This is a genomic window from Nocardia sp. NPDC050630 (assembly GCF_044457245.1).
GTDB lineage: Bacteria > Actinomycetota > Actinomycetes > Mycobacteriales > Mycobacteriaceae > Nocardia.
Window position 1 is genome coordinate 128,574 of sequence record NZ_JBITGN010000014.1, and the last position, 57,491, is coordinate 186,064.

The 57,491-nt window shown below is 65.2% G+C and carries 54 protein-coding genes (1 of these 54 only partly in view); 32 read left to right on the top strand and 22 right to left on the bottom strand.

Annotated features, from left to right (window positions below; all coding sequences use genetic code 11):
• Positions 1-39 precede the first annotated feature (39 nt).
• Positions 40-342, top strand: coding sequence for a hypothetical protein (locus ACIBG0_RS29690; RefSeq protein ID WP_397036827.1), 303 nt, complete (start codon positions 40-42; stop codon positions 340-342).
• A gap of 24 nt (positions 343-366) precedes the next feature.
• On the opposite strand, the gene ACIBG0_RS29695 is transcribed toward ACIBG0_RS29690, so the two are convergent.
• The 5 genes from ACIBG0_RS29695 to ACIBG0_RS29715 form a co-directional block, all read right to left on the bottom strand.
• On the bottom strand, positions 367-1,395 hold the full coding sequence (locus tag ACIBG0_RS29695; protein ID WP_397036829.1) for a hypothetical protein: 1,029 nt from the start codon (positions 1,393-1,395) through the stop codon (positions 367-369).
• Between the two features lie 43 nt (positions 1,396-1,438).
• On the bottom strand, positions 1,439-1,957 hold the full coding sequence (locus ACIBG0_RS29700; protein WP_397036831.1) for a hypothetical protein: 519 nt from the start codon (positions 1,955-1,957) through the stop codon (positions 1,439-1,441).
• Positions 1,958-1,982: 25 nt separating this feature from the next.
• The gene (locus ACIBG0_RS29705; RefSeq protein WP_397036833.1) at positions 1,983-2,750 is read right to left on the bottom strand and encodes an alpha/beta hydrolase; all 768 of its coding nucleotides are present in this window, start codon (positions 2,748-2,750) and stop codon (positions 1,983-1,985) included.
• Positions 2,751-2,804: 54 nt separating this feature from the next.
• A complete protein-coding gene (locus tag ACIBG0_RS29710) occupies positions 2,805-3,095 on the bottom strand; it encodes a DUF427 domain-containing protein (protein WP_397036834.1) in 291 nt (96 codons plus the stop codon).
• A 393-nt stretch (positions 3,096-3,488) separates the two neighbouring features.
• Positions 3,489-4,499: an alpha/beta hydrolase gene (locus ACIBG0_RS29715; RefSeq protein WP_397036835.1), complete on the bottom strand. Its 1,011-nt coding sequence runs from the start codon at positions 4,497-4,499 to the stop codon at positions 3,489-3,491.
• A gap of 964 nt (positions 4,500-5,463) precedes the next feature.
• Here ACIBG0_RS29715 and ACIBG0_RS29720 point away from each other — a divergent pair.
• From ACIBG0_RS29720 to ppc, 6 genes are all read left to right on the top strand, one after another.
• Positions 5,464-8,847 (top strand): nitrate- and nitrite sensing domain-containing protein, encoded by a 3,384-nt coding sequence (locus tag ACIBG0_RS29720; protein WP_397036836.1) that lies wholly within the window; start codon positions 5,464-5,466, stop codon positions 8,845-8,847.
• 41 nt (positions 8,848-8,888) lie between these two features.
• Entirely contained in the window at positions 8,889-9,272 is a 384-nt protein-coding gene (locus ACIBG0_RS29725; protein ID WP_397036946.1) for a roadblock/LC7 domain-containing protein, read from the top strand.
• Positions 9,273-9,373: 101 nt separating this feature from the next.
• Positions 9,374-9,706, top strand: a complete 333-nt coding sequence (locus ACIBG0_RS29730) for a DUF742 domain-containing protein (protein WP_397036837.1) — start codon at positions 9,374-9,376, stop codon at positions 9,704-9,706.
• Positions 9,707-9,755: 49 nt separating this feature from the next.
• Entirely contained in the window at positions 9,756-10,310 is a 555-nt protein-coding gene (locus ACIBG0_RS29735; RefSeq protein WP_397036947.1) for a GTP-binding protein, read from the top strand.
• Between the two features lie 225 nt (positions 10,311-10,535).
• A complete protein-coding gene (locus tag ACIBG0_RS29740; protein ID WP_397036839.1) occupies positions 10,536-10,955 on the top strand; it encodes a VOC family protein in 420 nt (139 codons plus the stop codon).
• 178 nt (positions 10,956-11,133) lie between these two features.
• Positions 11,134-13,899, top strand: coding sequence for a phosphoenolpyruvate carboxylase (gene ppc / locus ACIBG0_RS29745; protein ID WP_397036949.1), 2,766 nt, complete (start codon positions 11,134-11,136; stop codon positions 13,897-13,899).
• Positions 13,900-14,014: 115 nt separating this feature from the next.
• Here the strand turns inward: ppc and ACIBG0_RS29750 are convergent, their stop codons facing one another.
• From ACIBG0_RS29750 to ACIBG0_RS29760, 3 genes are all read right to left on the bottom strand, one after another.
• Positions 14,015-14,416 (bottom strand): RidA family protein, encoded by a 402-nt coding sequence (locus ACIBG0_RS29750; RefSeq protein ID WP_397036841.1) that lies wholly within the window; start codon positions 14,414-14,416, stop codon positions 14,015-14,017.
• Positions 14,413-15,183, bottom strand: coding sequence for an IclR family transcriptional regulator (locus ACIBG0_RS29755; RefSeq protein WP_397036842.1), 771 nt, complete (start codon positions 15,181-15,183; stop codon positions 14,413-14,415). Before ACIBG0_RS29755 ends, ACIBG0_RS29750 begins: the two co-directional genes overlap by 4 nt.
• A 79-nt stretch (positions 15,184-15,262) precedes the next feature.
• The gene (locus tag ACIBG0_RS29760; RefSeq protein WP_397036844.1) at positions 15,263-16,306 is read right to left on the bottom strand and encodes a sugar kinase; all 1,044 of its coding nucleotides are present in this window, start codon (positions 16,304-16,306) and stop codon (positions 15,263-15,265) included.
• 142 nt (positions 16,307-16,448) lie between these two features.
• Here ACIBG0_RS29760 and ACIBG0_RS29765 point away from each other — a divergent pair, with 142 nt between their 5' ends.
• From ACIBG0_RS29765 to ACIBG0_RS29780, 4 genes are read left to right on the top strand one after another with little or no spacing between them, the layout of a single operon-like run.
• Positions 16,449-17,732: an amino acid deaminase gene (locus tag ACIBG0_RS29765; protein ID WP_397036846.1), complete on the top strand. Its 1,284-nt coding sequence runs from the start codon at positions 16,449-16,451 to the stop codon at positions 17,730-17,732.
• A 9-nt stretch (positions 17,733-17,741) separates the two neighbouring features.
• Positions 17,742-19,352 carry an amidohydrolase family protein gene (locus ACIBG0_RS29770; RefSeq protein ID WP_397036848.1) on the top strand — a complete coding sequence of 537 codons (1,611 nt, stop codon included), beginning with the start codon at positions 17,742-17,744 and terminating at the stop codon, positions 19,350-19,352.
• A 23-nt stretch (positions 19,353-19,375) separates the two neighbouring features.
• The gene (locus tag ACIBG0_RS29775; protein ID WP_397036951.1) at positions 19,376-19,975 is read left to right on the top strand and encodes a bifunctional 4-hydroxy-2-oxoglutarate aldolase/2-dehydro-3-deoxy-phosphogluconate aldolase; all 600 of its coding nucleotides are present in this window, start codon (positions 19,376-19,378) and stop codon (positions 19,973-19,975) included.
• A gap of 11 nt (positions 19,976-19,986) precedes the next feature.
• Positions 19,987-21,438: a GntP family permease gene (locus ACIBG0_RS29780; protein ID WP_397036849.1), complete on the top strand. Its 1,452-nt coding sequence runs from the start codon at positions 19,987-19,989 to the stop codon at positions 21,436-21,438.
• Here ACIBG0_RS29780 and ACIBG0_RS29785 read toward each other — a convergent pair.
• A complete protein-coding gene (locus tag ACIBG0_RS29785) occupies positions 21,431-22,447 on the bottom strand; it encodes a helix-turn-helix transcriptional regulator (RefSeq protein ID WP_397036953.1) in 1,017 nt (338 codons plus the stop codon). The genes ACIBG0_RS29780 and ACIBG0_RS29785 overlap by 8 nt on opposite strands.
• Before the next feature lie 63 nt (positions 22,448-22,510).
• Here ACIBG0_RS29785 and ACIBG0_RS29790 point away from each other — a divergent pair, with 63 nt between their 5' ends.
• Entirely contained in the window at positions 22,511-23,668 is a 1,158-nt protein-coding gene (locus ACIBG0_RS29790) for an epoxide hydrolase family protein (protein WP_397036851.1), read from the top strand.
• 58 nt (positions 23,669-23,726) lie between these two features.
• Here ACIBG0_RS29790 and ACIBG0_RS29795 read toward each other — a convergent pair whose 3' ends face one another.
• Positions 23,727-24,707, bottom strand: coding sequence for a helix-turn-helix transcriptional regulator (locus ACIBG0_RS29795; protein ID WP_397036853.1), 981 nt, complete (start codon positions 24,705-24,707; stop codon positions 23,727-23,729).
• A 62-nt stretch (positions 24,708-24,769) separates the two neighbouring features.
• On the opposite strand from ACIBG0_RS29795, the gene ACIBG0_RS29800 reads away from it, so the two are divergent.
• Positions 24,770-25,261, top strand: a complete 492-nt coding sequence (locus tag ACIBG0_RS29800) for a pyridoxamine 5'-phosphate oxidase family protein (protein WP_397036854.1) — start codon at positions 24,770-24,772, stop codon at positions 25,259-25,261.
• A gap of 58 nt (positions 25,262-25,319) precedes the next feature.
• Here ACIBG0_RS29800 and ACIBG0_RS29805 read toward each other — a convergent pair whose 3' ends face one another.
• Genes ACIBG0_RS29805 through ACIBG0_RS29820 form a run of 4 tightly spaced genes read right to left on the bottom strand, consistent with a single transcriptional unit; the run spans position 25,320 to position 28,507 of the window.
• Positions 25,320-26,324, bottom strand: a complete 1,005-nt coding sequence (locus tag ACIBG0_RS29805; protein ID WP_397036856.1) for an NAD-dependent epimerase/dehydratase family protein — start codon at positions 26,322-26,324, stop codon at positions 25,320-25,322.
• A 40-nt stretch (positions 26,325-26,364) separates the two neighbouring features.
• The gene (locus ACIBG0_RS29810) at positions 26,365-27,585 is read right to left on the bottom strand and encodes an RNA polymerase sigma factor (protein WP_397036857.1); all 1,221 of its coding nucleotides are present in this window, start codon (positions 27,583-27,585) and stop codon (positions 26,365-26,367) included.
• Between the two features lies 1 nt (position 27,586).
• The gene (locus tag ACIBG0_RS29815; RefSeq protein WP_397036859.1) at positions 27,587-27,928 is read right to left on the bottom strand and encodes a YciI family protein; all 342 of its coding nucleotides are present in this window, start codon (positions 27,926-27,928) and stop codon (positions 27,587-27,589) included.
• A 9-nt stretch (positions 27,929-27,937) separates the two neighbouring features.
• A complete protein-coding gene (locus tag ACIBG0_RS29820) occupies positions 27,938-28,507 on the bottom strand; it encodes a dihydrofolate reductase family protein (RefSeq protein WP_397036861.1) in 570 nt (189 codons plus the stop codon).
• A gap of 141 nt (positions 28,508-28,648) precedes the next feature.
• On the opposite strand from ACIBG0_RS29820, the gene ACIBG0_RS29825 reads away from it, so the two are divergent.
• From ACIBG0_RS29825 to ACIBG0_RS29855, 7 genes are all read left to right on the top strand, one after another.
• Positions 28,649-29,356 carry an ArsR/SmtB family transcription factor gene (locus ACIBG0_RS29825; protein WP_397036864.1) on the top strand — a complete coding sequence of 236 codons (708 nt, stop codon included), beginning with the start codon at positions 28,649-28,651 and terminating at the stop codon, positions 29,354-29,356.
• A gap of 271 nt (positions 29,357-29,627) precedes the next feature.
• Complete coding sequence (argC, locus tag ACIBG0_RS29830) at positions 29,628-30,686, top strand: N-acetyl-gamma-glutamyl-phosphate reductase (RefSeq protein WP_397036865.1); 1,059 nt, start codon at positions 29,628-29,630, stop codon at positions 30,684-30,686.
• Positions 30,683-31,900 carry a bifunctional glutamate N-acetyltransferase/amino-acid acetyltransferase ArgJ gene (argJ, locus tag ACIBG0_RS29835; RefSeq protein WP_397036867.1) on the top strand — a complete coding sequence of 406 codons (1,218 nt, stop codon included), beginning with the start codon at positions 30,683-30,685 and terminating at the stop codon, positions 31,898-31,900. The genes argC and argJ overlap by 4 nt, the downstream gene beginning before the upstream one ends.
• Positions 31,897-32,832: an acetylglutamate kinase gene (gene argB, locus ACIBG0_RS29840; protein WP_397036869.1), complete on the top strand. Its 936-nt coding sequence runs from the start codon at positions 31,897-31,899 to the stop codon at positions 32,830-32,832. Before argJ ends, argB begins: the two co-directional genes overlap by 4 nt.
• A complete protein-coding gene (locus ACIBG0_RS29845; RefSeq protein ID WP_397036871.1) occupies positions 32,829-34,043 on the top strand; it encodes an acetylornithine transaminase in 1,215 nt (404 codons plus the stop codon). The genes argB and ACIBG0_RS29845 overlap by 4 nt, the downstream gene beginning before the upstream one ends.
• A complete protein-coding gene (argF, locus tag ACIBG0_RS29850) occupies positions 34,040-35,032 on the top strand; it encodes an ornithine carbamoyltransferase (protein WP_397036873.1) in 993 nt (330 codons plus the stop codon). Before ACIBG0_RS29845 ends, argF begins: the two co-directional genes overlap by 4 nt.
• A gap of 127 nt (positions 35,033-35,159) precedes the next feature.
• The gene (locus ACIBG0_RS29855; RefSeq protein ID WP_397036875.1) at positions 35,160-35,672 is read left to right on the top strand and encodes an arginine repressor; all 513 of its coding nucleotides are present in this window, start codon (positions 35,160-35,162) and stop codon (positions 35,670-35,672) included.
• A 434-nt stretch (positions 35,673-36,106) separates the two neighbouring features.
• Here ACIBG0_RS29855 and ACIBG0_RS29860 read toward each other — a convergent pair whose 3' ends face one another.
• Positions 36,107-36,256, bottom strand: a complete 150-nt coding sequence (locus tag ACIBG0_RS29860) for a hypothetical protein (protein WP_397036877.1) — start codon at positions 36,254-36,256, stop codon at positions 36,107-36,109.
• Between the two features lie 254 nt (positions 36,257-36,510).
• On the opposite strand from ACIBG0_RS29860, the gene ACIBG0_RS29865 reads away from it, so the two are divergent.
• The 8 genes from ACIBG0_RS29865 (at position 36,511) to ACIBG0_RS29900 (ending at position 44,475) form a co-directional block, all read left to right on the top strand.
• The gene (locus ACIBG0_RS29865) at positions 36,511-37,713 is read left to right on the top strand and encodes an argininosuccinate synthase (protein ID WP_397036879.1); all 1,203 of its coding nucleotides are present in this window, start codon (positions 36,511-36,513) and stop codon (positions 37,711-37,713) included.
• Between the two features lie 110 nt (positions 37,714-37,823).
• Positions 37,824-38,729: an SAM-dependent methyltransferase gene (locus ACIBG0_RS29870; protein WP_397036881.1), complete on the top strand. Its 906-nt coding sequence runs from the start codon at positions 37,824-37,826 to the stop codon at positions 38,727-38,729.
• Positions 38,726-40,147, top strand: a complete 1,422-nt coding sequence (gene argH, locus ACIBG0_RS29875) for an argininosuccinate lyase (RefSeq protein ID WP_397036882.1) — start codon at positions 38,726-38,728, stop codon at positions 40,145-40,147. The genes ACIBG0_RS29870 and argH overlap by 4 nt, the downstream gene beginning before the upstream one ends.
• Positions 40,148-40,305: 158 nt before the next feature.
• Positions 40,306-40,629: a DMT family transporter gene (locus ACIBG0_RS29880; RefSeq protein WP_397036884.1), complete on the top strand. Its 324-nt coding sequence runs from the start codon at positions 40,306-40,308 to the stop codon at positions 40,627-40,629.
• Between the two features lie 47 nt (positions 40,630-40,676).
• On the top strand, positions 40,677-41,522 hold the full coding sequence (locus ACIBG0_RS29885) for a DUF4253 domain-containing protein (protein ID WP_397036886.1): 846 nt from the start codon (positions 40,677-40,679) through the stop codon (positions 41,520-41,522).
• 116 nt (positions 41,523-41,638) lie between these two features.
• Positions 41,639-42,415, top strand: a complete 777-nt coding sequence (locus ACIBG0_RS29890; RefSeq protein ID WP_397036887.1) for an ATP-binding cassette domain-containing protein — start codon at positions 41,639-41,641, stop codon at positions 42,413-42,415.
• A complete protein-coding gene (locus tag ACIBG0_RS29895; RefSeq protein ID WP_397036889.1) occupies positions 42,412-43,446 on the top strand; it encodes an ABC transporter permease in 1,035 nt (344 codons plus the stop codon). The genes ACIBG0_RS29890 and ACIBG0_RS29895 overlap by 4 nt, the downstream gene beginning before the upstream one ends.
• Before the next feature lie 54 nt (positions 43,447-43,500).
• Positions 43,501-44,475 carry an ABC transporter substrate-binding protein gene (locus ACIBG0_RS29900; RefSeq protein WP_397036891.1) on the top strand — a complete coding sequence of 325 codons (975 nt, stop codon included), beginning with the start codon at positions 43,501-43,503 and terminating at the stop codon, positions 44,473-44,475.
• A 37-nt stretch (positions 44,476-44,512) separates the two neighbouring features.
• On the opposite strand, the gene ilvA is transcribed toward ACIBG0_RS29900, so the two are convergent.
• Positions 44,513-45,733 (bottom strand): threonine ammonia-lyase, encoded by a 1,221-nt coding sequence (ilvA, locus tag ACIBG0_RS29905; protein ID WP_397036892.1) that lies wholly within the window; start codon positions 45,731-45,733, stop codon positions 44,513-44,515.
• 71 nt (positions 45,734-45,804) lie between these two features.
• A complete protein-coding gene (locus ACIBG0_RS29910) occupies positions 45,805-46,974 on the bottom strand; it encodes a serine hydrolase domain-containing protein (RefSeq protein ID WP_397036894.1) in 1,170 nt (389 codons plus the stop codon).
• Positions 46,975-47,135: 161 nt separating this feature from the next.
• Between ACIBG0_RS29910 and ACIBG0_RS29915 the strand changes: the two genes are divergently transcribed.
• From ACIBG0_RS29915 to ACIBG0_RS29925, 3 genes are all read left to right on the top strand, one after another.
• Positions 47,136-47,858, top strand: coding sequence for a GntR family transcriptional regulator (locus ACIBG0_RS29915; RefSeq protein WP_397036895.1), 723 nt, complete (start codon positions 47,136-47,138; stop codon positions 47,856-47,858).
• Between the two features lie 85 nt (positions 47,859-47,943).
• Positions 47,944-49,416, top strand: a complete 1,473-nt coding sequence (locus ACIBG0_RS29920) for an NCS1 family nucleobase:cation symporter-1 (protein WP_397036897.1) — start codon at positions 47,944-47,946, stop codon at positions 49,414-49,416.
• On the top strand, positions 49,416-50,147 hold the full coding sequence (locus tag ACIBG0_RS29925; RefSeq protein WP_397036899.1) for an aspartate/glutamate racemase family protein: 732 nt from the start codon (positions 49,416-49,418) through the stop codon (positions 50,145-50,147). The genes ACIBG0_RS29920 and ACIBG0_RS29925 overlap by 1 nt, the downstream gene beginning before the upstream one ends.
• Positions 50,148-50,151: 4 nt before the next feature.
• Here ACIBG0_RS29925 and ACIBG0_RS29930 read toward each other — a convergent pair whose 3' ends face one another.
• The 5 genes from ACIBG0_RS29930 to ACIBG0_RS29950 form a co-directional block, all read right to left on the bottom strand.
• Positions 50,152-50,502 (bottom strand): hypothetical protein, encoded by a 351-nt coding sequence (locus ACIBG0_RS29930; RefSeq protein ID WP_397036901.1) that lies wholly within the window; start codon positions 50,500-50,502, stop codon positions 50,152-50,154.
• Between the two features lie 412 nt (positions 50,503-50,914).
• The gene (gene idi / locus ACIBG0_RS29935; RefSeq protein ID WP_397036903.1) at positions 50,915-51,493 is read right to left on the bottom strand and encodes an isopentenyl-diphosphate Delta-isomerase; all 579 of its coding nucleotides are present in this window, start codon (positions 51,491-51,493) and stop codon (positions 50,915-50,917) included.
• Positions 51,490-52,362: a geranyl diphosphate 2-C-methyltransferase gene (locus ACIBG0_RS29940; RefSeq protein WP_397036905.1), complete on the bottom strand. Its 873-nt coding sequence runs from the start codon at positions 52,360-52,362 to the stop codon at positions 51,490-51,492. Before ACIBG0_RS29940 ends, idi begins: the two co-directional genes overlap by 4 nt.
• Positions 52,359-52,910, bottom strand: a complete 552-nt coding sequence (locus tag ACIBG0_RS29945) for a hypothetical protein (protein ID WP_397036955.1) — start codon at positions 52,908-52,910, stop codon at positions 52,359-52,361. Before ACIBG0_RS29945 ends, ACIBG0_RS29940 begins: the two co-directional genes overlap by 4 nt.
• Before the next feature lie 455 nt (positions 52,911-53,365).
• The gene (locus tag ACIBG0_RS29950) at positions 53,366-54,772 is read right to left on the bottom strand and encodes a family 2B encapsulin nanocompartment shell protein (RefSeq protein WP_397036906.1); all 1,407 of its coding nucleotides are present in this window, start codon (positions 54,770-54,772) and stop codon (positions 53,366-53,368) included.
• Positions 54,773-55,366: 594 nt separating this feature from the next.
• On the opposite strand from ACIBG0_RS29950, the gene ACIBG0_RS29955 reads away from it, so the two are divergent.
• On the top strand, positions 55,367-57,491 hold the 5' portion of the coding sequence (locus ACIBG0_RS29955; RefSeq protein WP_397036957.1) for an AMP-binding protein. 854 nt of this gene lie beyond the right edge of the window; the window shows 2,125 of its 2,979 coding nt (coding positions 1-2,125); its start codon is at positions 55,367-55,369; the stop codon falls past the right edge of the window.

Genomic DNA, 57,491 nt, shown 5'->3' on the forward strand with positions numbered 1-57,491 from the left:
CGGCTCGCCAGGGCCGTCGGGGGTTGCGGCGGCTAGGCGGTGCGGCTCGCTAAGGCGGTCGGGGATTGCGGCGGCCAGGCGGTGCGGCTCGCCAATGCCGCCAAGCTGACCGGCAGCAAGGTCGCCGAACTCGAAACCGGTTTGGAACCGACCGAGGCACTGGTGCCGCGCGCTCCTGACGTCCGCTCCAATGTCGAGAACACCAGGCATTGGAGCGCGGGCCGTTGCTGGCGCGGCAGTTGCGCCGTGATCGTGAAGCCGACCGATCGCCAGCGCACTGCCGCGACACTGCGCGAAATGGTAAGCCGCACAGTCGAAGAGGTCCGCCACGGCGACCCCTAGCGCGCGCTCGGTGACGCCAAGGGATCAGCTGGTAGCCTCACCCAGAATTCCGAGCACCACATCCGAGGTGTAGAACGGCTCCAGGCGCTCGCGAATCAGCTTGCCCAGCACGCCATTGCGCTTGGCGCCTTCGATCACCGCGGGGCCGTACCGCAGGATCTCTTTGGCGATATCGTCGCCGGACAGACCGAGTTCCGGCAGCATCGCGGCCAGCGTGTAGTCGCCGTATTTGGTGAAGAAGACATCCACGCACTCGTCGACGAGCAGCCCGAAATACTCCTTCTCCCTGGTGGTCACCGCGATCTCGTAGCAGAGCAGCGCAAGTTCGTTGAGATCCTTTTGGGATAGATAGTGCCGCAGGCCGCTCACCGGCTCGTCGGCGTGCAAATCCCAGAACTCCATCGCGGCGTCATGCACCGGGGCATCGCGCAACATCTCGCGGATGGCATTGTTGGTGCGCTTGAGCGCGAATACCGCGCCTTTGCCCGCCATATCGCCGATGAAGGTGCTCTCGGTTGCCTTCTTGGCGGTTTTGGCCGCCGACTGGCCCATGGAGATCAGCGATGAGACCCCGGGAATCTTGCCCGCGATCTGCCTATTGGCCTCCATGAAATCGGAGATGAGCTTATCCACGAACTTCGCGGCGACGGTCGCGACCAGCGGGCTTTCGGTGAGCCGCTCCAGGATGCGCTCCTGTGCCTGGTGCATGCCGAAGATCTTCTCCAGCAGCGCCTCGACCGGTTCGCGGTCGACAACCTGGCCCAGGGTGTAATCGTTGTTCTCGGCGATGTTGTCGTAGATCGAGTCGGCGAATACCCCGACCATATCCGCGAGGACCGGACTGCCGCCGATCAGGTCGATGACGGTGCGGACCGTCTCCTTGGCCTGGTCGATGCCGACGACATCGCGGAAGACGAGGGTGTCTGCCACCGCGATGACCGACTCCACGTCACGGGCTACGACCTCGGTGAAGCGGTCGCCGCTCACCTCGGCCAGCAGGAATTCCACTTGGGCATCGAGTAGCCGTTCGGCGATCTCGCGCGGCTCGCTCATCGAATACCACCATCACATTCGTTGTCCGTCGCGCTCGGTCAGGTTACGGATCGTTCGATTCGACATCGTTGCCGTGCAACGATTTCCGTATCTGTGCCAGACGCTCGCGCGCCGCTTTCTCGCGCGCCTCCCATTGTTCGTCGGCGCTGCGGCCCGCAGGAGTCTGCCGGTCGAGTTCGCCCATCCCCTGCGCGGTGCCGAAGCGCTGCTCGACCTTATCGCGAACTGACTCAAAAGTAGGTACGCCGCCGACCGAATATCCGCCCACCTCCGGACCGGACGGGATACCGGTCGGCGGTACCGGTACCGCCGGTACCGGAGAAAAGCCTCCGACCTGCCCGGATGCATCGGCACCCGACGCCTGGTCATGCAGCTGTGGCGTGACAGTGGTGGGACTCACACTCGCCTCGGAGCTCGCATTCGCGAGGCCGGAGGCCTCCGCGACCGCGGTGTGCACCCACGAGAGCCGAGGCCGCCCGGCGGTGGCGGCATCGAGCACCGCCAAGAGTTCGTCATCGGACAGTGCCGCGAGCCGCGCGGTGATCTCACCCAAATCGCTCATATCGTCAGGCTACGCACGAGCGCCGTCAGCGGTTGAGCAGATCACTCGACCAAGTGCGGATCAGATCCGGCCAGTTGACTCTGGGCGAGATGATCAGATCGTTGTGACCGCCGCCGGGAAAGACCACCAATCGCTTCGGATCGGGTGCGGCCGCGTACAGCCGCTCGGCATGCCGCAGTGGCAGCAGTTCGTCCTGGTCGCCGTGCATGATCAGGACGGGTGCCCGCAGCTTGCGGATGCGGCGCAGGCTCGGATAGGCGTCCGGGACGAACGGGCTGGGCAGGAATGGGTATACCGAGCGGGCCGCGTCACGCAGACCGGTGAAGGTGGACATCAATATCAGTCCCGTGGGCGGATACTCGGTCGCCAATTCGAGCAGCACGCCGCCGCCGAGCGATTTTCCGAGGTAGAGCACGCGATCCGGATCGACGCCCGGCTGTTCCAGCAGCGCCTGTCTGGCCGCGTGGGCGTCGAGGTAGGTGCCGTACTCGGTGGGCCGCCCGGTGCTTCGGCCGTAGCCGCGGTAGTCGAAAGTCAGTACGTCCAAACCGATTTGGGTGAGTAGCGCGTAAATCGGCACCCGGTCGCCGATATTGCCCGCATTGCCGTGCGCGAACAGGACATGCCCGATCGAGCGCGCGGCGGGCAGCCACCAACCCTGCAGCTTCTCGCCGTCGGATGTGCGGATGGACAACTCGGTGTAATCCATGTCGAGGATCGACGGCGTCTGCACGATCTGCCGGGCGGGCATGAAGGTCAGCGCATTGAGGATCGAACTGGCCGGATGTCGCATGCCATCGTTCTTACCCCGTACCGGCCACCGTTGCGCGCCGACTCCCCGAGCGCATTACTTCTCGACGACGTCGACGCCCTTCCAGAACGCGACCCGATCGCGCACCTGCTCGGCCTCCGGCTTCGGATCCGGGTAGTACCACGCGGCGTCCGGATTCTTCGCACCCTCGATCTCGACCGTGTAATAGGACGCGAGCCCCTTCCAGGGGCACACGGTATGCGTATCGCTGTCCCGGAAGTACTCCGTCTTCAGCGACTCCGCCGGAAAGTAATGATTGCCCTCGACCACCACGGTGTCATCGCTCTCGGCCAGCACCGTGCCGTTCCATACCGCTTGCACGCTCATCGAATCTCCCACCGTCGCACTGGATTCCGCCGCGCGGAGACCACGGCTACGGGGTGTAACCCAACCCACACCCGCCGTATTCCCCGCTCGCTGTTCCGTCGCGCATTGATTTGCCCGGCCGATCGCGGCACGCCCGCAGAAGGTGCGTGAAAGCCCAGGAGGCGATGCCGCGCTGGGGTTTGCCTGGCCGATCGCGGCAGGAGCGAAACTGTGCGCGGCAGCCGACGACGCGGTGCCGGGCACTGAATGCTCGGCACCGTGGCAGGGAGCGAAACTGTGCGCGGCAACCGACGACGCGATGCTGAGCACTGGATGCTCGGCATCGCGGCACGGCGCGAAACGGACGTGACAGCCGAGCAGGCGATGCCGCGCACCAGTCTCCCGGATGTGCCTTCAGACGCCGAGGCCAGCTTTCAGGCTCGGCCAGGACTTGGGCAGGGCGGTCTTCCAGTACGGCCATGAGTGGACGCCGACGGCGGCGTAGTCGATGGAAAGGTCGGCGCCGAAGAGCTTCATGGCGGGGGAGAGGGCGAGGGTGCAGTCATGCGAGACCTGTTCGATCTCATTCGCCCGGAGCGGGTCGTTGGGCCACGACCAGCGATCGTCGAACGGTGCGTCGTCGGGGCCGGGCACGCCGGTGCCCATGTACAGGTGGACCGGTTTGCCGCGCAGCGCGTCGAGGTGTTTGCTCGGATCGTGCGCCGCCCACTCCGGGTCGCCTGCCTTACCCCACATGTTGTCCGGGTTCCCGCCCTTCGATTCGACTACGGGGCGCACCGACAACTGTCCGACTCCGTCGGTCGAGTAGCAGCCGCTGAAGGCCGCCAGGGCTCGGAACATATCGGGGTGCCGTACGGCCAGAATGGCCGCCGCTCCCGCTCCCATGGAAAGTCCGCCGACGGCGTAGACCCCGTTGCCTTTCAACTCGCGGTCGATCAGCGGCGGCAGCTCCGAGGTCAGAAAGGTCTCCCACTTCTGATGTCCGAGTTTGGGATCATCCTGCGACCAGTCGGTGTAGTAGGTCCCCCCGCCGCCGACCGGCATCACCACATTGACCGGCTTGTCGGCGAAGAACTCCTTGGCGCCGCCGCGCAGCGTCCACGTGCTCGCCGGCTGAGATTCCGACGCCCCGTTTCCGTCCAGCAGCAGCAGGGTCGGCCGGGATGCTGCCTGGTTCGCGGGCACCAGCACGTCCAGGTGGATGGTCCGCTTCATCGCGGGGGAGCGGACGTACATCTGCCATTGTTGCGGGGAGGTGCGCTCGATTCGCTCGACGACGGCTTCCGCATTCGCCTGCGGAGCAACGACGATCAGTGGCGCGACCGCGAGCGCCATGGCCGCGGCGACAGACGCTATCCGCCGGTACCCCAGCCGTTCTCGCAATACCGACATGCGCAAACCCATATGCAACCCTCATCGACGGTTGGCCCCCTTCGGAGGCCGGTGATTTTTCGCGTCGACGATGTCATGAAACGTCATGTAACTGGCGTAAGAGGATTCCCACCGTTGGTGAACAGGGCGGCATCTATGGGTGACCCTGTGGGCAACGCCGTGGTTGTCGCGTTCGGTTTGGTCGGGCTGCGGTAGGTCCTGTTGTTCTGCGGGGACCTTTTGGCGCTGCCGGTCCAGGGGATGGTTTCCTCGCCGTGCCGGGCGCGTCGCGTGCCACACCCCGCTTCCGCAGTCAGGCACAGCCTGTGACTTCAAGCGTCGGTCTGCCGGGTCGATCTCCGCGTCTGGAAATCGGCGGCGTATATACGCTGGTGGCCGCCGGTCGTCGCCGCAGAAGCTGACGTCGCGCGAGCGAGCCGCGGCCCGCGAGAGCCCCTTTCGCCGCTGGACGCGCCACCACCGGTGCGTGGCGGCCCGCCGCGACGAACGCTGCGGGAGGTACTGGACAGGTTGTCGCAGCTGGCGCTGCCGGTGCCCGACTCGAATGGTGCGGCAGACCGTCGGAATTCACTTCGATGACGATATGCGGGGCATTGCCGGGTCGACGGGAAGCGCTACCGGAGGATTCGTTGCAAAATCATGCACAGCGAATCATCGGCGAATCCGAATGCGACGCCCGTCACGTCACACCGTTCGGCAGCGAGTTGTGAGCGGATCGACACCGCGGAAACGCTGGATTACCAGCGTGTATACAAATGCGGGCGTCGTCTGTTTTGTCCGGTTTTCGCGTTGACAGTCCCCTACCCCTGGAGCAGGCTGCTGCGTGACTTTCCGTGCGCTCGCCGTGGAGCTGTCACGGCTGGGCAATCGGAGGAGCAGGGTGGTGCGTTTACGTCAACGGTCGGAGAAAGCCGGTGGCACACCGGATATGACGGCCGACCCTGGAGGCGAACGCCAGGTTGCCGGGAACAGAATAGTGCGACCGCGCACGATTCGTGGGCAATTGGCCCGAATACTTGTCGTCTCATTGGTTTTGGTGCTGGGACTGCTCGCGGTGATGGTCGCCAGGGAGGTCAAGGCATTCCGGGAGAGCGGTGACACTGTGCACGCGGTCTCGCTCGCGCTGGTGGTACAGGATTTGGTGCAGGAGGCGCAGCGTGAACGCGGGCTCAGCAATGGCCTGCTCGGCGGAGACAACCGCCTGGTGCAAGCCGTGGCGGACCAGCGAGCCAACACGGATCGAGCGATGGGCGCACTCGAGCAGGCGGCGGTCGGGAATGCGCCGGGTGCGGCCCAAGTGCGTTCGGCGCTCAGCCAATTCGACGCGCTCGATGCAACCCGTACCCAGATCGACGCCCACCGCACCAGCAGGCAGGCCGCCTTTCAGTTCTATACCGACGGCATCTCCGCGCTGAATCGTCTGACGCTCGGGCTCGATCAGGCGCGCGATGCCGAGATTCGGCACGGCTTAGAGGCGCTGTACGCGCTCGGCGAAGCCAAGGAGCAGACGGCTGAGGAGCGCGGATTCCTCAATGGTGTCTTCGCCGCCGATGAGTTCCGCAATGGCGAGTATGTCGAGTTCCTCGATATCCGGGCCGCCAAGATGGCCGGTCTGACCGCCTTCGCGCGCGATGCGACCGCGGCACAGCAGGCCCGGCTCGATGCGGCGCTGCGCAGTGAAAATGCCGTCAGGGCAGGTGAATCGGAGCGGGTCGCGATCGCGTCGAGCACCGGTCCGCTGATCCGTTCGGTGGATCCGAGCACCTGGTGGGCGCAGATGACCGCGGTCATCGATGAGCAGCGCAGGGTGCAGCAGGCGGTCGGTGACGATGTGCAGCAGCGCGCGCAGGCGCTGCGCCGGGATGCGTTCCTGACCCTCGGCGGCTTCCTGCTCGCCGCGCTGATCGCCATCGCCGCCGAGGTGGCACTGGTCTTCGCCAGTGTGCGCGCCATCGTGCGGCCGCTCGCCGAGTTAGCGGCGCAGGCCGATGATGTCGCCAATCACCGGTTGCCCGAGGTGATCGCGGCCTGGCAGGAATCCGATGACGCCCAACCGGATCCGCCCGAACCGGTGCGCACGCCGCGCGGTGCTAGTTTCGAAATCGCCGCTGTGGCAGGGGCATTGGATGGTGTGCAGACCACTGCCTTCGAATTGGCTTCGGCGCAGGCGCTGGTCCGGCGCAATACCACCGAATCGATGGCGAATCTGGCGCGGCGCAACCAGAATCTGGTGCGCCGCCAGCTCGGCCTGATCAGTGAATTCGAACGCGAGGAACTCGATCCCAAAGCGCTGTCGAATCTGTTCGAACTCGACCACCTCGCCACCCGCATGCGGCGCAATGCCGAAAGTCTGCTGGTGCTGGTGGGTGCGGAAAGCCCGCGGCGCTGGGCAGAGCCGATCGCGCTCACCGATGTGATCCGCGCCGGATTGTCGGAGGTCGACGACTATCGCCGGGTGGTGCTGCGGCGAGTCGACGATATCGCGATCACCGGCTCGGTGGTCAGCGACCTCGCACATATGCTGGCCGAGCTGATCGAGAATGGATTGGCCTTCTCCCCACCGGATCTGGAGGTGGAGATCTACGGCCGCAAGCTGCCGACCGGATATCTGCTCGCGGTGGTGGATCACGGTGTCGGCATGTCGGCGGCGCAGTTGGACGAGGCGAATGCCCGGCTGCGCGGGCAATCCGATTTCGTTGTCGCACCGACGCGATATCTGGGGCACTACGTGGTCGGCCGGTTGGCGCGGCGACTCGGTATCGATGTCGAGTTGAACGTGTCACCGGTGAGCGGGATCGTCGCGCGCTTGCTGTTGCCCGTGGGAATCATTGCGGGAGAGAAGGATCGGCGGTCGGCTGCCGCTGGACAGCGGGGTGCAGCGGCTGCGGGGTCTACTGGCGCGGGGCCCGGTGCGCACGGGCACAGCGACTCGGCTGCGGCAAGGCTCGTCGATTCCCCGGTGGTCTCCCTTGCGAATGAGAATGCTCGACGGGCACCCGCGGCCGGGAACCACGGTGCAGCGGCTTCGGTGGCTGCTGGGCGGGGGTATGTCGAGTCGGCCGTGGGGTTTGGCGGTGCATCGATACCCGGCGCGCCGCCGCATGATGTGCTAATGACCGGCGGGCCCGAACCCGACGGCGTCGTACCTCTGCAATCGAGGTCCGGTCCCGCGCATTCCCGACCGGGATTCGCATCGACGACATCGGCACGGTTCGCCCACTTCCATTCCAACCCGGCCGATTCCGGCGACGGTGTCGGGTTCACCGGAGCTGGCGTAGAACGAGCCGTGGCAACGGGCGATCGGGCTGCTTTCGAGGACGACCGGACGGGCGATTCGGCTACGTATGAGGTCATCCCGACCGGCGACTGGGCTGCGTCCGGGGTCAACGGATCGCTGACGGGTCTGCTAAATGCCGATGGAACTGGGAGCGATGGCGGCAGCGGATCTGTGACCGGCATGCCAGCTGGCAGCGAATCGCTTGCGGGTCCGTCAAGGGTGAACGGCATTGGGAGCAGTGGTGGTAGCGGATCTGCGACCGGCTTGCCAGCTGGCAATGGATCGCTTGTGGGTCCGTCAAATGGCATTGGGAGCAATGGTGGCAGCGGATTTCTGACTGGCTTGCCAGCTGGCAATGGATCGCTTGCGGGTCCGTCAAAGATGAATGGCACTGGGGGCGATGGTGGTAGCGGATTTCTGACTGGCTTGTCGGTTGGCAATGGATCGCTTGCGGGTCCGTCAAGGGTGAACGGCATTGGGGGCGATGGTGGTAGCGGATCTGTGACCGGCTTGTCGGTTGGCAATGGATCGCTGACGGGTCCGTCAGGGTTGAATGGCACTGGGAGCAATGGTGTCAACGGCTTCCTGACGGGCTTGCCCGCCGTCGATGGATCGGGGAGCGATCGCCCTGTCGACGCCGTACCCGCGATCGATCGCTCAACCGACGCCGCATCGGCGACCGAGGGGACGCAGCCTGCTGTCCCGTCTGCGGCGGGTAGGTCGTTGTGGCAAATACCTGAAACGGCGACAGCCGCAACGAAATCCGATTCGACACCCACCGGTGTGCAGCGCACCAAGAACGGATTGGTCAAGCGTAACAAGCGAGCACGCACAGCCGCCGATGGAAGCGACAGCGCACCTCGGGCTCTCACCCCGGCCCCAGCCAGCGCTCCGGCCGTGGAACGCACACCGGCCGAAATCCGCAGCATGCTGTCGTCGTTCCGGGCCGGACACCAGCGCGGCGCTCCGAGCGCACCGCCGCCGAAGACATCCGAGAACGTTGGAGCGTCCGAAAAGATCCCGGGCGCCGCGGATTTGGCGCAAACATCGGTTTCACCCACCACCGCAGAGGAGATTCGGTGACGACTCACATACAGACCGCGGACCCGCACACCTTCAATTGGATGCTGGCCAACTTCGTCCGTAATACCGACGGCGTCCGCGATACCGTCGCCGTATCCTCCGATGGCCTGCTCATCGCCATGTCCGAGGGGCTGGACCGCACCAGCGCGGATCGACTGGCCGCCATGGTCTCGGGCCTGTCCAGCCTGGCCCGAAGTGCTTCGCGCAGTTACGCATTCGATGGCTTGAAGCTGATCATGATCGAGATGAAGCGCGGCTTCCTGCTGGTCTCCGCACTCGGTGACGGCAGTTGCCTCGGCGTCATCGCCGACGGTGGTTGCGATGTCGGTCTCGTCGGCTACGAGATGGCGGTACTGGCCGAACGCGCCGGTGCGCTGCTCGACCCGGCGCTCATCTCGGAATTGCGAGAGTCGTTGCGCAGATGAGACATCCAGACCGGCCGCGGTTGCCGGACCCGCGGATGATCCCGGTCAACCAATCCTTCGGTTGGTTCGGGGCCAACCGGCCACCGAGGGATAGTCCGGATGTGCAGCTGCCGGATGACCGATTCGTGCGCCCCTTCGTCGTCACGGCGGGGCGCACGATGCCGCTGATCGATGGGCTGCGCATTGAAACACTGGTGCTGGCAACTCCTGCCGCGCTGTCCGCACCGCTGCACTTCGAACAGCGCACCGTCGTTAGGCTGTGCCAGCAGCCGCATTCCATTGCCGAAATCGGGACGGCGCTGCACGTTCCGGTGGGCGTCGCGAAAGTGATCGTCAGCGATCTCGCGGCCGCCGGGCATGTTTCGGTTCGGGACGCCCCCGAACTTTCCACCGCAGCTATCGAGAGGATCAGGGACCTTGTACGGGCACTCTGAATATCGGACAGCACAGGTCGAGCGGCCCATGCCCGCCTCGGTCAAAATTGTGATCAGCGGCGGATTCGGTGTCGGCAAAACAACATTCATCAGCGCGATCTCCGAAATCGAACCCCTGGTGACGGAGGCGGCGATGACCGAGGTCGCCATCGGTGTCGATGATCCGGGGCGACGCGCGGACAAGACCCAGACCACGGTCGCTCTCGATTTCGGCCGCATCACCCTCGACACCTCGCTGGTGCTCTACCTTTTCGGCACTCCGGGGCAGGATCGCTTCGTCTTTCTGTGGGACGACCTGGTCGACGGCGCACTCGGCGCGGTGATCGTGGTGGATACCGGCCGGGTCGAGGACTGCTATCCGGTGCTCGACTACTTCGAAGAACACAACACGCCCTTCGTGGTGGTGGTCAACCGTTTCGAACAAGGCGCGCATTTCGAACTCGACGAGGTCCGTGAGGCACTGGAGCTCGACGAGTGCATTCCGATCCTGGAATGCGATGCGCGCGAACGGGCTTCGGTTAAGGAGGTGCTCGTCGCACTGCTCGAACAGGTGCTCGTGCACCGCCTGTCCGCATCGCGACCGCGCGTCCGTGAGGTCGGCTGAATCCGTAGCCTTGACGCTGGTAGGTGATCCGGGTGTGGACTTGTATCGCCTGAACCACGTCGCGATCATGCCGGAATCCGGTGCGACCTCCAGGCTGAGCGGGGATATCGAACGAACCGGCGTGCTGGCGGCCGAAGCGGCCGAGAATCTTCTCGCGAGACACCGATGAATTCGGGACACGCTCGGCGTCATTCCTGTGTACCGCTCGAACCAAGGGAGATAGCAATGAGCAACGGCAAGGATTTCACTCTGACCCACGTCGCAGTGCTGGTCGGCGACCAGGACCAGGCGCTGGAGTTCTACCGCGATGTCATCGGCTTCGAGGTCCGCCAGGATATGGCGTTTCCTGGCGGTCGCTGGCTGACCGTCGGACCGGCGTCGCAGCCCGGTATCGAATTCATTCTGGAGAACCCGGAGATGAATCCGAACGAGTCCGCGCGCGAAGCCGCGAAGGCGCGGTTGGCCAGCGGTGCGCAGGGCACCCTCATCTTCACCACCGAGGCCGTCGACGACACCTTCGCCCGGCTGCGCGAGGCCGGTGTCGATGTGGATCAGGAGCCGATCACCCAGCCCTACGGCGTCCGGGACTGCGGTTTCCGCGATCCGTGGGGCAACCACCTGCGGTTCTCCCAGCTGCTCGGCTGATTCCCTGAACTCGCCGATACCGATGTCGATCGGCCTCGGCATCGGCGAGAACCGGAGTGCTCGGCGTCACCGCGAAGGCCTGATCTTGGCGCAGTAGTGTCTAGTCATGAGCGAGCGCATCGAGCGGATCAGCGACACCGCGCCCTCGGGCCTGACAGTGCCGAACGCCGGCGAGCGACTGTCGGAAACGCCGACCGCACCGGAGGCGACCCGGCCGCTGCGGGACGATATCCGGTTCCTCGGCGGCGTCCTCGGCGACACTATCCGCGATCACGAGGGTCCCGAGGTCTTCGATCTGATCGAGCGGGTGCGGATCGAGGCGTTCCGGGTGCGGCGCGAGGAGGTCGGGCGCAGCGCGGTGGCGGAGATGCTCGACGGCGTCGATATCGCGGTCGCATTGCCGTTGATTCGCGCATTCACCTATTTCGTGCTGTTGGCGAATCTCGCCGAGGATATCCAGCGCGATCGGCGGCGCGCGGCGCATGAGGCGGCCGGGGAGCCGCCGCAGGATTCCTCGCTCGCGGCGACCTACCGCAAACTCGACGCGGCGGCACTGGACGGCACCGAGGTCGCCGATCTGCTCGCCGACGCGTTGGTATCGCCGGTGATCACCGCACATCCGACCGAAACCCGGCGCCGCACCGTCTTCGATGTGCAGACCCGCATTACCGAATTGATGCGATTGCGGCAGCGCTATACCGAAACCGAGCGGGCGCGCGCCGATCTGGAGCTGCGCATCCGCCGCCAGGTACTATCACTCTGGCGTACAGCGTTGATTCGATTGCAGCGCTTGCGGATTCAGGACGAGATCGCGGTCGGTCTGCGCTACTACGACATCACGCTTTTCGACGTAATTCCGGCGATCAACGCCGAAGTTCGGGCGGCGCTGCGGTCCCGGTGGCCGGGGGCGGAATTGCTGCCGCGGCCGATCCTGCGCCCCGGATCGTGGATCGGCGGCGACCGTGACGGAAACCCTTATGTGACAGCCGATGTCGTGCGTCAGGCGGCATCGCAGGCATCGGCGGTGGCATTCGGACGCTATCTGCACGAGCTGGTGGAACTGGAGAAGTCGCTGTCGCAATCGGCGCGGCTGGTTTTGGTGACACCAGAGGTGGCCGAGCTGGCCGAGGCCGGTTATCCCGACCCCGCGACGCATTCGGATGAGCCCTATCGCCGTGCGCTGCACCGGATTCGGGCACGCCTGTCGGCATCGGCGGCTGCCGCGCTCGGCGAATTGCCCGCCGACGGCATAGAGACGGATGCTCCGGCCTATCCGACTCCGCAGGCGGTGCTCGACGACCTGGATGCCGTCGACGCCTCGATGCGGGCCAGCGGCGATGGTCTGCTCGCCGACGATCGCCTGGCCGCGCTGCGACATGCCATCGAGACATTCGGATTCCATTTGCAGGGCCTGGATATGCGGCAGAACTCGGAGGTGCACGAACAGGTCGTCACCGAGCTGCTGGCCTGGGCTGGGGTGCATCAGGACTATGCGAGCCTCGCCGAGCACGAGCGGGTGGAACTACTCGCGGCCGAGTTGCGTACCCGCCGTCCGCTGCTCGGCCCGCATGCGCGGCTGAGCGAACTCGCCGCCAAGGAGATCGACATCGTCCGTGCCGCACGAGATGTCGTGCACACCTTCGGTGTCGAGGCGGTGCCGAACTACATCATCAGCATGTGCACCTCGGTCAGCGATATGTTAGAGGCGGCGCTGCTGCTGAAGGAGGGTGGGCTGCTCGATCCCGGCGAGCCGGATGGGCCCCCGAGCTGTCCGGTGAATATCGTGCCGCTGTTCGAGACCATCGAAGATCTGGGGGCCGGTGCGGCGACTCTGGCCGCGGTGCTGGATGTTCCGGTGTATCGAGAGCTGGTGGCAGCCAAGGGAATGCGGCAGGAGGTAATGCTCGGATACTCCGATTCCAATAAGGACGGTGGGTATCTGGCCGCCAACTGGGCGCTCTACCGTGCTGAGCTGGATCTGGTCGAGGTCGCGCGCAAGACCGGCATTCGCTTGCGGCTCTTCCATGGTCGCGGCGGTACGGTCGGTCGCGGTGGTGGTCGCAGCTATGACGCGATTCTCGCCCAGCCCGTCGGTGCCGTGCGGGGTTCGCTGCGGTTGACCGAGCAGGGTGAGGTGATCGCGGCCAAGTACGCGGAATCCGGTGCGGCGCATCGCAATCTGGAGTCGCTGATCGCGGGCACGCTGGAGTCGACGCTACTCGATGTGGAGGGACTCGGTCCCGCTGCCGAGCCATCCTATGAACTCATGGACGACCTGGCGGCGCGTGCTCGTGCGGCCTATGCGCGACTCGTGCACGAAACACCGGGATTCGTCGAGTATTTCCGGCAGTCCACGCCGGTTGCCGAGGTCGGCGATCTGAATATCGGCAGCCGCCCCGCCTCCCGCAAGCCGACGAATTCGGTGAGCGATCTGCGAGCCATCCCGTGGGTGATGTCGTGGAGTCAGGCCCGCGTCATGCTGCCGGGCTGGTACGGCACCGGTGCCGCGCTCGAGGAGTGGGTCGGCGGCGATCCCGACCGCTTGGCGGTGCTGTCCGACCTCTATCGCCGCTGGCCGTTCTTCCGGACGGTACTGTCGAATCTGGCCCAGGTCATGGCCAAGAGCGATCTGGATATCGCCGCCAGGTACGCCGAACTCGTCGACGACGCCGCCCTACGCGAGCACATCTTCGGAATGATCCGAGACGAGCACGCTCGCACCATCCGCATGCACGCCGCGATCACCGGCAATGATCACCTGCTCGCCGACAACCCGTCACTGGCGGAGTCGATCCACAACCGCTTCCCGTATCTGGAACCGCTGAACCAGATGCAGGTCGAGTTGCTGCGACGGCTGCGGGCCGGTGACGATTCCGAACTCGTCAAACGCGGCATCCTGCTGACCATGAACGGACTAGCCACCGCGCTGCGCAACTCCGGCTAGGTTGCCTCGGTAGCTCCCGCGCGCCTTTTGTCACGCCGCGCGCGAAATCGCGGGCGAAACCATGCGCGGCGCGAATCAGTGCGCGCGACCTTCCGCGGCGAGACGGGGGCGGCGGTTAGAGGATAGCTAGGGCGTCGATCTCTACCAGCATTTCCTCGCGGGGGAGGCCGGTGAATACTGTTGTGCGGGTTGGTAATGTGGTGCTGGTGGTGTTGGCGGTGACGAATTCGCCGTAGGCGTCGTTCATGATGGCGAAGTCCTCGCGCTTGGTCAGGTAGACGCGCAGCATCACCACGTCGTCGAAGGTGGCGCCGCTTGCCTCCACGATCGCCTTGACATTCCGCAGGGTCCGAATGGTCTGGGCGGCAACGTCTCCGGGGAAGAGGTATTCGTTGGTCGCGGGGTCCACTGGGCCCTGACCCGAGACCTGCACGAACGGGCCTTTGCGCACGCCCTGGGAGAAGGTGTGCGCGGGTGCGGGCGCATCGGTGGTGCGGACGGCAATCTTCTCACTCATGACTCGCCTTTCGTCGCGATACGGCCGGCAGTCCAGCCGAGTTCGGCGGAGATGGCATCGGCGGCCGCGCGGACCCGCGGCAGCTCCGCCAAAACCTGATCGTGGTTGAGCAGCATGTCCGGCACCGACATCGAGACCGCCGCGACCACCGTCCCGGTGCCATTGCGCACCGGAACGCCGATGCAGTTCACGAAGCTCTCGTGCTCTTCGTGGTCTTCGGCATAGCCCTGTGCCGCAACAAGTTCCAGTTCCGCCAGATAGCGCTCCGGGGTGCGGATGGTGCGGTCGGTGAATTCGCGGTAGTCGATGCGTTCGGCGATCGTCGGCCATTCGGTGCGCGGCTGCGCGGCGACGAGTACCTTCCCGACCGCCGTGCAGTGCAGGGGCGCAGGGCGGCCGATGCGGGAATACATTCGCACGCTCTGGATCGCGTCGAATTTGTCGATATAGATCGCGTCACCGGATTCATAGGTGGCCAGGTGAATCGTCTGCCCGGTAGCGGAATTCAACGCGCTCAGATGCGGGCGGGCGAGGGTGCGGACGTCACGCTGTTCCAGCGCGCGGTTGGCGAGTTCGAAAAGCCGCGAGCCGAGGACGTATTGGTGCTGGCTGTCATGGGTGACGAAGCGCTGTGATTCCATGGTCTGCAGCAGCCGCAGCACAGTCGACTTGTGCACGCCCAGTTCAGCGGCAAGCTGATCGAGCGAACGGGCATCCTCCCCGAGCGAGAGCAGGATGGTCAACGCACGCAACAAACTCTGACTCATGACTGCGCCTCGTTGGCGCTCGGCACCGTCATGGAGACTGTGTCTTCGACTCGCTCGGCCGTGCCCATTGTTCGCTCGCTCATGACGCCACATTCTCTGCTACGACATCCCTGCCGTAATGCACACGCCGCCAAGCCGACTCGTCCAATGCCGCCAACGCTTCCAGTGCACCGGGGGAAGGCAGTTCCGCGACATCACCGGTGCCGGTCAGTGCGGCGGCGGCGCATAAATGCCCGAAACGCAGGCGCTGCTGCAAAGGACGTCGGTGCAGCAGGGCGGCCAGGTACCCGCCCGCGAAGGCATCACCGGCACCGATCCGCTCGGTGATCGCGAGTTCCAGCGCAGGAACTTCGACGCGCTCGGTTCCGGCGAATCCGGTGACCGAATGCTCGTTGTTCTTGACCACCAGATGCTGCGGCTCCGGGAACAGTGCGCGCAACCGGTCGGCATCGGCGGTGCCGAAGACCGCATCCGCCTCATCGGCGCCGAGGAACACCACATCGCAGCCACGCACGTGGCGAGCCAGCACCTCGGCCGCCTGCTCGAGACGGCCCGCCCAGAGTGCCGGACGGTAATTCAGATCGAAGCTGACCAACTTACCCCGGCGGGGAAGCGCGACAAGGGTTTCGGTGAGCCGGGTCGCGGATTCCGAGAGCGCGGTGGTGATGCCGGTGAAGTGCACGAGGTCGCAGCGCCCGAGTAGTCCGTCGGCGGCCGTCAGATCGGCGCTGGACAGTGCGCTGGCGGCGGAACCGGTGCGGTAGTACAGCATGCGGCTGGCCCCGTCGGCCAGATCGTTGGCTTTGCCCGAGCCGCTGCCGCGCTCCTTCACATAGATGGCGGTGGGGCGTGCGGGGTCGATGACAACGGCCGACACATCCACGCCGCGCGCCGCGAGATGTCCGGTCAGATAGCGGCCGAATCCGTCATCGCCGACTCGGGAAATCCACGCGGCATCCACATCGAGCTGAGTGAGTACGGTGGCCACATTCGCCTCGGCACCGCCCGCGGTTCGCTCGAAGTTCGCCGAGTCCTCCAGTGGACCGGGAAGCGCGACCAGTACCGCGAGCCCCTCGCCGATGGTTACCGCCCGGGGGCGGGGCGACCTAGTAGGCCACGTCACATCGATCTCCCTTCGGCCCTTGCGGCCACCGGCCATCCAGTGCAGAATAACCACACGAAACGCGATGTGCAACCAGCGTTGCAAATTACGCAATGCATGGGCGGCATGGTACGGCGGACATGATTCCGCGGGAAGGAGCGACATGGCGATCGATGAGAAAGCCGTTGCCGCACTGGCGGATCGGATGCTCGGGCCCGAGCACAAGGGTCTGCCGCCCGCCGCATGGGGCCGTACGGTTCGCGACTTCCTGGACACCGCGCCATACCTCGACGAGTTCGAAACGCCGGTATTGACGGTCGACCAGGCGGCTGTCGCGGCGAATGTCGCGGTAATGGCGGATTGGGCGGTGGCCGCGGGTGTGCGCTTGGCTCCGCATGGGAAGACCACCATGGCCCCGCAACTGTGGGCGCAGCAATTGGCGGCCGGGAGCTGGGGGATCACCTTCGCCACCGTGTGGCAGGTGCAGGTGGCCCGATCGTTCGGGGTCGGCCGGATCGTGCTGGCCAACTCGCTGGTCGATCCGGTCGGATTGCGCTGGGTCGCCGCGGAATCGGCGCGGGACCCGGAGTTCGAATTCTACTGCTGGGTCGACAGTGTCGAGACCGTCGAGCTGATGGAGCGGCAGCTGACCGGTGATGCGCGCATCCGGGTGATTGTCGAACTCGGTGGGCCGCAAGGACGTACGGGGGCGCGCACGGTTGAGCAGGCGCATGCCATCGCCGAGGCGGTCGGCCGAGCTGATCGGCTGAGCCTGGCCGGAGTCGGCGGGTACGAAGGTGCGCTCGCCCACGACCGCACCCCGGACGGGATCAGCACCGTGCGGCGCTATCTGGATGACATCGCCCGTCTCCACCGCGAACTCGCCGCGGCGGGAAGCTATCCGGAGGATGCGATCGTCACCGCGGGCGGCAGCGCCTTCCCGGATCTGGTCGTCGAATGTCTGGCCGGACTCGCCGAAGAGCAAGACGTCACGACCACAGTGGTATTGCGCTCCGGTGCCTACATCATTCACGACGACGGCTTCTACGCGGGCATCTCGCCGCTGGCCGCGCCGCGCAGCGAACGACCGCTGCGCTCGGCGATGCACGGGTGGGCGCGGACCGTATCGCGGCCCGAGGCGGAACTCGCGCTGCTGGATGCCGGTAAGCGCGATCTGCCATTCGATGAGGGGCTTCCGGTCCCGCAATTCATTGCGGGACCGGAAGATTCGTTGAATCCGGCGGCATATGTGAGTGCGCTCAATGACCAGCATACGTTCCTGCGGCTGCCGGGCGGTGCGGCCGGTGACCTGCCGGTGGGCAGTGTGGTGCGGCTCGGCCTGTCGCATCCGTGCACGGCATTCGACAAGTGGCGGCTGATCCCGGTGATCGATAATGCCGATGCGGAACGTCCGCGCGTCGTCGACCTCGTGCACACCTTCTTCTGACGAGCGGTCATGACGGACTTAGTGTTTCGCGATATCGACGTCATCGACGGTACGGGTGCGCCACGCTTCCGCGCCGATGTCGGCATCGAACGGGGACGGATCAGCACGATCGCCGACCCGCGAACGATCACCGAGGCGGCCAGGTTCATCGATGCACCTGATTCGGTGCTCGCCCCGGGCTTCATCGATATGCACGCGCATTCCGATCTGCATCTGCTCACCGACCCCGGCCATTTTCCGAAGATCAGCCAGGGCGTCACGACCGAGGTCATCGGCCAGGATGGGCTCTCGTATGCCCCGATCGATGACGTCGCCCTGGCGGTGTTGCGGCGTCAGATCGCCGGGTGGAATGGCAATCCCAGCGATCTGGACTTCTCCTGGCGCACAGTTGCGCAGTACCTGGACCGGCTCGATCAGGGCATAACGCCGAACGCCGCCTATCTCGTACCGCAAGGCACGCTGCGGCTACTGGTTGTCGGTAGCGAACAGCGGCCTGCCACGGTGGCCGAAATCCGGCGAATGCGGGACTTGCTCGCGCAGGGGCTGCGTGAGGGCGCGGTCGGTATGTCGAGCGGGCTCACCTACACGCCCGGAATGTATGCGGACACCGGCGAATTGGCGGCACTGTGCGAGATCGTCGCCGAATACGGCGGGTTCTATGCGCCGCATACGCGCTCGTACGGCAAAGGCGCGTTGGCGGCGTACGCCGAGATGATCGGATTGGCGCGCAGCACCGGCTGCGCACTGCATCTGACCCACGCGACGATGAACTTCGGCGTGAACCGCGGGCGCGCACCGGAATTCCTGGCTTTGATCGATGCGGCCAGGGCCGAGGGGTGCGATATCACCCTGGATACATATCCGTATCTGCCTGGCTCCACGACATTGTCGGCGCTGCTGCCGAGTTGGGCGATGTCAGGTGGTCCGGACGCGGCGTTGGCCCGTATCGACGATCCCGAGATGCGTGCGCGCATCACGTTGGACGTGAATGTGAATGGCTCCGACGGCTGTCACGGCGTGACGGTCGAGTGGGAGACCATTCAGATCAGCGGTGTCGCGAATGCCGAGCTGGGGGAGTACGTCGGCAAGAGCGTCGCGGAAATCGCGGCCGATACCGATCGCGAACCGGTCGCGGTGTTCTTCGACCTGCTGAGTCGAGACCAATTGGCCACGACCATCCTGCAGCACGTCGGGCACGAGGAGAATGTGCGCGCGATCATGGTGCATCCGGTGCATATGGGCGGCAGCGACGCACTACTCGTCGGCGAGCGGCCGCATCCGCGCGCCTGGGGCACCTTCCCGCGCTATCTGGGCCATTACGTCCGCGAACTCGGCGTGCTCGGACTCGAGGAGTGTGTGCACCACCTCGCCGGTCGGCCCGCCGAGCGGCTGCGGTTGAGCGACCGCGGACACGTATTCACCGGGTACGCGGCAGATCTCGTGTTGTTCGACCCATCGACGATCACCGACACCGCGACCTTCGACAATCCGAAGCAGCAAGCGCGCGGAATTCAGCATGTGCTGGTCAACGGCGAGTTCGCCATCGAAGACGGCGCGCCTACCGGCAAGCTCGCCGGGCGTGCGCTGCGCATGGATGCCGTGCGGAAGGAGACATATTGAACGCCACGAGCGCCCTGGAGATCATGCGCGCCGACCGCGTGCTGAGTGTGGTGCGTGCGCCGGAGATTCCGGATCCGCTGGCACTGGCGAATGCGTTGGCGCGCTCCGGGATTCGGACGTTGGAGCTCACCTTCACAACGCCGGGCGTGCTCGATTACCTGCGTATCGCCACGACGGCTCTCGATGCGATCGTCGGTATCGGAACCGTACTGCATGCCGATCAGGCCGAGGCCGCGATCGATAATGGCGCACGGTTTCTCGTCACGCCCGGTGTGCGCGCGGAGGTCGCGGCCGTCGCGGTCGAGCGCGACATCCCGGTCGTCATGGGCGCTTTCACACCCACCGAGGTACTCACCGCACTAGACCTCGGCGCCGCCGCGGTGAAGATCTTCCCCGCCCGGGCGCTCGGTCCCGGCTATTTGAAAGACCTGCGCGGTCCCTTCCCCGATGTGGCGCTCATACCTTCCGGGGGCGTCAATGCGGGCAATGCCGCCGAATTCCTCGCCAACGGAGCCGTGGCCGTGACCGCGGGTACCGATGTCGTGGCCCCATCCGACGTCGCCGCGGGCCGATGGTCCGAAATCGCCTCGCGCGCGGCGTCATTCGTTCGATCCATGAATTGAGAGGTACCCATATGGGCGCCACTGTCGACTGGCTGCGCACCACCACACCCGGATTGTTGGTGTTGTGCGGACTCGCGATCGCCGTACTGCTGTTCGCCATTATCAAGGTCAAGCTGGAGCCGTTCATCGCGCTGCTGCTCACCGGACTCGGGCTGGCGCTGGTCGCCGGACTACCGGTGTCGAAGATCGTCGGTACGGCGATCAAGTCCGGTGATTCGCTGCTGGAGACCGGTTTCGGCGGCATTCTCGGGCATATCGCCGTCATCATCGGTCTCGGTACGGTGCTCGGGGCGATCCTCGAACGTTCCGGTGGCGCGGACGTTTTGACCGGCAAGCTGCTCGGCATCTTCGGTGAGAAGGGCGCACCGGTCGCGATGGGGCTGCTGGGACTCATCTTCGGCATCCCGGTCTTCTTCGATATCGGTATCTTCGTGCTCGCACCGCTGATCTATGTGGCCGCCAAGCGCGGTGGCCGATCGCTGGTGCTGTATGCCATGCCGATGTTGGCGGGTCTGTCCATGACCCATGCTTTCCTGCCGCCGCATCCGGGGCCCGTCGCGCTCGGTGGTCTGCTCGGTGTGAGCCTGGGGTGGCTGATCATCATGGGATTCATCTGCGGCATACCGGGTTTCATTGCCGCGGGCATTGTATGGGGCACCTACATCGGTAAGCGGGTGCAGGTCGAGGTGCCCGCCGAATTCCTGGTGCGGCCCGAGGCCGAGCCTGCGGCCAAGCGTGAAGGTCCGGGCACGGCAACGGATCCGGAGTCGGTACGCACCGAGACACGCCCGCCCGCAGTCGGCCTCATCGGCGGAATTATCGCCATTCCACTGGTACTCATTCTCGGTGCGACCTTCGGCAGCCAATGGCTGGACAAGGATTCGAAACTGCTGCAGGTGCTCACCTTCCTCGGCACACCGGCGGTCGCGCTGCTGATCGCGGTGCTCGTCGCCTTCTATCTGCTCGGTGTGCGGCGCGGGTCCAGCGTGCAAGAACTGAGTACCCTCACCGCGGAATCGCTGAAGCCGGTCGGCATGCTTTTGCTGGTGGTCGGTGCGGGTGCGTTCTTCGGAAAGGTCATCTCCGCCACCGGGATCGGCACCGCACTCGCGGACACCATGTCGGCCGCCGGGCTGCCGGTGATCGTGCTGGCGTACATCATCAGCTGCGGTCTGCGTATCGCCCAGGGCTCCGCGACCGTCGCCATCGTGACCACCGGCGGCATTGTCGCGCCGCTCGTCATCGGGCACGGCTACTCGCAGATGGCCATCGCACTCATCGCCATGGCCATCGCGGCCGGTTCGATCATCCTCAGCCACGTGAACGACGGTGGCTTCTGGATCATTTCGAAGTACTTCAACCTGACAGTGAAGCAGACACTGCAGACGTGGACGGTGCTCGAAACCGTGCTGTCGGTGGTGAGTTTCGCGGTTGCGGCGGTGTTGTTCGCGATTGTCAGCTGAGGCCGGGGCCGCCCGGCATCGGATCGGATCCCGGTGCCGGGCTGTTCACTGCGAAGTTGTGCAAGGCGGCGGCGCAGCGGTCGGCTTGGGCTCGAAGGGCGGCGACGAGTTCGGGTGGTCCGCTGAGCAGTGTGAAGTCGATATCTACCGAGGTGATCATCCAGACCAGTGCCTCCGGCGTATCCGCGCCGACGTGCAGTTGACAGCTGTGGTCGTCGACGGCTTCGATGACGCCCATTCCGGGCCAGACATACGCCGCCGCGTCCTCGGCGGACTTGTGCAGCAAGGCGATTGCTTGATGCGGCCATGCCCGGGCGGATAGCCGTAACGAAAGGTGGTCCGCGACATCGCCTTCCGGGAGCTCACGCGGAGTGAAACGCGGGCCGGTGGGTGTTCGTGGCGAGATGCGATCGGCGCGGAAGGTGCGCCAGTCATCGCGATCGACATCCCAGGCAACGAGGTACCAGCGCCTGCTGAAGTGCACCAGGCTGTGCGGCTCCACCGTGCGCCGGGTGGTTGCGCCGCTGTGCGCGCGATAGTCGAAGCGGAGGCGCTCGTGCCGTTGACAGGCCTCCGCGACGGCCATCAAGGCGTCCGGTTCGACTGTCGCATCCGGTGTCCCGACCCGGACCGTCGCGCCGCGCAGCGTGCGGACCCGGTGGCGCAATCGCGGCGGGAGCACCTGCTCGAGTTTGGTGAGCGCGCGCAGCGATGCCTCCCCGATACCGGCGACGGTGCCGCCGGAGGCGCTGCGCAGGCCGACCGCCACCGCGACGGCCTCCTCGTCATCGAGCAGCAGCGGCGGCAGCGCGGCCCCAGCGCCGAGCCGATAGCCCGCGGTGCCCTGTGTGGCATGCACCGGGTAGCCGAGTTCACGCAGCCGATCCACATCGCGGCGGACCGTGCGGCCGGTGACACCGAGTCGTTCGGCGAGTTCGGCCCCGGTCCAGTCGCGGTGGGTCTGCAGCAGGGCGAGCAATTTGAGCAGGCGCGCCGAAGTCTCCAACACGACATCCAGCATGTCAGATGCTTAGGAACGATCCTGTCCTAAGGGCGGCATAGCGTTGTTTTCATGAGCACCGAACAGGACATCCGCGCCTTCCGCATCGAGATCCCGCAGGACCGGATCGATGATCTGCACGCCAGGCTGGCGAATACCTTGTGGCCGGATGAAATCCCGGGCGGCGGTTGGGATAAGGGCGCATCGATCTCGTATATGAAGGACCTCGCCGAATACTGGCGCTCCGAATACGACTGGCGCGCAGTGGAAGCGCGACTGAACCAGCTGCCGCAGTTCGTCACCGATATCGACGGGCAGCAGATGCATTTTCTGCACGTCCGTTCACCCGAACCCGATGCCGTGCCGTTGGTATTGAGCCACGGCTGGCCCGGCTCCTTCATCGAATTCCTCGATGTGATCGGACCGTTGAGCGATCCGCGAGCGTACGGCGGTAATCCGGCCGATGCGTTCCATCTGGTCATCCCATCGTTGCCCGGATTCGCCTTCTCGGAGCCGGGGCCGAAGGTCGGGGACGGTTCGACAGAGCAGTTCGCGCAGGTGGTGGCGAAGTTGATGGCCCGGCTCGGCTACGACCGGTATGGAGCGCAGGGCGGCGACGCGGGCTTCTTCGTCTCGACCGAATTGGGGCGGATCGCCACCGACCATATGGTCGGCATCCATGTCAACGGGCCGATCACGCTGCCCTCCTGGAGTGCGGACGGAACGGAGCCGGACTACAGCGCAGAGGATCGGGCGAAGCTGGACAAACTCACCGGGAGCGCGAGCTACACCCGGTACGGCTATGCGATGGTGCAGGCGGGGCGTCCGCAAACCCTGGCCATCGGCATGCACGATTCGCCCGCTGGATTGCTGGCCTGGATCGTGGATCTGTTTCAGCGCTGGACCAATCCCGCGCTCGAATTGCCCGATGAAGCGGTGGATCGCGATGCGCTGCTGACCAATGTCAGCCTCTATTGGTTCACCAGAACCTTCGTCTCCTCGATTCGGCTCTACGGGGAGGGGGATTCGTGGGGGATGCCCGCGCGGAATTCCGGTGTGCCGACCGCCGCAGCGGTATTCGCCGGTGACAACTCCATCCGAGTGCTCGCCGAGCGGCAGCACAACATCGTGCGATGGACCGAATACGATCGGGGCGGGCACTTCGCGGCAATGGAGGCACCGGATCTGCTCACCAGCGACGTGCGCGCGTTCTTCCGCTCGCTGCGCTGAGGGGCCCACCGTTGTGGCGGCAGCGCAGACACTGCGCCGCGCGCAAATGGGTGTGGGCTCAGGGAGCGCGCGGGCCTCGGTAGCGCTCGGCCATCGCGAAGGCTGTCGCCGCGACCCGGTCGCGGAATTCGGGCGGGTCCAGGACCTCGCAGAATTGGCCGAGCGGCAGGATCGCACCCGCTAGAACCTCGTAGGACTCCGATGGAATGATTACTTCGACCCAGCCGTCGGCGTCCGGTTCGGAGGTCGATGCCATTGCCTCCGCGACCGCGGCGGGTTCGATCATCAATCGGAGTATCGGCAATTGGGCGGCTGCGACCCGGCAGCGAGCCCGCACTCGCAGCATTGATCGGGCGAAATCATCGGCGGATTCCGACCAATGCTCGGCGAGGTTGAAATCCATTGGCCGCGTGAAGGATTCGCCAGACGGTGCGGCCGAGGCGATCCGGCTGACGCGATAGGAGCGGATGGCCGATCCGTCACGTGCGACGAGATACCAAGTTCCGGCCTTCAATACGAGTCCGAGCGGATCCAGGCGGCGTTCGACGGTGCGATCCTTGCGCTGATAACGGATATCCAGTCGCCTGTCGTGCCACACCGCATCGGCAACCGTTGCCAGCGTTGGTGTTTCGTCGGGCCGGCGGAACCAGCCGGGTGCGTCCACATGGACGCGTTCCGCGATTCGTGTTGCCCGGCCGCGCAATTCGGGTGGCAGGGCGGCGAGCACCTTGAGCTGCGCGGTCGCCAGCACCGTGCCGAGGCCGAGATCGGCGGCGGCCGCGGGTTGTCCGGCGAGCAGTACCGCATCGGCTTCCTCGGTGGTCAGACCGGTCAAACGAGTGCGGTACCCGTCGACCAGCCGCACACCGCCGGTCCGGCCCGGTTCGCTGTAGATCGGTACGCCTGCCGCCGACAGCGCCTCGATATCGCGATACACGGTGCGCACCGACACTTCCAACTCGCGCGCCAGCTCCGGTCCCGTAGTCCGGCCGCGTGTCTGGAGCAGCAATAACAGCTGCACCAGTCGACTCGCTCGCATGATTCGAGATTAGCCGTAAAACTTGACAGAAGATGTCAAGTTTTGCTCGTACCGTCGACCGCATGACCACATGGAGCCAGTTCATCGAAGAAGCCCCACACATCGCCACTGTGTTCACTCGGCGGCACCAGGCCACCGGCAACCTCTGTATGCTCGCGACCCTGCGCTCCGACGGTTTCCCACGCATCAGCCCCATCGAACCGCGAATTTTCGAAGGGATGCTGGTGATCGCAGGCATGCCGAACACCACCAAATTCAAGGACCTCGCCCGCGACCCGCGCTTCTGCCTGCACACCGCAACCGTCGACACCCAAGTCGGCGACGGTGACGCGAAGCTCTTCGGCACCGCCATCGACCTCCCGGACAAGGACGTGCACGCGCGCTTCGCCCGACAACTGTTCGACGAAACCGGATTCGACATCCGTGACCAGGAGTTCGACCACTTCTACACCGCGGACCTGACCGGCGCCTCCACCGTCGAGGTCACCGACGATCACCTGGACATCACCATCTGGAAGCCGGGCCAAGGCGAGCGCGTAGTGCGCAAGCACTGATCGTGGTCGGTATTCGAGTCGCTGTACTTGGGCCACGCCACCGCGGTGCGAGCGATGGCTATCTCCGCAGGAACTCGTCTTCTGCTGGATAGTCGAAGAACTGGCGGAAGTATGGATCGTCGTCGGCGGGGAGTATTGCCGAGGCATCGCCTGATCGGGCCGCAGACATCAGCCAGTCGAGTTGTGCGGCAACCGTTGTCGCGTAGTCGCCGACCGGTTGATAGCCGAGGGCCATGGCTGCCGAGGTGTCGAGGATGACGGGATGAGCAGCGTCCCATGGTGTGCGGCCCAATGGTTGGTCATCCAGCAGAACCTCGGTCCAGTCGTGCTCGAGGTGGCGGGCCACTGTGCGGGAAATTTCGAGCGCGCTGGGGGTATCCGGATCTGCGATATTGAGGATTCGAGTGCCGGGGTTGTGAGCAACGGTCTCGACCAACGCCGCGAGGTTGGCCGCGGCAGTGGTGTGGACGATGCCACTGCCTCGGCGGCGCAGCAGTACCGATCGGCGGCGGTCGAGGATTCGTTTCACGAAGACCCATTCGCGTGGGCGACGGTTGCCGACACCGTGGACTCGCGAAGGTCTCAACACGGTGATCGTGTGGCCGCTGTCGAGCGAGACCTGTTCTGCGGCAACCTTGCTCGCGCCATATCCAGCGCGCGAGTTGTAGTCGATATTGCTGGGTGACATTGTCGCTGCGGATTCGGGTATCGGGCCATCGAATCGAGGCTCGATATCCGAATTCGAGTGGTTGCCAGCGGCATCGACATAAACCGCTTTGCTGGACAGCAGTACTGTCGAACCTGCTTCCGCGGCTAGCTCCACCAGTGCTCGAGCGTGGTCGGCGGTATAGCAGACACAGTCGACGAGGAGATCCGCACCGGCGGCCAACTCCCGACGTAAGTCCGCTCGGTCTGCGGCGACGAAACGTACACCGGCCGTGTGAAGTTCGGCGGGCAGGCGGCTGCGCCCGGTCACTCGCACCTGCCAGCCGGCAGCCGCCAAGCGCAGTGCGATTGCGCGTCCGATCACACCGGACCCGCCCACGATCAGTGCATGAGGCACCAAGCGAGCCTAGTGCACCTGTCGGATGTGAATCCGGCCATCAATTGGCTGAGGCGAGATCGTCCCTGCGCCGCCGCAGAAAGATCTGTTCGGCGGTGTTGTCCGTATGGGTGATGGCGGCATCGTAGGCGCAAAGAGCCTCTGCTGTGCGGCCGAGTCGGCGTAGGAGGTCGGCGCGGATCGCGTGGTACAGGTGGTGATTCGGTAGGTCGATTTCGGAGAGCAGTGTGAGTGCCGCAGCAGGACCTTCTACCTCGCCGACTGCCACCGCGCGGTTCAGTGCCACCATCGGACTCGGTGCTATGGAGGCCAATTGGTCGTAGAGTTGCAGGATCTGTTGCCAATCTGTGGATTCCGACTCGGGGGCGTCGGCGTGTACGGCGTTGATTGCGGCTTGGATCTGGTAGGGCCCTGGCTGGTTGCGGCGCAAACATTCTCGGACGATGGCATGGCCCTCGGCGATGAGGGCGTGGTCCCAACGGTGACGGTCTTGCTCGGGCAGCGGCACGAGCGACCCGTCCGGCGTGGTGCGGGCGGCTCGGCGCGATTCGGTGAGCAGCATCAGTGCGAGCAGTCCGTGTGCCTCGGGTTCGTCGGGCATCAACTCGACGAGTAAGCGCCCCAACCGGATTGCTTCGGCACACAGATCGGTCCGAATCAGCCGATCGCCGGAGGTGGCGGTGTGGCCCTCGGTGAAGATGAGGTAGATGACGGCCAGGACGGCGTGCAAGCGGGCGGGCAGGTCGGCGTCGCTGGGGATTCGGTACGGGATGCGCGCATCGCGGATCTTGCCTTTGGCGCGGACGAGTCGTTGCGCCATGGTCGATTCGGAAGTCAGGAAGGCATGGGCGATTTCGGGTGTGGTGAGACCGCCGAGGAGTCGCAAGGTAAGTGCCACTCGGGCATTCAGTGATAGTGCCGGATGACAGCAGGTGAAGATCAGTCGGAGGCGGTCGTCCTGGACGGCGCTCATATCGTCGGTTTCGTTGTCTGCGTGTAGGAGTGCGGCCTCGGCATGGCGGTCGTCGCGAGATGCCTCGCGTCGCAGGCGATCGATGGCTCGGTTGCGCGCGGTGGTGATGATCCAGCCGGGCGGGCTCGGCGGGAGCCCGTCGGTCGGCCAGCGTTGTACGGCGGCGGTGAACGCATCCTGCACCGCGTCCTCGGCAATGGTGATATCGCCGAAGACGCGGATCAGGCTGGCGACCGCGCGGCCGTAATGTGCGCTGAATACGGCCGCGATCGCGGCATCGGTGACCATCTCAGTGATCGGCCACCGGCCGGACCTCGATCGGCAGCGTGAGCACGGCGGCCATCCGCTTGCCCCAGTCGAGCGCCTCGTCCAGATCGGCCGCCTGAATGACGGTGAATCCGCCTATGTGCTCCTTACTTTCGACATACGGCCCGTCGGTGACGAGCACATCGTTGCCCTTGGCGTGCAGCACGGTGGCGGTGCTCGGCGCATGCAGGCCCGCGGCGAAAACCCAAGCGCCCGCGGCACGGATCTCGTCGTTCAGCGCGTTCAGATCGCGCATGATCTCGTCGAGATTGTCCGGCGGCGGCGTGTCGGCGGGTTGATAGATGCTGAGCAGATACTGCTTCACGACTCCTCCTCATCCCCGCTGGTAGGTGGCGATCACCACGCCGGTGGGGGTGGTGACGCTATCGGCGAGTCGCAGTTCGCCGAGGTCCGCGCCCGCGAACAGTCGCCGCCCGCCACCGACCACGATCGGATGGATCAGCAATAGATACTCGTCGACCAGATCATTGCGCATCAACGTTTGCAGCAGATCGCCGCTGCCGAGCACCACGAGATCCTGACGCAGTTCGCCTACCGCGGCGACAACGTCGCCATCGAGCAGCGTGGAGTTCTGCCACGGCAGCGGTGCGGTCCAGGTCCGGGACGCGACGAACTTCTCGGTCTTGTTCAGCACCTCGGTGTACGGATTGTCGGTTTGATGCGGCCAGAAGCCGTAGAAGTCCTCGTAGGTCCGTCGTCCGAGCAGCAGGGCACCGTGGTGGGTCGCCATATGTTCGGCCATCACCCTGGCCTGCACGGCATCGTCATGGCGATGCGCCCAGCCGCCGTGGCGGAAACCGTCCCTGTTGTCCTCATCGGCCCGGCCGGGGGACTGCATGACGCCGTCCAGGGTCAGGTGCTCAACCGCGATGATCTTGCTCATGGGGAGTCCTTTCTGTGGGCCGGTCGGCTACCGGCTTCACCACCTACACGAACGGCCATCCGGCGAATCGACATCACGGACCGAAATTTCTTCGGCTCGGTTATTTCGGCGCCCGCCGAAATAACCCGGCACGATCATGGTGTGGTGCAAACCCGAGGAGCCGAACTGGCCGGACTGGCCACCCTGCTGGCCGACCGAACCCGCGCCGATATGTGCCTGGCCCTGGTCGATGGTCGCGCGTGGACGGCGGGTGAGCTGGCCCGCCATGCCGGTGTGGCCCCATCCACCGCGACCGAGCACCTGAACCGGCTGTTCGATGGCGGTCTGCTCATCGAACGCCGTCAAGGCAGGCATCGTTATGTGCAGTTGGCGAGCCCGCAGGTCGCCGAGCTACTGGAGACCATGGTCGCCCACCTGGAACCGGTTCGCCCGGAACCAACGACGCTGCGCGCGTCCACCGCGGCGGCGGCGCTGGCTCGGGGCCGGACCTGCTACGACCACCTCGCGGGCCGACTCGGCGTCGCGATCACCGCCGCCATGACCGAACGCGAACTACTCCATGACGACAGCGGCTTCGCCCTCACCGAGCCGGGTCTGGCATGGCTGACGGGCCCGATGGGCATCGACGCGAACACGCTGCGGACTCGCCGCCCGATCGCCCGCCCCTGCCTCGACTGGACCGAACGCCGCACCCACCTCGGCGGTGCTGCCGGAGCACAGTTGTGCCGCCGGTTGCGGGCTCTGGATTGGATGCGGCGCGTCGGCTCCGGTCGCGCTGTCCGCCTCACTCCGAAGGGCGAAACGGGCCTGCAGGAGGCACTCGGCATCGATCCCGCAACGGTTGCCTGAACACCTCGCCCTCGGCCTCGGGGCCAATTCGGGTTGTACGCTGCGACCGGACGATCGTCGGGGGCCGCCGAGGTCGCGGTGAGCACCGGTCCGATGGGCAGTCGGGTCCCCACCACGGCGCGTGGCGGTTGCCAAGTCTCATCGACCCGATTGAACTCGGTCCTTGCCGGGTATCACCGCTCAGGCGGTAAATGAACCTGGTGACCGGGCGGGGCCAGCGATGTAGGACCCCATTCATGAATGGGCTTGCATAATCGTGCATAATCATCACATGGTTGATTCGTCGAGTAACCCAGTGTTGCGGGTTGCTGTGGCCGGTGCCAGTGGATACGCCGGCGGTGAGGTGCTGCGTCTATTGCTCGGTCATCCGGCCTACCGCGATGGGCGCCTGGTCATCGGCGCGCTGACCGCTGGTTCGAATGCGGGCAGCACGCTGGGGGAGCTGCAGCCGCATCTGCTGCCGCTGGCCGATCGCGTGCTCGCGCCCACCACGTTCGACGAGCTGGCCGGCCACGACATCGTCTTCCTCGGCCTGCCGCACGGGCAGTCCGCCGCTATCGCGGAGCAGTTGCCGGAGTCGACCGTGATCATCGACTGCGGCGCCGACTTCCGGCTGACCGACGCGGCGGCCTGGGAGAAGTACTACGGCACCACCCACGCGGGCAGCTGGCCCTACGGCCTACCGGAACTGCCGGGCGGGCGCGAGCGGCTGCGCGGCGCGCACCGGATCGCCGTTCCCGGTTGCTATCCCACGGTCGCCAGCCTCGCGCTGGCACCGGCGATCGCGGCCGAAATCATCGAACCGAAGGTGAATGTTGTCGCGGTGAGCGGCACTTCGGGTGCGGGCCGCAAACTCGATATCGGCCTGCTGGGGTCCGAGGTGATGGGTTCGGTGCGGGCCTACGGCATCGCGGGCGCGCACCGGCACACCCCGGAGATCGCGCAGAACCTGCGGGCCGCCGGTGGTAGCGAGGTCGCCGTATCGTTCACCCCGGTGCTGGCGCCGATGCCGCGCGGCATCCTCGCGACCTGCACGGCGGTGACCCGAGTCGATGCCGAACAGGCTCGCGCGGTCTATGAAAAGGCTTACGACGATGAACCATTCGTGCAGCTGCTGCCGGAAGGCACACTGCCGCAGACGGGTTCAGTGCTCGGTTCCAATGTCGTCACCCTCCAGGTCGCGGTCGATACCGACGCCGGATTGCTCGTGGTGATCGGCGCGATCGACAATCTGACCAAGGGCACCGCGGGCGCCGCGGTCCAATCCATGAATCTGGCCGTCGGATTCGACGAGACCGCAGGACTTTCCACCGTAGGAGTGGCACCGTGACGACTATCGAAACTCCGGCAGGCAAGCTGGTCCGGAGCCAGGGCGTGACCGCACCGCTCGGCTTCCGGGCGGCGGGCATCGCCGCGGGCATCAAGTCCAGCGGAAAACCCGATCTCGCACTGGTATTCAACGAGGGGCCGGAATACGCGGCCGCGGGCGTATTCACCCGCAACCAGGTGAAGGCCGCACCGGTGCTGTGGTCGCAGCAGGTGCTCACCGGCGGCCGGTTGCGCGCGGTGATCCTGAATTCCGGTGGGGCCAATGCCTGTACCGGTCCGGGCGGATTCCAGGACACCCACCAGACCGCCGAGGAATTGGCCAAGGCGCTGAGTAATTGGGGCACCGAAACCGGGGCGGGCGAAATCGCGGTGTGTTCAACGGGTCTGATCGGCGACCGGCTGCCGATGGATAAGGTGATCCCGGCCGTCACCGAGATCGTGCACGAAATGGGCGGCGGGCTATCCGGTGGACTCGATGCGGCACACGCGATCATGACCACCGACACCGTGCCCAAGGAAGCCGCCTTCCATCACCGCGACAAGTGGAATGTCGGCGGCATGGCCAAGGGGGCTGGCATGCTCGCACCATCGCTGGCGACCATGCTGGTGGTGCTCACCACCGATGCCGCCGCGAGTGCCGAACAGCTGGATAGCGCGCTGCGCAAAGCGACTCGGCTCACCTTCGACCGGCTCGATATCGACGGCTCCTGCTCCACCAATGACACCGTGCTGCTGCTCGCCAATGCGGCGAGCGAAGTCACGCCGTCACAGCAGGACCTCGATGCCGCGGTGCTCGCGGTCTGCGACGATCTGGCCGCCCAATTGATGGCCGACGCCGAGGGGGTGACCAAGCGGGTGCGGATCACCGTCGCCGGTGCGGTCTCCGAGGACGAGGCGCTGATCGCGGCGCGCGCCGTCGCCCGCGACAGTCTGGTCAAGACCGCGCTCTTCGGTTCCGACCCGAACTGGGGCCGGGTGCTCGCCGCCGTCGGCATCGCCCCGATCACCCTGGATCCCAACCGGATCTCGGTGTCGTTCAATGGAAATCCGGTCTGCGTGGACAGTGTCGGCGCGCCGGGGGCGCGTGAGGTCGACCTGTCCGGCGCCGATATCGAGGTGCGGATCGAACTGAATGTCGGCGATGGCACCGCCACCGTGCGTACCACCGACCTGTCGCACGGCTATGTCGAAGAGAATTCGGCCTACAGCTCATGACGAGCGATGCGGTGCAGGAACTTTCGGCGTTGGACAAGGCGCACGTCCTCGCCGACGCTTTGCCGTGGCTGCAGAAGTTCCGCGATAAAATCGTAGTCGTCAAATACGGCGGCAATGCGATGATCGATGCGGACCTGAAACAGGCCTTCGCCGCCGATATGGCGTTCCTGCGCACCGTCGGCGTGCAACCGGTGGTGGTGCACGGCGGCGGACCGCAGATCAGCGCGATGCTGAAAAAGCTTGGGCTACAAGGCGAATTCCGCGGCGGCTTCCGCGTCACCACACCCGAGGTAATGGACGTGGTGCGGATGGTGCTGTTCGGTCAGGTCGGCCGGGAACTGGTCGGGCTGATCAATGCGCACGGCCCGTACGCGGTCGGCCTCTCCGGTGAAGACGCGCGCCTGTTCACCGCGACCCGCCGCACCGTCGATGTCGACGGCGAGGCGACCGATATCGGGCTGGTCGGCGATGTCACCGAGGTCAATGCCGACGCGGTGCTCGACCTGATCGCCGCGGGACGCATTCCGGTTGTCTCCACCATCGCCCCGGACGTCGACGGCGTGGTGCACAACATCAACGCCGATACCGCCGCGGCCGCACTCGCCGAGGGGATCGGCGCGGAAAAGCTGGTGATCCTGACCGACGTCGAGGGCCTGTACACCAACTGGCCGGACCGCTCGTCGCTCACCTCGCACATCGACGCGGCCGAACTGGCCGAGTTGCTCCCGCGACTGGATGCGGGCATGGTGCCCAAGATGGAAGCCTGCCTGCGCGCCGTGCAGGGCGGGGTGCCGACCGCGCATGTCATCGACGGTCGGGTCCCGCATTCGGTGCTGTTGGAACTGTTCACCGGAGAAGGAATCGGAACGATGGTGACGCCCGCCCCGCTGCCGACGAGCGCGGCGGACACACTGAACGGAACGAAAATATGAGTGACACAGCAGAGCTGCAACAGCGGTGGTCCGCCGCGTTGATGAAGAACTACGGCACCCCCAAGGTCGCGCTGGTGCGCGGTGCGGGTGCGGTGGTCTACGACGCGGACGGCAAACGCTACGTCGACTTTCTCGGCGGTATCGCGGTCAACAGCCTCGGCCACGCACATCCGGCGATTCTGGAAGCCGTAACCCAGCAGCTCGGCACGCTGGGCCACACCTCGAATATCTACGCCAACGAACCGGTCATCGAACTGGCCGAACGGTTGCTCGCGCACTTCGGTGACGGTGAATTCGGGGACGGCCACGGTCGCGCCTTCTTCTGCAACTCCGGCACCGAGGCCAATGAGGCGGCGTTCAAAATGGCGCGGCTGACCGGCCGGCCCAAGATCATCGCGACCGATGAGGCCTTCCACGGCCGGACCATGGGCGCGCTCGCGCTCACCGGGCAGCCGTCCAAGCGGACGCCGTTCGAGCCGATGCCCGCCGGTGTCGTCCATGTGCCCTATGGCGATGTGGCGGCGCTAGAGGCGGTCGTCGACGAGGACACCGCGGCGGTATTCCTCGAACCGATCATGGGGGAAAGCGGTGTTGTCGTGCCGCCCATCGACTATCTGGTCAAGGCACGGGAGATCACCGCGCGTCATGGTGCGCTGCTGGTGCTCGACGAGGTGCAGACCGGTATCGGCCGCTGCGGAAAGTTCTACGCGCATCAGGCATTCGGCATCGTGCCGGATGTGATCACCCTGGCCAAGGGGCTCGGCGGCGGGCTGCCGATCGGTGCGGTGCTGGCCACCGGACCGGCCGCCGATCTGCTGACGCCGGGTCTGCACGGCACTACCTTCGGCGGCAACGCGGTATGTGCCGCAGCGGCTTTGGCGGTACTGCGGACCATCGATGAGACCGATCTGCTCGCCCATGTCGAATCCGTCGGCAAGCGGCTCAGCGATGGCATCGAGCTGCTCGAGCACCCGCTCATCGATCACGTGCGCGGTGCGGGTCTGCTGCTCGGTATCGTGCTGACCGACGATATCTCGGCCGATGTCGAGAACCGGGCGCGCGAAGCGGGCTATCTGGTGAATGCGCCCAAGCCCAATATCATCAGGCTCGCGCCGCCGCTGGTGCTCACCGAGACCCAGTCCGACAATTTCGTCGACGATCTGCCCGAGATTCTGGACGGTGCGATCGCGGACGCCAAGGGGGGCAAATGAGTACGGCATCGCGGAGCGATTCGATGAGCGGTGGCGGCCGGGAGACGAGCGTGCCGATCCGGCATTTTCTGCGCGATGATGATGTCACGCCTGCCGAGCAGGCCGAAATCCTCGCGCTCGCAGCGGAATTGAAGAAGAATCCGTTCGCGCACCGGCCGTTGGACGGCCCGCGCGGGGTGGGCGTGATCTTCGAGAAGAACTCCACCCGTACGCGATTCTCCTTCGAAATGGGTATCGCTCAGCTCGGCGGGCATGCGGTGGTGGTCGATGGTCGCGACACCCAGCTCGGACGCGAGGAGACGCTCGGGGATACCGGCAAGGTGCTTTCGCGCTATGTCGATGCGATCGTGTGGCGCACCTTCGAACAGCTGCGTCTGGACGAAATGGCGGCTACCGCAACGGTTCCGGTCATCAATGCCTTGTCCGATGAGTTCCACCCGTGCCAGGTTCTCGCCGATCTGCAGACGCTGGTCGAGCGCAAGGGCAGCCTGGTCGGGCGCAACCTCACCTACTTCGGTGACGGTGCGAACAATATGTCGCACTCGCTGCTGCTCGGTGGTGTGACCGCCGGCCTGAACGTAACCATTGCCGCGCCAACGGGTTTCGAGCCCCTGCCGTGGATTCTGGAGGCCGCGCGCAAGCGAGCCGCCGAGACCGGAGCGACCATCACCCTCACCGGCGATCCGGTTGCCGCCGCGGCTGGTGCCGATGCTCTGGTGACAGATACCTGGACTTCCATGGGGCAGGAGAACGACGGCCTCGACCGCGTCGGCCCGTTCCGTCCGTTCCAGCTCAACGACGATCTGCTTGCCAAGGCGCAGCCGGATGCGGTTGTGCTGCACTGTCTTCCGGCGCACCGCGGGGAGGAGATCACCGACGAGGTGCTCGACGGTCCGCATAGTGTGGTGTGGGACGAGGCGGAGAATCGGCTGCACGCGCAGAAGGCGTTGCTGGTGTGGTTGCTGGCCAAGCGAGGTGAAGCGCAGTGAGTGAGTGCGGCGAGCGATCCGGTGCCGCGGCGGCGATGCGTACCGACGCGGTGGCTCGGCGTGGCCACATCAGCTTGCGATCGGCGTTCTCGCGGCTCGGTGCGAGACCCGGTAGCGAGGCTCGGCCATGACAGTCCAATCCGACGCGGGTAAGTCCGCTCCCGCTATCGCTCGTACTCGCGCCGGTCGCCAGTCCCGCATCATCGAACTGTTGACGGCGCACGCGGTCCGCAGCCAAACCGAACTCGCCGCACTGCTCGCCGCCGAAGGTATCGAAACCACCCAGGCCACCCTGTCGCGCGACCTCGATGAACTCGGGGCCGTGAAATTGCGTGCCGCCGACGGCGGTGCGGGTGTCTACGTGGTGCCCGAAGACGGCAGCCCCGTCCGCGGCGTCACCGGCGGGACCGATCGCCTCTCCAAGCTCCTCGGTGATCTCTTGGTCTCCACCGACGCCAGTGGCAATATCGCCGTCCTGCGCACCCCACCCGGCGCGGCCCACTACTTGGCCAGCGCCCTCGATCGCGCCGCCCTGCCGTTCATCGTCGGCACCATCGCGGGCGACGACACCATCGCGGTAATAGCCCGCGAACCCCTCACCGGTGCCGAACTAGCCGCCAAAATCGAGGAACTCGCCTGAGCCTCGACTCCCGGGTCGCTCGGCGTCAGTGAACGGCGATTCGGGCGCAGATCCGATGGCTACCTCGCATATGACTCAGAGCTTGTCGCCGATCGAGCCGCCGGGCGGTACTTCGGTCACATGCGAGGGATCGAATCACTTTCGGCTGAGCATGATTGCGCGGCTTCCGTCGAAAGCGTGGAGTGATCTGTGCCGCGGCCGCATTTCGGCAACACGCTCCACAAGGTGTGCTGCCGCCATTGCCGCCCCCGTTACTTACGCCCGGCCCGCTAACGCCGTTGCCTCCGCCTGGCGACGTGACCGGCACGAATGTTGGGACACCCGTCTCCGGTGTGCCCGATCCGTTCGACTCGCCGCTGCTACCGCCAGTGTTCCCGGTGTCCGATCCGGGGGTAAGCGCGCACTGGGTATGCGATGCCGTTGAGGTTGGTGTCTCAGCCGAAGGGGTATTGGCCGCCGCTGTGGGGGCTGCCCGGAGTACCGACATTGATGATGTCTTGGACGAGGTCGACCAGGGCGCGGCCGATATCGAGGACGTCGTTGCCAAGGGTGCTGAAATCTCCTGCTATGAGGTGCAGCAGCATGGGATCCGTCCTTTGCCCGCTCCGAAAGTTGCCGGATAAAGCGTGACATAGGTGCCAGGGGGTGCCAAGGTGCTACCGGGAAGGTGGAACTCGGACCCGGTTGTGAATGGGCTTGCATCATCGTGCATAATCATTTGCAAGACGGTGTGGGCCGCCTGGCGTGCGATTTCGGGTGCGTCGGCGGGCGCCACACCCGCCGCCCGCGGAGGCGGGCAAGACCTGCAGACAAGCACGAAACCGAGGAGCACATAGACATGTCCGATCGCGTCGTACTCGCCTACTCCGGTGGGCTCGATACCTCCGTTGCGATCAGCTGGATCGGCAAGGAGACCGGCGCCGAGGTCGTGGCGGTCGCCATCGATCTGGGCCAGGGCGGCGAGGACATGAATGTGGTGCGCCAGCGTGCGCTGGACTGCGGCGCCGTCGAGGCGATCGTGGTCGATGCCCGCGACGAATTCGCCAACGAGTACTGCCTGCCGACCATCCAGGCCAACGCCATGTACATGGGCCAGTATCCGCTGGTCTCGGCGATCAGCCGTCCGCTCATTGTCAAGCATCTGGTCGAGGCCGCGAAGTTCCACGGTGCGAGCACCGTGGCGCACGGCTGCACCGGTAAGGGCAACGATCAGGTCCGCTTCGAGGTCGGCATCGGCGCACTGGCTCCCGACCTGAATGTGATCGCCCCGGTCCGCGACTACGCCTGGACTCGGGAGAAGGCCATCGCCTTCGCCGAGGAGAACCAGCTCCCGATCAATGTCACCAAGAAGTCGCCGTTTTCGATCGACCAGAACGTATGGGGTCGCGCGGTGGAGACCGGCTTCCTCGAGGACCTCTGGAACGCGCCGACCAAAGACGTCTACGACTACACCTCGGACCCGACGGTGAACTTCGAGGCGCCTGACGAACTCATCGTCACCTTCGACAAGGGTGTGCCGGTCGCCATCGACGGTCGTCAGGTCAGCGTGCTCGAGGCCATCGTCGAGCTGAACCACCGCGCGGGCCGCCAGGGCGTCGGCCGCCTCGATATGGTCGAGGACCGGCTCGTCGGCATCAAGAGCCGCGAGATCTACGAGGCCCCCGGCGCCATCGCGCTGATCACCGCGCACCAAGCGCTGGAAAACGTCACCATCGAACGCGAACTGGGCCGCTACAAGCGGCAGGTCGAGCAGCGCTGGGGCGAGCTGGCCTACGACGGCCTCTGGTTTTCCCCGCTCAAGCGCGCGCTGGACGCCTTCGTCGCCGAAACCCAGCAGCACGTCACCGGCGATATTCGGATGGTGCTGCACGGCGGTTCGGTCGTGGTCAACGGCCGCCGCTCCGATCAGTCGCTCTACGACTTCAACCTGGCGACCTACGACGAGGGCGACAGCTTCGACCAGTCCCTCGCCAAGGGATTCGTGCAGATTCACGGCCTGTCCTCCAAGGTCGCGGCCCGTCGCGATCTCAACCAGAAGTAGGCGTCGCCTTCGCTCGGCCGAGTGCGAGAGATTCAGCGACGGACTTCGTCCGAGTGCGCCTATTAGGCTCGATCGGGTCGGTGCCATCGCGCCGACCCGAAAGGAGCGCCATGCGGACCGACGACGACAGCTGGGATATCGAATCGAGCGTGGGTGCCACCGCCCTCGGCGTCGCGGCCATGCGCGCGGCCGAATCCCGTCGCCCGGACGCGCTATTCCACGACCCCTATGCCGAACTGCTGGTGACGGCCGTCGGCTCGGAGTCGTGGACACGCATCGCCCGCGGTGAGGTCGAAGGTCTCGAGGCGGCCGCGACGCGGGCGATGGGCCCGATCATCGGCTCGTTGATCGCGCGCACCTGCTATTTGGACGCATATTGCCAGGACGCCGTTGCCGACGGCATCGGTCAGTTTGTGATCCTGGCAGCCGGTTTGGATGCCAGGGCCTATCGCCTCGAATGGCCAAGCGGTACAACGATATTCGAGCTGGACCTGCCAAAGGTGTTGGAGTTCAAGGCTGTAGCGCTCGCGGACGTCGAGCCGGTGGCAGACCGACGCGAGGTTGCGGTGGACCTGCGCCATGATTGGCCGACGGCGATGCGGGAGCACGGATTCGACCCGGCCGTACCGACCGCATGGCTCGTCGAGGGACTGCTGCGCTACCTCCCGGCGGATGCACAGGACCGGATGTTCGACAACATCGTGGCGCTGAGCGCTCCGGGCAGTCGCATCGGGATCTACCGCTCGGGACTGTCCGCACCGGACCCGAATGCCATGCGAGAGGTGGAATCCGCTGGAATCGACGTCCGGGTGGACGTCGGCACCCTGTGGTACTCCGACGAAGGCCGCAGCGATCCGATCGACTGGTTCACCGACCACGGTTGGACAGTGACCCGCGCCGACCCGGTCGAGGTACTGCGCAGCCGTGGCCGTGAAGTGCCGGAAGACGCCGTTGCGAAAATGACCACCGACTATTTGTTCACCGCCCGACGACCCGGAGGAGACAGCACACGATGACGCAGAGCGGCAGCACCAACGAAGGGGCGCTCTGGGGCGGACGTTTCGCGTCCGGACCGGCCGCGGCAATGGCCGCGCTGAGCAAGTCCACCCATTTCGACTGGGCGCTGGCTCCCTACGACATTCGCGCGTCGAAGGCACACGCGCGCGTGCTGCACAAAGCGGGACTGCTGTCGGAGAGCGACCTCGCCGCCATGCTGACCGGACTGGATCAGCTTGCGGCGGACGTCAATTCGGGTGCGTTTGCCCCGGCCGAGGCCGATGAGGACGTGCACGGCGCGCTCGAGCGCGGGCTGATCGATCGAGTCGGCGCCGAACTCGGCGGACGACTGCGGGCGGGACGCTCGCGTAATGACCAGGTGGCCACGCTCTTCCGGATGTGGCTGCGCGATGCGGCCCGCCGGATCGCCGCCGGACTCCTCGAAGTGGTCGACGCCCTGGTCGCCCAGGCCGCGGCGCATCCGGATGCGGTAATGCCGGGCAAGACGCATCTGCAGGCCGCGCAGCCGGTGCTGCTCGCGCATCATCTGCTCGCACACGCGCATCCGCTGCTGCGCGATATCGATCGGCTGCGCGACTTCGACAAGCGGGCGGCGGTATCGCCCTACGGTTCCGGCGCGCTGGCCGGTTCCTCGCTCGGACTCGACCCGGAAGCCATTGCGGCCGAATTGGATTTCGATGCCGCGTCGGCGAATTCGATCGATGCCACCTCCGCGCGTGATTTCGCGGCCGAGGCGGCGTTCGTGCTCGCCATGATCGGCGTCGATCTGAGCCGGATGGCCGAAGAGATGATCATTTGGAGCACACCGGAATTCGGCTACATCACCCTCGCCGATGCCTGGTCCACCGGCTCGTCGATCATGCCGCAGAAGAAGAATCCGGACGTCTCCGAACTCACCCGCGGCAAGGCCGGTCGCCTCATCGGCAATCTGACCGGACTACTGGCAACTCTGAAAGCCCAACCGCTGGCCTACAACCGGGATCTGCAGGAGGACAAGGAGCCCCTGTTCGATTCGGTCGCCCAGCTGGAACTGCTGCTCCCGGCCATCGCGGGCCTGGTCTCCACGCTCACCTTCCACACCGAACGCATGGCCGAACTCGCCCCTGCCGGTTTCACCCTCGCCACCGATATTGCCGAATGGCTTGTCCGGCAGGGCGTTCCGTTCCGCGTCGCGCACGAGGCCGCAGGTGCGTGTGTACGCGCCGCCGAGGCGCGCGGCGTCGGCCTGGACGAGCTCACCGACGAGGAATTCGCCACCATCGATCCCGCCCTGACCCCCCAGGTCCGCGAAGTCCTCACCGTGCAGGGCTCGATCGCCTCCCGCAACGCCCGCGGCGGAACCGCAGGCGTCCAGGTAGCAACCCAACTCACCGAAATCCGCAACACCATCGCCACCCTCCGCCCCCTCTCCTCCTAACGCGAGGCCCTCAGCCTCAACGATCAAGATCAGGTGGAACTGAGGGCGGCATCGCCCGAGAGGCCCCACCACCACTGCCACCTGATCTTGATCCAGGCGGGGGTGATCTTTCGATCCGCCGGTGCATACGGTTAATATCGCTGGTTTACGCTGCGCGGATGACCCTGCTGTTGCTGGCGCTGGCCATCGCTTCCGAAATCACCGCGACCGTATCGCTCAAAATCTCAGACGGTTTCACCAAATTGGTGCCCGCGATCATCGTTGTCATCGGCTACAGTGCGGCCTTCTTCTTCCTGTCCCAGGCTTTGAAGCGCGGTATGCCGATCGGGGTCGCCTATGGCATCTGGTCGGCGGTCGGGGTCGCGGCCATCGCCGTCATCGGGGTCCTTTTCCTCGATGAAAGGCTTTCGCTGATCCAGGTCGGCGGCATCGCATTGGTGATTCTCGGTGTCTTGGCTCTGGAACTCGGTGGCGCACATTGACTTCCACGCGGCGAGATTGTCGGTGGGTGGATGTTGAATGACGGCTCATGAAGAGAGATTTCAAGGCGGGGAACTTCACTGCGGATCGACCGGCGGACCCGGCAGCAGTGCCCTTCGCGGGCAATGATCCGGCAGAAGCTTTGGCGCCGTACGGGATCGAGTTACCGGCGGCGTCGGTGGTCGAGCGAACGGTGTCGGGGGCACCGGTGTGGGTCGTGTCGATTGAGTCCGGATATCCGGCGGCAGGGCTGTGGGAACAGGTGCGGGAGGTGCATCCGAAGACCGGATTGTGGCCGGTGCTGACCAAAACCGACACCTGGTATCGGACCGGACCCGAGCGCGGCTGGACACAATCGCGTGAGTGGTCGATCCTGGAACTGCTCGCCGAAGCCGATGCGGCGGACTGGCTGCGCCAGCGATACCGCGAGCGGTCGGGCGACGACTACGAGATTCCACGAGGCGGACCGGACTGGGCCGAGCTGGATCCGGAACTCTACGACTACGACGGATTCGATTGGGTCGACGTATGGAGTATTCGTAGCGATTGCGATGAATTCGATCAGCTTGCCCTGGTACCCGCCGCGAATTCCTGGCTGGTCCCGTATGAACTGCAATGGTCGGGTGCGCTCAACCACGACCTCGACGGCGCCGACCACGCGTTGATGCTGCGCCGGTGGGCGGCCTCGGAGCGCAGCTGTGAACTCGTCGCCTTGGATTCCGACACACTGTGGCTCGCCGTCGCACACGAGCCGGAGCTGACCGAAGACGCCGCGCTCGCGCAGGCCTTGGAGGGGTATCTGTACTGCCCGGACGCGGCCGAACAGGATCGCGATTCACTCGATGAACTCGCAGAATCCATGCTTCGGCAGCTGTGGCGCTTCTGGTGGGACTGATCGGTCTCGTTGCGCCCTGCGCATTTTGCCCAATTCGTCCCATGAGAGGCGGTGGCGAACGTAGCATCGGCCGATGGATCGGACGTTTGCTCAGCTGAGTCGACGCGGGTGACGGTATGGCATCGGAACCGGGCGATATCGTACTCGAGGCCCAGTCGTTGGTGAAACGCTACGGCGGCGTCGAGGCGTTGCGGGGAGCCAACTTTCAGGTCCGCGCCGGTGAGGTCGTCGCCTTGATCGGCGACAACGGCGCGGGCAAATCCACGTTGGTCAAATGCCTTTCCGGGGCCGAACAACCGGATTCGGGGACCATCCTGCTCGACGGTTCGGAAACGGTATTGAGCACGCCGACCGCCGCACGCAAGCTCGGCGTCGAAACCGTGTACCAGGACCTCGCCGTCGCACCCGATCTGGACCCGGCCGCCAACCTGTTCCTCGGCCGGGAACTGGTTCGCCGCGGGTTGGCGGGCAGGTTCGGCATGCTCGACAAGCGGGCGATGCGAACCCAAGCCGTCGAACACTTCCGACGCCTCGGCGTCACACTGCAGAGCGCCGATGTGCCGATCGGCGCACTGTCGGGCGGACAGCGCCAGAGTGTGGCTGTGGCGCGCGCGGTGTTGTGGGCGAGCAAGGTCGTCTTCATGGACGAACCAACCGCGGCCCTCGGTGTTGTGCAGCGCGAGCGGGTGCTCGAGGTGATTCGCAATGTGCGCGACCAAGGCATTGCCGTCGTGCTGATCAGCCACAATATGCCCGAGGTGCTGGCGGTGGCCGACCGGATCGAGGTGCTGCGCCTGGGCAAGCGGGTGGCCCGGTTCGTCGCCGCCGATGCGACGCTGGAGCAATTGGTCGGCGCGATGACCGGCGCGCTGTCACATGAGGACGCCGCATGACGAAAGCAGACCCGAGTGGCGGCACCGATCTGCCGGAACGCACTGTACTGCAACGAATTCTCGGGGCGAGCACGCTGTGGATCGGTGTGGTGCTCGTCGCACTGTGCGTCGTCTTCAGCGTTGTCCGCCCCGACGCCTTCCCCACCCGTTTCACTCTGCAGACCCTGCTGATCGAAACCTCGGTGCTGCTGGTGCTTTCGGTCGGCATGACCTTCGTGATCATCACCTCCGGCATCGACCTGTCGGTCGGCATGGTGCTGATCTTCGCTGGCGTGCTCGGCGCCAAAACGATGGAATGGCTGAGTCCCGACGAGAACGCGACCGGCGCGGGCTGGGGGATTATCGGCCTCGGTCTCCTGATTTCCATTGCGGGCGGCGGTATCTGGGGCCTACTCAATGGCCTTCTGGTGGCGAAGGCCGGGATTCCGCCGCTGATCGTCACACTCGGCTCATTCGGTGCGGCACTCGGTGCGGCACAATTGATCACCGGCGGTGTCGACACCAGAACCGTGCCCGATAAGCTGCGCAACTCGTTGGGTTTCGGGACGTCACTGGGCGGCGTACCGAATCTGGTGCTGGTCGCTGCGGCGGTGACGGTGCTCGCCGCCTGGGTGCTGCACACCACCCGATTCGGCCGCTACACCTACGCGATCGGCTCCAACGAGGAGGCCGCGCGGCGCTCGGGCATAGCGGTCACCCGCCATCTCGTGCTGGTCTATCTGATGACCGGACTGCTCGCCGGTCTGGCTGGATTCATGAATCTTGCCTACTTCGGCACCACCACCATCGGCGGACACGGCACCGACAATTTGGATGCCATCGCGGGCGTAGTCATCGGCGGGACAAGCCTTTTCGGCGGGATCGGCACCATTGTCGGCACGGTCATCGGCGTCTTCATTCCCTCGGTGCTGCGCAAGGGTTTCGTCATCGCGGGGGTGCCGGTGTTCTGGCAGCCGATCGCGGTGAGCGCGGTGCTGGTCGGGGCGGTGTGGTTCGACCAACTGCGCCGCCGGGCCAGGGACCGCAAGTAGAGAGGTAAGCAGTTACAACACTGCGCGAGAAGAAAATAAGGCGGAGGTAGCCAAATGAGGGTGGCGAAGCGGACCGCGGTGGTGATCGGCGCGATGGCGGCGGTCGGCACGCTGGTGGTGGGATGTGGTGGCTCGGTGAATAATTCCGGCGGCACGGATGCCAAGAAATTGGTGCTGATTCCGGGTGTCGCCGACGAACCATTCTACATTTCCATGCAGTGTGGCGCCCAGGACGAGGCGAGCAAACTCGGCTACAAGCTGGAGACGCAGGCACCGACCAAATTCGACGCGGGCGCGCAGACTCCGGTGCTGACCGGTGTCGTGGCCAATAAACCAGGCGGCATCCTGATCGCCCCGACCCATGCGCAGGCGATGGCGAATCCGATCAAACAGGCCAAGGATGCCGGGATCACAATCATCGAGGTCGATACCGCACTGGACGACACCTCGATCGCGCTGTCGTCGATCGCATCCGATAACAAGAAGGGCGGCGAACTCGCGGCGCAGACACTCGCCAAGCTCATCGGCGACAAGGGTCCCGTACTGGTGATCAACACCAAGGCCGGAACCTCCACCACCGACGCCCGGGCACAGGGCTTCGTAGACGCGGTCAAGGCATACCCGGGAATTACCTCACTCGGTGTGCAGTACAACAATAATGAAGCGGCACAGGCGGCTTCGATCGTCACGGCTACGCTGGCCGCCCATCCCGACCTCGCCGGTATCTTCGCCACCAACCTGAGTTCGGCAGAAGGCGCGGCCACCGGACTGCGCAATGCCAATAAGCTCGGCCAGGTCAAATTGGTCGGCTTCGACGCGAGTCCGAAACAGGTCGAGGATCTGAAAGCCGGTACCGTACAGGCGCTTATCGCCCAGGACCCGGCCGGGATCGGCGCGAAGGGCGTCGACGAGGCCGCCGCCGCGCTGGAGGGCAAGCCGGTGACCCGCAATATCCAGACCGATATGGTGGCCATCACCCAGGCCGATATGGATGCCAACTCGAAGTATTTCTACAAGCGGAAGTGCTGACGGAGTCGAGGTCGGTTCCGAGCCCGCTCGGAACCGACTAATCCTCCACTCGCACGGCGTACCCCGAATTCTCCAGCGCGGCAAGCACATCGTCCCGGTGCACAGGACCGCGGGTCTCCAACGTCAGCGATACCTCGACCTCGTCGACCGCGAGCCACCCGCCGGTCCTCGAGTGCACCACATCCACCACACTCGCCCCGGTCTTCCCGACCACAGCGAGCAATCCGCTCAACGCGCCGGGACGATCCGAAATGGTCACGCGCACAGCCAGATACCGCCCAGCCGCACCCAGACCGTGACCGATGATCCTGGTCAGCATCATCGGATCGATATTGCCGCCGGACAGGATCGCGCACACCGGTCCCCGCAATCCGAGCTCGCTTGGCTCGTAACTCATCAGAGCCGCCACCGCAGCGGCACCGGCGGGCTCGACGATCAACTTCGCACGTTCCAGGCACAGCAACAGTGCCTTCGACAGCGCATCCTCATCCACCGTCACTACCGCGGGCACATGCGCCGCGACGTGCGCGAACGGCACCTCACCCGGCAGCCCGACCGCGATACCGTCGGCCATGGTCGACATCCGCGCCACCCGCACCGGCTTGCCCGCCGCCAGCGAATCCGGCCAGGCCGCGGCGTCCGCGGCCTGCACCCCGACTACCCGCACGTGCGGTGCGACATGGTGTAGGGCGATGGCGACCCCGGCGAGCAGCCCGCCGCCGCCGGTCGGCACGATCACCGTCCCGACCTCGGGCATCTGCTCGATGATCTCCAGTGCCACCGTCGCCTGCCCGGCGACGATATCGGCGTGATCGAAGGGATGGATCAGCGTCGCACCGGTGCGTTCGGCGAAATCCAGTGCGGCATCCAGCGAGTCGTCAATGGTCTCACCGACCTGGCGTACCTCGGCCCCATACGCCTTGGTGGCCACCAACTTCGGCAGCGAAGCCCCCACCGGCATGAACACCGTCGAGCGAATCCCGAGCGAGGCTGCGGCCCAAGCCACTCCCTGCGCGTGGTTGCCCGCACTGGCCGCGACCACACCGCGCGCTCGATCTTCCGCCGGGAGGTTCGCGATCCGGAAATAGGCCCCGCGTGGCTTGAACGAGCCGGTGCGCTGCAGGTTCTCGCACTTCAGCCGCACCTCGGTTCCGGCACGCTCTGACAACACCCGCGACGCGACCACCGGCGTCCGCCGAATCACCGGCGCCAATGCCGCCGCGGCCGCCTCGATCCGCTCCAATCCCAGCAACTCCATGCGCCCATGCTGCCAGCCCATGGCACGAATGGGCGGCGACATGGTCGGGAATCATCCGATGATTTCCGCGCCTATCCGGCCTTCGCGATATTGTGCGCGATGGCACCGAGCCGCGCCAGCCGCGCATCGCCCAGGGGCGTCAGCTTACCGCCGAGCCGATTGGTCACGAAAGCCAGCGACATGCCGGTCGCCGGATCAGCGAACGCGCCCGAGCCGCCGAGGCCGAAATGACCGAACGCGGAGACCGGTTCGGCCTTCGACGGCTTCATCGGCACACCGTGGTAGCCCAGCGCCCACGGAATGCGAAACGCCAGAACGTAATCGGGTGTGAAGACCTGGCGTTGGGTGATCTGCTCGATAGTTTCCGGCCGAAGCAACTGGAAGTCCCCGAGTCGGCCGTCGGTCGCGAGCGCGCTGTACATCCTCGCCAGGGCGCGCGCCGAGAAGACCCCGTTGACGCCCGGAATTACCGAATCATGCAGGCGCGGGTCGGAAACCATATCGGCGAACCCGCGCGGGGTGGTTTCCGCGGCCGCCGCGAAACGAGTCCGGCCCATGAGCCGCGCACTGTTCTCCCAGCTCATCCCCGCAACGGTGAGCCTAGGAAAGTTGGTGGCAATGCGACCACGCTCGGATTCCGGCACCTTGAACCAGAGCTCTTCCGCCGCAAGCGGTTCCGCGATCTCGGCACGCAACAGCTCGGTAAAGTCCGAACCGGAGACCCGTCGGATGAGCTCGGCGACCAGGTGTCCGAAGGAGATCCCGTGATAGCCGCTGGTCACCAGGTGACGCGGATCCGGGGAGCAGGCCGCGAGTGCGGCGGTGACCTCGGCATCGTCGAAAAAGCGGGTCACCGGCCCCGGCAGCAGATCACGCAAACGATGCAGACCCGCCCGATGGGTGAGCATTTCCCGCACCGTAATGCGTTCCTTGCCCGCCGCCGCGAATTCGGGCCAGTAGGTGGCCACCGGCTCGTCGTAATCGAATAGTCCGCGCTCGGCCAATCGGTGCGCCAGCGTCGAGACAACACCTTTTCCGGTGGAATAGGCCATGGCCACGGTGTCGGCGGACCACGGCACGCCAGGATGCGCGAATCCGGCCCACACGTCCACCACCGGTTCGCCGTGCTGATAGACCACGAGCGACCCGCCGCCATCGCTCGGCCGGCGGAACAGCCTGTCGAATTCGGCGACCAGGCGCACGTAGCGACGATCCACCGACTGTGTTGCCGTAAGTGTCATCGGTTACCTCTGTCGTTAGACCAACCAACAGCATCGCACGTCGGCGATGTCGCCCATCGAGGTGCCGAAATTCCAACCGTGCGACCGGTCGGTTCGGTGAACTTTTCCTACTCGTCACATCCGTGACCCAGATCGCAACACGGCTCGCATAGCGTGTCCGCATGCCCCCGAGACGACGATCGGCGCTACTGGCCAGGTTGGTTGTCGACGAACCAGGCCGACCGCAGGTGATCCTCGGCGAACTGCGCCGGGTGATTCTGGACGGCGCCGTGCCGCCGTGCACCGTGATCCCGCTGCGCGAGGTCGCCGAATTATTCGGTGTCAGCCATATTCCCGTGCGCGAGGCGCTCAAGACATTGATCGGGGAGGGCCTGGTCACCCATCGGCCGCACGGCGGCTACGCGGTTGCTCAGTTGACCTCAAACGAATTGCGCGAAATGTATATCGCGCGGGAGACCCTGGAAACCGCCTCGCTCGCGGCCGCGGCGCGCAATGCCACCGACGCCGACCGTGCTCGTCTACTAGAGGTGAATTCGCTACTGGAACAGGCGATTCGGGATGACGACCCGGTCGCGTATCACCGCCAGTCACGCCATTTCCACGTGGCCTTGACCAAGCCGTCGAGGATGTTTCGGCTGTTGCACATGCTCGAATCGGCGTGGAATGTCACCGAGCCGGTGCAATCCATGGTGCATATCGGCCGCGCTGATCGGGTGCGCCTGCACACCGATCACGCGCTGATGCTCGATGCGTTCATGGCCCGGGACGTCGATCGCCTCCTGCTGATAGCGGAGCAGCATCACCGCAGGCTGGAGTCGGTAATCGCGACGTTGCCGACCGATAACGGACTGCTCGCGCCGGAAGATATATCGATCGCGCAATAGCCGGGCAATAACTGCGCAATGGTGGGGCAATGCGTGGTTCTTACCGTCGTTTCGATCACAGTTTCACCCTCGGATGGGAAACACCATGACCGAAACGCTCACGACCGTTGCCCCGCCTGCGCCCGCCTATGACCCACGGCTGACGAATGCGGATCTGGCCCCGCTGCGCAAGCAGACCTGGGGTTCCTACAACATATTCGCCTTCTGGATGTCGGACGTGCACAGCGTCGGTGGCTATGTCACCGCGGGCAGTCTGTTCGCACTCGGACTAGCCAGCTGGCAGGTACTCGCGGCGCTGCTGATCGGCATTACCATCGTCTATTTCTTCTGCAATCTGGTCGCAAAACCGAGCCAGGTGACCGGGGTGCCCTATCCCGTCATGTGCCGCAGCGCATTCGGGGTGCTCGGTGCGAATATCCCGGCCATCATCCGTGGCCTGATCGCCGTCGCCTGGTACGGGATTCAGACCTTTCTCGCCTCGGCGGCGCTGGATGTCGTACTAGTGAAACTGTTTCCGAGCCTGGCCCCGTATGCGGTCGTCGACGACTATGGGTTCCTCGGTCTCTCACTGCTCGGATGGGGCAGTTATCTATTGCTGTGGGTGGTGCAGGCCTGCGTGTTCTGGCGGGGGATGGAATCGATTCGCAAGTTCATCGACTTCTGCGGTCCCGCTGTATATGTCGTGATGTTACTGCTGTGCGGCTATCTGATCGCCAAGGCGGGTTGGAGCGCCATCGATCTGAAGCTCGGTGAGGTGAAGTACACCGGATGGTCCTCGGTGCCGGTCATGCTCGGCGCGATCGCGCTGGTGGTCTCCTATTTCTCCGGTCCAATGCTGAACTTCGGCGACTTCTCCCGCTATGGAAAGAGTTTCGCGGCGGTGCGGCGCGGCAATCTGCTCGGGCTCCCGGTCAACTTCCTGCTCTTCTCGCTGCTGGTGGTGATCACGGCATCGCTGACGGTCCCGGTCTACGGCGAGCTGATCACCGATCCCGTTGCGACGGTGGCACGTATCGACAGCACCTTCGCGATCGTCCTGGGCGCGTTGACCTTCACCATCGCCACCATCGGCATCAATATCGTCGCCAACTTCATCTCACCGGCCTTCGACTTCTCGCATGTCAGCCCGCAGCGGATCAGCTGGCGCGCGGGCGGCATGATCGCCGCGGTCGGCTCGGTCCTGATCACGCCGTGGAATCTCTACAACAATCCGGAGGTCATCCACTACACCCTGGAAGTACTCGGCGCATTCATCGGTCCGCTGTTCGGTGTCCTCATCGCCGACTACTACCTGGTGCGCAGACAGCAGGTCGACGTCGATGACTTGTTCACCCTGTCACCGACCGGAACCTATTGGTACAGCAAGGGTTACAACCCGGCGGCCGTCATCGCCACCGCCGTCGGCGCGATCGTAGCGGTGATCCCCGTGCTCGCCAAGAACGTCACCGGCATGTACACCGCCGCGCAGTACAGCTGGTTCATCGGCTGCGGCCTCGGTTTCCTCGTCTACCTGCTGGCCATCCGAACCCGATTGGCAGTGAAGGGAGTTATCGCCTGATGCGCATCCGGGTCGTCAACCCGAATACCACCCGGGCGATGACCGACACGATCGAGCGGTGTGCCGAGGCCGTCGTGGGTCCAGGCACACTGCTCGACGCGGTCACCGCCGAAATGGGACCCGCGTCGATCGAGAGTCACTACGACGAAGCCCTCAGCGTCCCAGGCATTCTCGATGCCATCCGGCGCGGCGAACAGGAGGGTATCGACGGCTACGTGATCGCCTGCTTCGGCGATCCGGGTTTGGATGCGGCAAGGGAACTGGCACGCGGCCCGGTAATCGGCATCGCGGAGGCGGCAATGCGCACCGCGACTCACCTCGGCGGCGGCTTCAGCATCGTCACGACGCTGAGCCGCACCATCGGCCGCGCCGACGAACTGGTGTACCGCTATGGCATGCACCGCTTTTGCCGTGGCATCCACGCCTGCGAGATTCCGGTGCTCGCGCTGGAAGATCCGGATGCCCGCAAAATCATCACCGCGGCCTGCGGCGACGCAATCGATGCCGACGCATCCGATGCGATCGTCCTCGGTTGCGCGGGCATGGCCGAACTGTGCGATCACATTCGCGACGAGGTCGGCGTACCGGTTATCGACGGCGTCGCCGCGGCCACCATTGCCGTCCAGTCGCTGATCACCCTCGGCCTACGCAAATCGGGTAGGGGAGAGTTCGCTACGCCACCGCCGAAGTCGTACCGCGGTCTGCTGCGCTCGTTCGGCTCGAAGCCCTGAGCTATCAGGCCGCGACTGCGGTGGTCAGGGTCTGCATGGCGGCATCGAGATCGTCGACATCTACGACGAGGCGGGTGAACCCGGGACCGGCGAGGTCGATGAGAATGGCTTGGCCGTCGAATCTGGTGTCCCAGAACTCTTTTCGTCCCTTGCCTCGGTAGGTGCCCGCCGCGATCACACCGGGAAAGAAGGTGCCCGGTGCGCGGACCCACGGCGGGCGCAGATCGACCGGGGCGGGGGTGACACCTTTGACATCGGCTAGATCGAAGGTCACGTGCTCGCGTAGGGCCAGCAGTCGGTGCCCGCCGAGCACATGAACCGTCACCTTATCGTCTGTGACTTCGACTTCGACCATCGTGCACCTCGCTGATTCAGGACCTCGTATGCAATCCAGGATCCGAGTCGGTCCTGTTCGCACCCTGTGTCGTTCCTGTGATTTCTCGAAGGCTTTGCCCGGTGTTACAAGTGGTGCATGTCGGCACAGAAATACATTCTGAAACATAGATATGCGCATCAAAGCATGTGGCCGAATCTAGGTCTCAGCCGGCAGTTGCCCCGAACCGAAAACCAGCAAGGAGGGGACTCTCGCTGCTCATGCTCGAGGGTTTCCACTGGGCTACTGCCTGCGAGCCAATCGAATCGGTCAGTGGCGAAAGACACGGCCAGCCGACTTGTCGATCCATTCGAGGCCGCCCGCGGACTCGGCCGAGGCAGCCACACGCGAACTACCTCGGCCTACGTACCGGCATCCGGTCGGGGGACGACCTTCAGATGACCCGAACCGCTTCTTCCGCGATATCGAGCACACCGAGCAACCACGGCGTATAGCTCCCCGGATCGTCGGCGATCGCATCCCGCAGCGCCTCCGGTTGAATCCAGGCGTAGTCGGCGACCTCCGCCGGATCCGGGCGTGGCGCCGCGGACCGCAGGAACTCGGCATTGAGCCGTCCGATGAGCACATGATCCCATTCGTGCTCCACCCGGCCGGTCGCGGAATCCTGCGCGTGATACCGGAAGACGCCGACCTCGGTCAGCGCGGTGGCCAACCCCAACTCCTCGGCCAACCGGACCGCCGCGGCCGCCGCCACCGGCTCGCCCGGCGCAGGATGACCGCAGGCGGTATTGGCCCAGAGCAGCGGAAACCGCGTTTTCACCGCGGCACGCTGCTGCAACAGCACCCGACCCGCATCGTCGAACAGCAACACCGAGAACGCGCGGTGCAGCAGCCCAGGCGCGGTATGCGCCTGCGCTACCGGGCACACACCGACCGCGTGCCCGGCCTCGTCCACGAGCTCGACGGGCAAGGCTTCGCGGTCGATGATGGGTTTGGCCAGTACTTCCGTCACCGCCCCACCTTATCGGCGGCAATGAGCAGGTATTGGAAGCTGCCCTCCTTGTAGGCGGTCAGGAATGGCTTCTCCACGCCGGTCGCCAGTTCGGATTCGGTGCGCAGCTCCCAGTACGGGATCGTGGCGGCGGTCAGGTCGATCACATTGACCGGCACCAGATTGTGGTCGGCCAAGGCCCGGAAGTACTCGCTGCGCGGATGGATCATGCAGCCGTAATGGGCGTCGATCCAGCTGACCGAGGCCGAGCGTCCGCCGTTGACATCATTCGAGCAGCCGGTGATGCAGACGTAGCGGCCGCCGGGCTCGAGCAGCCTGGAGAACTCCTCGAACAGCTCGCCGAGGTCGACATACATGGTGGTCTCGTTGGTCCAGATGCCGCGCATGGACCCGCTGTCGAAACCGGTATCGAGCATATTCCGGAAATGGAAGCGCACCTTGTCCGCGACACCACGATGGGCGGCCTGATCATTGGCGAAGCCGACCTGATATTCGGAAATGGTGACACCGTCGACCTGACAGCCGAAACGCTGATTGGCCATAAAACTCGTACCACCGCGGCCGGACCCACCGTCCATCAGCCGATCGCCCGGCCGGATATCGCCGAGGTGGTCCAGCAGCAGCGAGGCCTGCGCGGTTTCGAGACGGTGTAGTTCCTTGACAAGCCGTTCTTCCCGGGAATCCGCCGGTCCGGCCAGCGCCGCCTGATCGGGTTCGCCGATGCCGTAGTGGTGGTGGAACAGCCCGTCGACCTCGCCGAGTTTGGTATTGACCCGGTCGTCGTTCGGGTTGTTGTTCCAGTACTCTGCAACGGCCTTTTGGTAGCTGGTGCGCAGGACGGACCCGGTGTCGGGGTTGAGCATGGTCATGCCTGATCATCCTCTCGTGTTGCGGTACTACTGATTTCGTTGCGGTACTGGCTAATCGACTCGTGGTAGCGCTTGCTCGCGGCATGCCAGGCGTGGTTGCCGCCCATCCATGCCCAGAGCCCGCCGAGGAATCGCCGCAGTTCGGCCGGTCCGGTGGCGGCCACTGGACCGGCCTCCTGTTCGAATCGGTGCACCAGCTCGTCGTGCACGATGGCGGTGCGCAGGACCGCCTCGCGTCGGGAGCAGCGCTCCTCGGCGGCCAAGACGGTCGGCAGATTGAATTCCCTACCGTCCGAAAGGTCTTCGCCCGCCATCGAATACAGGTCGTTCACCATCTGACTGGCGAGTGCGGCCGTGGTGACGACCCGGCGCACCCGCGGATCGGCGTACTCGGTGGACAGTACAGCGGTGGAATCGGTGCCGTGGTGCCGTGCAGGTAGGCCGAGGCGGTACCTAATCCAGTGGGGCCGAATGGGATTCGACTCGGCGGGGATTCCGATTCGATTGCTGCCGGCGCGGCCCCCTGCGCCGCGCCGACAGCCATCGATGTGGCGTTCAACGCCACCGGTGGCGGCTGGAGACCAGCCGCCCGGATAGTAGGTGTGCGTGCGGGGTCGGGTACCTCAGTAGTAGGTAATCCCGCTTGGGTGGTGGTGGGCGTCGGAAGTAGGAGTGCAGCCGCGCCCAGGCCGCTGGGTCCGAGCAGGCGGCGCGGAACCAGCGTCTCAGGTTGGGTAGGTCGATCCCGTTCTGGCGAATCAGCTGACACCACCTGGGTTTCGGATGATTCGGGTATTGCAGTGCATTCGGGTAATTCCGTACTTTCCGGTATATCGGTGTTTTCAGGTGGAGCCGAGGTTTCCGGTTCCGAAACCTCCAGCCGGAGCGTCGGTGGAGCGGTGGTGTCGAGGTTGGATAGCAGTGCCGCGACAGCGGCGGCCACCTCGTGGGTGACCGGTGGTGCCGCGGCGCGCGAGAGCACCGACATCGGTCATCACCCCGGTCAGTCGGCCTGCCGGGCGACCTGGACGTTGTCGAGTACGCCCAGCGCGTCCGGCACCAGCACGGCCGCCGAGTAGTAGCAGCTGACCAGGTAGGAGATGATCGACTGGTCGTCGATGCCCTTGAAGCGGACGTTCAGGCTCGGCTCGTACTCGTCCGGGATTCCGGTCTGGTGCAGGCCGATGACGCCCTGATCCTTCTCGCCGGTGCGCATGGCCAGAATCGAGGTGGTCTGGGTTTCGCTGACCGGGATCTTGCTGCACGGGTAGATCGGGACGCCGCGCCAGGCGAACACGCGGTGCCCGTCCACCTCGACCGGATCCGGATACAGGCCGCGCTTACTACATTCACGACCGAAGGCGGCGATCGCCTTCGGATGTGCCAGAAACAGTTTCGTGCTGCGTCGCATGCTCAGCAGCTCATCCATATCGTCCGGCGTCGGTGCGCCGGACTCGCTGTAGATGCGCTGCTTCAGATCGCAATTGTGCAGCAATCCGAAATCGGGATTGTTGACCAGATCGTTCTCGCGCCGCTCGTAGAGCGCCTCGATGGTGAGCCGGAGTTGCTGTTCGACCTGGTTCATCGGATCGTTGAACAGGTCGGCGACGCGGGTGTGCACCCGCAGCACACTCTGGGCCAGGCTCAGTTCGTATTCCCGGGGGGCGGCGTCGAGGTCGACGAAGGTGCCGGTCAGCAACGGCTCACCGAAGTGGCCCGAGGAGATCTCGATATTCGCCTCGCCCTTGGTATTTTGCGGGCGTGCCGGAGCGTCGGCGAAACGGGACAATTGCTCACGCAGCGCCGGGGTATTCTCGAGTACTTCCTCGAGCGTGTGTCGGGACAGCACCAGCATGGTGGTCTGGGTGACGGTTTTGACGGTCACCGGCCAAATTCCGGACCCATCGATAAGGGTTTCATCGCCGAAGAAATCGCCGCCGCCCAGCATGCCGAGCTTGGTTTGCTCGCCGAATTCGCCGGTGCCGATCTTGCTGAGTTTGCCATGCACGATCAGCATGACCTGATTCATCGGATTGCCGAATTCGGCGACCACTGTACCGGGTTCGAGGTCGCGCTGCTCGAAACGCTGAGCCAGGGTCCGCAGCACCTCTTCGTCGTCGAAGTCTCGCAATTGCGGAAGTTCGGTGAGTTCCATCGGGATCACTCTGGCGTGCGAGCCGTCGATGACGAACTCGACCTCACCGTTGCCGACGGTATGGGTCAGCCGTCGGTTCACACGATAGATACCACCGTTGACCTGCGTCCACGGCAGCGCGCGAGTGAGCCAGCGCGAGGTGATGCCCTGCATCTGCGGCTCGGATTTGGTGGTGTGCGCGAGCTGATGGGCGGCACCGGTGCTGAGGCTCTTGCGCCCGTTGGTTTCTGTTTGGACTGGCATTTCGATGGTCATGCGTGGTCCTCACCTGAGATGGTCACCGAGACGGTCGATTGTGCTGTACTGGAGGTCGCTCGTTTTCGAAATCGTAGGTGGTGCAGAACAATTCGACAGGCGCAGCCTGTTGGGGGTGTGGCGGCATGGTTGCCGGGAGAAATGACCGACCGAGGACATGCGAACGGTAACCGACTCTCCCGTGCGAATTGGCTTACGCGACATTGCGTTCCGAACGGCATCGATCCTAAACCGCGAAAGATGCTGTGCGCACACGAATCTCGAAGATGAAGCCACGAGAATGCTGGTATGTTTTTCGGATGGTTACGACATGGGCTCGATGTGGATAACTGCCGATAACGACCCGGATGAAACCGTGCGGACCGGGCAAGGCTGTACGGTCGGTATCTTTTGCGCACCGCCGCCGCGAACATCCCGCATCGTCGGTCCGGAACCTGGCATGGAACCCGTCACAGCCGACCCATAATGGATACACGGTGTGGGAAGCTCGTCTGAGCACATCGGGGTGTGTGATGCGGGTCACTTTGCAGGGTAGGGCCAGGAGCGATCGTGAAGTTGAATGTGGAAAGTGTGGTCGGGTCGGTGCAGCGGTTGATGGCAACGGCTCAGAACGGCCTCGAGGTCATCCGCTTCGGCGGGTTGACCCACGATGTCGAATCCTCGCCGTTCGAGGTCGTCGAACGCCGCAGGATGTATCGGCTGCGCCATTACTTCCCCGACGATCCGACGCCGAGCCGCGGCCTGAGCGACGGGCCCGGAGGCGGCAGCGTGCGTGACCACGGAGGGCCCCGGGAAGGCCGCCATGGACACCGCCCGGTCGCTGTCTTGGTACCGCCGCTGATGGTCAACGCCGATATCTGGGACGTGAACGCCGATGACGGCGCGGTCGGCATTCTGCACCGCGGCGGAATCGACTGCTGGGTTGTCGATTTCGGTTCGCCCGCCAGTGAGGAGGGTGGCTGGGAACGGGATCTGGCCGATCACGTCCTCGCGGTCAACAGCGCCATCGATACCGTCTGCGAAGCGACCGGCAGCAATGTGCACCTGATGGGCTACTCGCAGGGCGGTATGTTCGCCTATCAGACCGCCGCCTACCGGTTCGGTAAGGGCGTGGAGAGCGTCGTGACATTCGGCAGCCCGGTGGATGTTGTCGCGGGCATGCCGTTCGGACTGCCATACGGCATGGTCTCCGATGTCGCCGAGTTCCTGGCCGACCATGTGGTGACCCGGCTGCCGATCACCGATTCGATGGTCCGACTCGGTTTCCAGATGCTCGATCCGGTGAAGACCGCCAAATCGCGCATCGATTTTCTGCGCCAGTTGCACGACCGGGAAGCGTTGCTGCCCAAGGAACGTCAGCGGCGCTTCCTCAATAGCGAAGGATGGGTCGGTTACGCCGGTCCGGCGGCGGCGGATCTGCTCAAGCAGTTCGTGGTGCACAACCGATTGATGCTCGGCGGCTTCGTGATCCGGGGCCAGCCGATTTCGCTGGCCGAGCTGAAGTGTCCGATCCTGGCCTTCGTCGGCGAGGTCGATGATATCGGCCAACCCGCCGCGGTGCGCGGCATCGTGCGTGCCGCTCCCAATGCCGAGGTGTACGAAGCCAGTTTGGTAGCAGGACATTTCGGTCTCGTCGCGGGCAGCACGGCGACCAGGAACACTTGGCCGCTGGTGCGCCAGTGGATCGATTGGATGGACGGCGATCAGCCGCTGCCGCCGGAGATCGCACCGATGACCGAACATGTCGTGACGAACCGACCGAATTCGGCGGCCACCCGGGTAGTGCACACCGCGGCTACCTTGGCCGAGGCGGGCGCCGGTGTCGGCAAGGCGCTGGAGGGCATTGCCAGCAATACCGTGCGCGGTTCGATCGAACTCGCCGGTGAGGCCGCACGCGCACTGCCGCGGCTGACCCGGCTCGGCATGATCCAGCCGCATACCCGTATCTCCCTGGGCCGCCTCGTCGCCGAACAGGCACGGCGGGCACCGCTGCGCGACCTGTTCCTCTTCGATGATCGTGTGCACACCAATGCCGCCGTGAACGCGCGCATCGATAATGTCGTGCGCGGACTCATCTCCGTCGGCGTCCGACCGGCCATGCGCGTCGGTGTGGTGATGGAGACGCGGCCCAGCGCATTGGCCACCGTCGCCGCGCTGTCCCGTATCGGCGCGGTGTCGGTGCTGCTCGCCCCCGGTAGTGAATTGGCTCGGGCCATCGAACTCACCGGTATCAAGGCATTGGTCTCGGATCCGGAGAACCTGAAAACGGCTGCGGCTACCGGCACCCGGGTCATGGTGCTCGGCGGCGGTGCTGCGCGCACTCTCGATATTCCGTTGAGCGATGATGTGATCGACCTGGAGCAGATCGATCCCACACAGGTGCAACTGCCCGCGTGGTACCGCCCGGATCCGGGTCTGGCACGCGAATTGGCCTTCGTGCTCGTCACCGGCACCGGCGATCGCCTGGAGACCAAATACATCACCAACCACCGCTGGGCGCTGTCCGCCTTCGGCACCGCGACCTCGGCCGATCTGGATCGCAAAGACACCGTCTACTGCCTTGCGCCACTGCATCATTCGTCCGGTCTGCTGGTGAGCCTCGGCGGTGCGATCGCGGGCGGCAGCCGGATCGCACTGGCCAGGTCGCTGGATCCGACCCAGTTCAGCGAGGAGGTGCACCGCTACGGCGTCACGGTGGTCACCTACACCTGGACCATGC

Coding starts and splice junctions, on each gene's coding strand:
- ACIBG0_RS29950 (WP_397036906.1), bottom strand. CDS start 54,772: ATGACCATCGAAATGCCAGTCCAAACAGAAACCAACGGGCGCAAGAGC.
- ilvA (WP_397036892.1), bottom strand. CDS start 45,733: ATGGAGTTGCTGGGATTGGAGCGGATCGAGGCGGCCGCGGCGGCATTG.
- ACIBG0_RS29885 (WP_397036886.1), top strand. CDS start 40,677: ATGAAGAGAGATTTCAAGGCGGGGAACTTCACTGCGGATCGACCGGCG.
- ACIBG0_RS29865 (WP_397036879.1), top strand. CDS start 36,511: ATGTCCGATCGCGTCGTACTCGCCTACTCCGGTGGGCTCGATACCTCC.
- ACIBG0_RS29725 (WP_397036946.1), top strand. CDS start 8,889: ATGCTGGCCAACTTCGTCCGTAATACCGACGGCGTCCGCGATACCGTC.
- ACIBG0_RS29940 (WP_397036905.1), bottom strand. CDS start 52,362: ATGACCATGCTCAACCCCGACACCGGGTCCGTCCTGCGCACCAGCTAC.
- ACIBG0_RS29910 (WP_397036894.1), bottom strand. CDS start 46,974: ATGACACTTACGGCAACACAGTCGGTGGATCGTCGCTACGTGCGCCTG.
- ACIBG0_RS29695 (WP_397036829.1), bottom strand. CDS start 1,395: ATGAGCGAGCCGCGCGAGATCGCCGAACGGCTACTCGATGCCCAAGTG.
- ACIBG0_RS29845 (WP_397036871.1), top strand. CDS start 32,829: ATGAGTGACACAGCAGAGCTGCAACAGCGGTGGTCCGCCGCGTTGATG.
- ACIBG0_RS29765 (WP_397036846.1), top strand. CDS start 16,449: ATGGCGATCGATGAGAAAGCCGTTGCCGCACTGGCGGATCGGATGCTC.
- ACIBG0_RS29920 (WP_397036897.1), top strand. CDS start 47,944: ATGACCGAAACGCTCACGACCGTTGCCCCGCCTGCGCCCGCCTATGAC.
- ACIBG0_RS29710 (WP_397036834.1), bottom strand. CDS start 3,095: ATGAGCGTGCAAGCGGTATGGAACGGCACGGTGCTGGCCGAGAGCGAT.
- ACIBG0_RS29705 (WP_397036833.1), bottom strand. CDS start 2,750: ATGCGACATCCGGCCAGTTCGATCCTCAATGCGCTGACCTTCATGCCC.
- ACIBG0_RS29750 (WP_397036841.1), bottom strand. CDS start 14,416: ATGAGTGAGAAGATTGCCGTCCGCACCACCGATGCGCCCGCACCCGCG.
- ACIBG0_RS29925 (WP_397036899.1), top strand. CDS start 49,416: ATGCGCATCCGGGTCGTCAACCCGAATACCACCCGGGCGATGACCGAC.
- ACIBG0_RS29700 (WP_397036831.1), bottom strand. CDS start 1,957: ATGAGCGATTTGGGTGAGATCACCGCGCGGCTCGCGGCACTGTCCGAT.
- ACIBG0_RS29820 (WP_397036861.1), bottom strand. CDS start 28,507: ATGAGCAAGATCATCGCGGTTGAGCACCTGACCCTGGACGGCGTCATG.
- ACIBG0_RS29880 (WP_397036884.1), top strand. CDS start 40,306: ATGACCCTGCTGTTGCTGGCGCTGGCCATCGCTTCCGAAATCACCGCG.
- argB (WP_397036869.1), top strand. CDS start 31,897: ATGACGAGCGATGCGGTGCAGGAACTTTCGGCGTTGGACAAGGCGCAC.
- ACIBG0_RS29755 (WP_397036842.1), bottom strand. CDS start 15,183: ATGAGTCAGAGTTTGTTGCGTGCGTTGACCATCCTGCTCTCGCTCGGG.
- ACIBG0_RS29870 (WP_397036881.1), top strand. CDS start 37,824: ATGCGGACCGACGACGACAGCTGGGATATCGAATCGAGCGTGGGTGCC.
- ACIBG0_RS29740 (WP_397036839.1), top strand. CDS start 10,536: ATGAGCAACGGCAAGGATTTCACTCTGACCCACGTCGCAGTGCTGGTC.
- ACIBG0_RS29780 (WP_397036849.1), top strand. CDS start 19,987: ATGGGCGCCACTGTCGACTGGCTGCGCACCACCACACCCGGATTGTTG.
- ACIBG0_RS29860 (WP_397036877.1), bottom strand. CDS start 36,256: ATGCTGCTGCACCTCATAGCAGGAGATTTCAGCACCCTTGGCAACGAC.
- ACIBG0_RS29810 (WP_397036857.1), bottom strand. CDS start 27,585: ATGGTCACCGATGCCGCGATCGCGGCCGTATTCAGCGCACATTACGGC.
- ACIBG0_RS29795 (WP_397036853.1), bottom strand. CDS start 24,707: ATGCGAGCGAGTCGACTGGTGCAGCTGTTATTGCTGCTCCAGACACGC.
- argH (WP_397036882.1), top strand. CDS start 38,726: ATGACGCAGAGCGGCAGCACCAACGAAGGGGCGCTCTGGGGCGGACGT.
- argF (WP_397036873.1), top strand. CDS start 34,040: ATGAGTACGGCATCGCGGAGCGATTCGATGAGCGGTGGCGGCCGGGAG.
- ACIBG0_RS29770 (WP_397036848.1), top strand. CDS start 17,742: ATGACGGACTTAGTGTTTCGCGATATCGACGTCATCGACGGTACGGGT.
- ACIBG0_RS29800 (WP_397036854.1), top strand. CDS start 24,770: ATGACCACATGGAGCCAGTTCATCGAAGAAGCCCCACACATCGCCACT.
- ACIBG0_RS29900 (WP_397036891.1), top strand. CDS start 43,501: ATGAGGGTGGCGAAGCGGACCGCGGTGGTGATCGGCGCGATGGCGGCG.
- ACIBG0_RS29915 (WP_397036895.1), top strand. CDS start 47,136: ATGCCCCCGAGACGACGATCGGCGCTACTGGCCAGGTTGGTTGTCGAC.
- ACIBG0_RS29930 (WP_397036901.1), bottom strand. CDS start 50,502: ATGGTCGAAGTCGAAGTCACAGACGATAAGGTGACGGTTCATGTGCTC.
- ACIBG0_RS29715 (WP_397036835.1), bottom strand. CDS start 4,499: ATGGGTTTGCGCATGTCGGTATTGCGAGAACGGCTGGGGTACCGGCGG.
- ACIBG0_RS29855 (WP_397036875.1), top strand. CDS start 35,160: ATGACAGTCCAATCCGACGCGGGTAAGTCCGCTCCCGCTATCGCTCGT.
- ACIBG0_RS29895 (WP_397036889.1), top strand. CDS start 42,412: ATGACGAAAGCAGACCCGAGTGGCGGCACCGATCTGCCGGAACGCACT.
- ACIBG0_RS29790 (WP_397036851.1), top strand. CDS start 22,511: ATGAGCACCGAACAGGACATCCGCGCCTTCCGCATCGAGATCCCGCAG.
- ACIBG0_RS29890 (WP_397036887.1), top strand. CDS start 41,639: ATGGCATCGGAACCGGGCGATATCGTACTCGAGGCCCAGTCGTTGGTG.
- ACIBG0_RS29775 (WP_397036951.1), top strand. CDS start 19,376: ATGCGCGCCGACCGCGTGCTGAGTGTGGTGCGTGCGCCGGAGATTCCG.
- argC (WP_397036865.1), top strand. CDS start 29,628: ATGGTTGATTCGTCGAGTAACCCAGTGTTGCGGGTTGCTGTGGCCGGT.